52 protein-coding genes and 2 pseudogenes (2 of these 54 cut by a window edge) are annotated in these 56,927 nt (G+C 60.3%); 37 read left to right on the top strand and 17 right to left on the bottom strand.

Translation table 11 applies throughout. From position 1 onward, the window contains the following. The 3 genes in view from cobN to BN77_RS14850 are tightly spaced (at most 1 nt apart) and all read left to right on the top strand, a layout consistent with a single transcriptional unit that may run on beyond the window. On the top strand, positions 1-3,778 hold the 3' portion of the coding sequence (cobN, locus tag BN77_RS14860; RefSeq protein WP_007533234.1) for a cobaltochelatase subunit CobN. 5 nt of this gene lie to the left of the window's left edge; the window shows 3,778 of its 3,783 coding nt (coding positions 6-3,783); its start codon lies beyond the left edge, outside the window; the stop codon is at positions 3,776-3,778. 1 nt (position 3,779) lies between these two features. Continuing rightward, a complete protein-coding gene (gene cobO, locus BN77_RS14855; protein ID WP_007533232.1) occupies positions 3,780-4,412 on the top strand; it encodes a cob(I)yrinic acid a,c-diamide adenosyltransferase in 633 nt (210 codons plus the stop codon). Beyond that, a complete protein-coding gene (locus BN77_RS14850) occupies positions 4,412-4,837 on the top strand; it encodes an EamA family transporter (protein WP_007533230.1) in 426 nt (141 codons plus the stop codon). Before cobO ends, BN77_RS14850 begins: the two co-directional genes overlap by 1 nt. A gap of 33 nt (positions 4,838-4,870) precedes the next feature. Here the strand turns inward: BN77_RS14850 and BN77_RS14845 are convergent, their stop codons facing one another. Next, positions 4,871-5,656: a TSUP family transporter gene (locus BN77_RS14845; protein WP_007533228.1), complete on the bottom strand. Its 786-nt coding sequence runs from the start codon at positions 5,654-5,656 to the stop codon at positions 4,871-4,873. 59 nt (positions 5,657-5,715) lie between these two features. Here BN77_RS14845 and BN77_RS14840 point away from each other — a divergent pair, with 59 nt between their 5' ends. The 13 genes from BN77_RS14840 (at position 5,716) to BN77_RS14780 (ending at position 17,934) form a co-directional block, all read left to right on the top strand. Continuing rightward, complete coding sequence (locus tag BN77_RS14840; protein WP_051177148.1) at positions 5,716-6,174, top strand: cobalamin biosynthesis protein; 459 nt, start codon at positions 5,716-5,718, stop codon at positions 6,172-6,174. Positions 6,175-6,247: 73 nt separating this feature from the next. Then, complete coding sequence (locus BN77_RS14835; protein ID WP_007533224.1) at positions 6,248-7,198, top strand: nucleoside hydrolase; 951 nt, start codon at positions 6,248-6,250, stop codon at positions 7,196-7,198. 149 nt (positions 7,199-7,347) lie between these two features. After that, the gene (gene cobA / locus BN77_RS14830; protein WP_208856437.1) at positions 7,348-8,190 is read left to right on the top strand and encodes a uroporphyrinogen-III C-methyltransferase; all 843 of its coding nucleotides are present in this window, start codon (positions 7,348-7,350) and stop codon (positions 8,188-8,190) included. Further along, complete coding sequence (locus BN77_RS14825; RefSeq protein ID WP_007533220.1) at positions 8,187-9,494, top strand: cobyrinic acid a,c-diamide synthase CobB; 1,308 nt, start codon at positions 8,187-8,189, stop codon at positions 9,492-9,494. Before cobA ends, BN77_RS14825 begins: the two co-directional genes overlap by 4 nt. Continuing rightward, positions 9,491-10,492 carry a threonine-phosphate decarboxylase CobD gene (cobD, locus tag BN77_RS14820; protein ID WP_007533219.1) on the top strand — a complete coding sequence of 334 codons (1,002 nt, stop codon included), beginning with the start codon at positions 9,491-9,493 and terminating at the stop codon, positions 10,490-10,492. The genes BN77_RS14825 and cobD overlap by 4 nt, the downstream gene beginning before the upstream one ends. Next, on the top strand, positions 10,489-11,469 hold the full coding sequence (gene cbiB, locus BN77_RS14815) for an adenosylcobinamide-phosphate synthase CbiB (protein WP_007533217.1): 981 nt from the start codon (positions 10,489-10,491) through the stop codon (positions 11,467-11,469). Before cobD ends, cbiB begins: the two co-directional genes overlap by 4 nt. Positions 11,470-11,639: 170 nt before the next feature. Beyond that, entirely contained in the window at positions 11,640-11,918 is a 279-nt protein-coding gene (locus tag BN77_RS14810; RefSeq protein ID WP_007533215.1) for an acyl carrier protein, read from the top strand. A gap of 115 nt (positions 11,919-12,033) precedes the next feature. After that, positions 12,034-12,516, top strand: coding sequence for a 3-hydroxyacyl-ACP dehydratase FabZ family protein (locus BN77_RS14805; RefSeq protein WP_007533213.1), 483 nt, complete (start codon positions 12,034-12,036; stop codon positions 12,514-12,516). Further along, positions 12,513-13,709 (top strand): beta-ketoacyl-ACP synthase, encoded by a 1,197-nt coding sequence (locus BN77_RS14800; protein ID WP_007533211.1) that lies wholly within the window; start codon positions 12,513-12,515, stop codon positions 13,707-13,709. The genes BN77_RS14805 and BN77_RS14800 overlap by 4 nt, the downstream gene beginning before the upstream one ends. Before the next feature lie 11 nt (positions 13,710-13,720). After that, positions 13,721-15,007: a beta-ketoacyl-ACP synthase gene (locus BN77_RS14795; RefSeq protein WP_007533208.1), complete on the top strand. Its 1,287-nt coding sequence runs from the start codon at positions 13,721-13,723 to the stop codon at positions 15,005-15,007. Positions 15,008-15,061: 54 nt separating this feature from the next. Next, complete coding sequence (locus BN77_RS14790; RefSeq protein WP_007533207.1) at positions 15,062-16,090, top strand: zinc-binding dehydrogenase; 1,029 nt, start codon at positions 15,062-15,064, stop codon at positions 16,088-16,090. Between the two features lie 4 nt (positions 16,091-16,094). Beyond that, on the top strand, positions 16,095-17,030 hold the full coding sequence (locus tag BN77_RS14785; RefSeq protein ID WP_007533205.1) for a lipid A biosynthesis lauroyl acyltransferase: 936 nt from the start codon (positions 16,095-16,097) through the stop codon (positions 17,028-17,030). A 184-nt stretch (positions 17,031-17,214) separates the two neighbouring features. Then, complete coding sequence (locus BN77_RS14780) at positions 17,215-17,934, top strand: PAS domain-containing protein (protein WP_007533203.1); 720 nt, start codon at positions 17,215-17,217, stop codon at positions 17,932-17,934. On the opposite strand, the gene BN77_RS14775 is transcribed toward BN77_RS14780, so the two are convergent. From BN77_RS14775 to BN77_RS14765, 3 genes are all read right to left on the bottom strand, one after another. Then, the gene (locus BN77_RS14775; RefSeq protein WP_007533201.1) at positions 17,935-18,288 is read right to left on the bottom strand and encodes a VOC family protein; all 354 of its coding nucleotides are present in this window, start codon (positions 18,286-18,288) and stop codon (positions 17,935-17,937) included. 12 nt (positions 18,289-18,300) lie between these two features. Next, a complete protein-coding gene (locus BN77_RS14770) occupies positions 18,301-18,699 on the bottom strand; it encodes a hypothetical protein (protein ID WP_007533199.1) in 399 nt (132 codons plus the stop codon). Positions 18,700-18,770: 71 nt separating this feature from the next. Further along, entirely contained in the window at positions 18,771-19,559 is a 789-nt protein-coding gene (locus BN77_RS14765) for a helix-turn-helix domain-containing protein (protein ID WP_007533197.1), read from the bottom strand. Between the two features lie 125 nt (positions 19,560-19,684). On the opposite strand from BN77_RS14765, the gene gndA reads away from it, so the two are divergent. Beyond that, the gene (gene gndA / locus BN77_RS14760) at positions 19,685-21,136 is read left to right on the top strand and encodes an NADP-dependent phosphogluconate dehydrogenase (protein WP_208856436.1); all 1,452 of its coding nucleotides are present in this window, start codon (positions 19,685-19,687) and stop codon (positions 21,134-21,136) included. 74 nt (positions 21,137-21,210) lie between these two features. On the opposite strand, the gene BN77_RS14755 is transcribed toward gndA, so the two are convergent. Then, complete coding sequence (locus tag BN77_RS14755; RefSeq protein ID WP_007533193.1) at positions 21,211-21,768, bottom strand: cysteine hydrolase family protein; 558 nt, start codon at positions 21,766-21,768, stop codon at positions 21,211-21,213. 69 nt (positions 21,769-21,837) lie between these two features. Then, complete coding sequence (locus BN77_RS14750; protein WP_007533191.1) at positions 21,838-22,872, bottom strand: LacI family transcriptional regulator; 1,035 nt, start codon at positions 22,870-22,872, stop codon at positions 21,838-21,840. A 453-nt stretch (positions 22,873-23,325) separates the two neighbouring features. On the opposite strand from BN77_RS14750, the gene BN77_RS14745 reads away from it, so the two are divergent. The 9 genes from BN77_RS14745 (at position 23,326) to BN77_RS14705 (ending at position 35,024) form a co-directional block, all read left to right on the top strand. After that, a complete protein-coding gene (locus BN77_RS14745; RefSeq protein WP_007533187.1) occupies positions 23,326-24,561 on the top strand; it encodes an ABC transporter substrate-binding protein in 1,236 nt (411 codons plus the stop codon). A 199-nt stretch (positions 24,562-24,760) separates the two neighbouring features. Further along, positions 24,761-25,663 carry a carbohydrate ABC transporter permease gene (locus BN77_RS14740; protein ID WP_007533185.1) on the top strand — a complete coding sequence of 301 codons (903 nt, stop codon included), beginning with the start codon at positions 24,761-24,763 and terminating at the stop codon, positions 25,661-25,663. Beyond that, positions 25,656-26,591: a carbohydrate ABC transporter permease gene (locus BN77_RS14735; protein ID WP_040677223.1), complete on the top strand. Its 936-nt coding sequence runs from the start codon at positions 25,656-25,658 to the stop codon at positions 26,589-26,591. The genes BN77_RS14740 and BN77_RS14735 overlap by 8 nt, the downstream gene beginning before the upstream one ends. Before the next feature lie 3 nt (positions 26,592-26,594). Next, complete coding sequence (locus BN77_RS14730) at positions 26,595-27,680, top strand: ABC transporter ATP-binding protein (RefSeq protein WP_007533180.1); 1,086 nt, start codon at positions 26,595-26,597, stop codon at positions 27,678-27,680. A 122-nt stretch (positions 27,681-27,802) separates the two neighbouring features. Continuing rightward, the gene (locus BN77_RS14725) at positions 27,803-30,268 is read left to right on the top strand and encodes a beta-mannosidase (RefSeq protein ID WP_007533178.1); all 2,466 of its coding nucleotides are present in this window, start codon (positions 27,803-27,805) and stop codon (positions 30,266-30,268) included. Positions 30,269-30,310: 42 nt separating this feature from the next. Then, on the top strand, positions 30,311-31,072 hold the full coding sequence (locus tag BN77_RS14720) for a sugar phosphate isomerase/epimerase family protein (RefSeq protein ID WP_007533176.1): 762 nt from the start codon (positions 30,311-30,313) through the stop codon (positions 31,070-31,072). Positions 31,073-31,080: 8 nt separating this feature from the next. Further along, complete coding sequence (locus BN77_RS14715) at positions 31,081-32,214, top strand: Gfo/Idh/MocA family protein (protein ID WP_007533175.1); 1,134 nt, start codon at positions 31,081-31,083, stop codon at positions 32,212-32,214. A 67-nt stretch (positions 32,215-32,281) separates the two neighbouring features. Further along, entirely contained in the window at positions 32,282-33,313 is a 1,032-nt protein-coding gene (mgrA, locus tag BN77_RS14710; protein ID WP_007533173.1) for an L-glyceraldehyde 3-phosphate reductase, read from the top strand. Between the two features lie 97 nt (positions 33,314-33,410). Then, positions 33,411-35,024: a glycoside hydrolase family 43 protein gene (locus BN77_RS14705; RefSeq protein WP_007533171.1), complete on the top strand. Its 1,614-nt coding sequence runs from the start codon at positions 33,411-33,413 to the stop codon at positions 35,022-35,024. Between the two features lie 155 nt (positions 35,025-35,179). Here the strand turns inward: BN77_RS14705 and znuA are convergent, their stop codons facing one another. Next, positions 35,180-36,166, bottom strand: coding sequence for a zinc ABC transporter substrate-binding protein ZnuA (gene znuA, locus BN77_RS14700; RefSeq protein ID WP_007533169.1), 987 nt, complete (start codon positions 36,164-36,166; stop codon positions 35,180-35,182). A 101-nt stretch (positions 36,167-36,267) separates the two neighbouring features. On the opposite strand from znuA, the gene BN77_RS14695 reads away from it, so the two are divergent. The 3 genes from BN77_RS14695 to BN77_RS14685 are packed head-to-tail and all read left to right on the top strand — an operon-like array spanning position 36,268 to position 38,415. Continuing rightward, positions 36,268-37,212, top strand: coding sequence for a metal ABC transporter ATP-binding protein (locus BN77_RS14695; protein WP_007533167.1), 945 nt, complete (start codon positions 36,268-36,270; stop codon positions 37,210-37,212). Then, positions 37,205-38,020 (top strand): zinc ABC transporter permease subunit ZnuB, encoded by an 816-nt coding sequence (znuB, locus tag BN77_RS14690; protein WP_007533165.1) that lies wholly within the window; start codon positions 37,205-37,207, stop codon positions 38,018-38,020. Before BN77_RS14695 ends, znuB begins: the two co-directional genes overlap by 8 nt. Next, positions 38,017-38,415, top strand: coding sequence for a Fur family transcriptional regulator (locus BN77_RS14685; RefSeq protein WP_007533163.1), 399 nt, complete (start codon positions 38,017-38,019; stop codon positions 38,413-38,415). The genes znuB and BN77_RS14685 overlap by 4 nt, the downstream gene beginning before the upstream one ends. A gap of 24 nt (positions 38,416-38,439) precedes the next feature. On the opposite strand, the gene BN77_RS14680 is transcribed toward BN77_RS14685, so the two are convergent. After that, positions 38,440-38,967, bottom strand: coding sequence for a gamma carbonic anhydrase family protein (locus BN77_RS14680; protein ID WP_007533161.1), 528 nt, complete (start codon positions 38,965-38,967; stop codon positions 38,440-38,442). A gap of 12 nt (positions 38,968-38,979) precedes the next feature. Continuing rightward, a complete protein-coding gene (locus BN77_RS14675; protein ID WP_007533160.1) occupies positions 38,980-39,675 on the bottom strand; it encodes a fumarylacetoacetate hydrolase family protein in 696 nt (231 codons plus the stop codon). 232 nt (positions 39,676-39,907) lie between these two features. On the opposite strand from BN77_RS14675, the gene BN77_RS14670 reads away from it, so the two are divergent. Further along, the gene (locus tag BN77_RS14670; RefSeq protein ID WP_007533158.1) at positions 39,908-41,881 is read left to right on the top strand and encodes an adenylate/guanylate cyclase domain-containing protein; all 1,974 of its coding nucleotides are present in this window, start codon (positions 39,908-39,910) and stop codon (positions 41,879-41,881) included. A gap of 485 nt (positions 41,882-42,366) precedes the next feature. After that, positions 42,367-43,413 (top strand): tRNA dihydrouridine(20/20a) synthase DusA, encoded by a 1,047-nt coding sequence (dusA, locus tag BN77_RS14665; protein WP_040677221.1) that lies wholly within the window; start codon positions 42,367-42,369, stop codon positions 43,411-43,413. 333 nt (positions 43,414-43,746) lie between these two features. Here dusA and BN77_RS14660 read toward each other — a convergent pair whose 3' ends face one another. The 3 genes from BN77_RS14660 to uvrB all read right to left on the bottom strand — a co-directional run bounded on the left by BN77_RS14660 (position 43,747) and on the right by uvrB (position 47,793). Then, positions 43,747-43,959: a cold-shock protein gene (locus BN77_RS14660; RefSeq protein WP_007533154.1), complete on the bottom strand. Its 213-nt coding sequence runs from the start codon at positions 43,957-43,959 to the stop codon at positions 43,747-43,749. Between the two features lie 433 nt (positions 43,960-44,392). Next, positions 44,393-44,596: a hypothetical protein gene (locus tag BN77_RS14655; protein ID WP_007533150.1), complete on the bottom strand. Its 204-nt coding sequence runs from the start codon at positions 44,594-44,596 to the stop codon at positions 44,393-44,395. Positions 44,597-44,787: 191 nt separating this feature from the next. Continuing rightward, the gene (gene uvrB / locus BN77_RS14650; RefSeq protein ID WP_007533149.1) at positions 44,788-47,793 is read right to left on the bottom strand and encodes an excinuclease ABC subunit UvrB; all 3,006 of its coding nucleotides are present in this window, start codon (positions 47,791-47,793) and stop codon (positions 44,788-44,790) included. Positions 47,794-47,968: 175 nt separating this feature from the next. Between uvrB and BN77_RS35835 the strand changes: the two are divergent. After that, positions 47,969-48,224: pseudogene (locus BN77_RS35835) on the top strand (dihydrofolate reductase family protein); the annotation flags it as partial. A gap of 57 nt (positions 48,225-48,281) precedes the next feature. On the opposite strand, the gene BN77_RS14640 reads toward BN77_RS35835, so the two are convergent. Next, positions 48,282-48,665, bottom strand: a complete 384-nt coding sequence (locus tag BN77_RS14640; protein ID WP_040677798.1) for a VOC family protein — start codon at positions 48,663-48,665, stop codon at positions 48,282-48,284. 386 nt (positions 48,666-49,051) lie between these two features. Here BN77_RS14640 and BN77_RS14635 point away from each other — a divergent pair, with 386 nt between their 5' ends. Continuing rightward, positions 49,052-49,372 carry a DMT family protein gene (locus tag BN77_RS14635; RefSeq protein ID WP_007533145.1) on the top strand — a complete coding sequence of 107 codons (321 nt, stop codon included), beginning with the start codon at positions 49,052-49,054 and terminating at the stop codon, positions 49,370-49,372. On the opposite strand, the gene BN77_RS14630 is transcribed toward BN77_RS14635, so the two are convergent. The 4 genes and pseudogenes from BN77_RS14630 to BN77_RS14615 form a co-directional block, all read right to left on the bottom strand. Further along, on the bottom strand, positions 49,369-49,701 hold the full coding sequence (locus tag BN77_RS14630) for an ArsR/SmtB family transcription factor (RefSeq protein WP_051177146.1): 333 nt from the start codon (positions 49,699-49,701) through the stop codon (positions 49,369-49,371). The genes BN77_RS14635 and BN77_RS14630 overlap by 4 nt on opposite strands. Beyond that, the gene (locus BN77_RS14625) at positions 49,694-50,140 is read right to left on the bottom strand and encodes an SRPBCC family protein (protein WP_007533141.1); all 447 of its coding nucleotides are present in this window, start codon (positions 50,138-50,140) and stop codon (positions 49,694-49,696) included. Before BN77_RS14625 ends, BN77_RS14630 begins: the two co-directional genes overlap by 8 nt. Positions 50,141-50,227: 87 nt before the next feature. Next, positions 50,228-50,523, bottom strand: a pseudogene (locus tag BN77_RS31415) (hypothetical protein); the annotation flags it as partial. Between the two features lie 51 nt (positions 50,524-50,574). Beyond that, complete coding sequence (locus BN77_RS14615; RefSeq protein WP_028744706.1) at positions 50,575-50,961, bottom strand: acyl-CoA thioesterase; 387 nt, start codon at positions 50,959-50,961, stop codon at positions 50,575-50,577. Between the two features lie 308 nt (positions 50,962-51,269). On the opposite strand from BN77_RS14615, the gene BN77_RS14610 reads away from it, so the two are divergent. The 4 genes from BN77_RS14610 to BN77_RS14590 all read left to right on the top strand — a co-directional run. Further along, positions 51,270-53,087, top strand: a complete 1,818-nt coding sequence (locus tag BN77_RS14610; RefSeq protein WP_007533135.1) for a methyl-accepting chemotaxis protein — start codon at positions 51,270-51,272, stop codon at positions 53,085-53,087. Positions 53,088-53,296: 209 nt separating this feature from the next. Beyond that, positions 53,297-54,958 (top strand): alpha/beta hydrolase, encoded by a 1,662-nt coding sequence (locus BN77_RS14605; RefSeq protein WP_007533133.1) that lies wholly within the window; start codon positions 53,297-53,299, stop codon positions 54,956-54,958. A 715-nt stretch (positions 54,959-55,673) separates the two neighbouring features. Further along, positions 55,674-55,919, top strand: coding sequence for a hypothetical protein (locus BN77_RS14595; protein WP_007533129.1), 246 nt, complete (start codon positions 55,674-55,676; stop codon positions 55,917-55,919). A gap of 129 nt (positions 55,920-56,048) precedes the next feature. Further along, positions 56,049-56,927, top strand: partial view of a pyridoxal phosphate-dependent decarboxylase family protein gene (locus BN77_RS14590; RefSeq protein ID WP_007533127.1) — the 5' portion only. 540 nt of this gene lie beyond the right edge of the window; the window shows 879 of its 1,419 coding nt (coding positions 1-879); its start codon is at positions 56,049-56,051; the stop codon falls past the right edge of the window.

Here is a 56,927-nt window from a genome sequence, read left to right as displayed (position 1 = left end):
TCTGCTTCTGGCACAGCAGGGAACGATCAGCGACGGCGAGGAGGCGATCGATCTCGGTCAGTCTCCCGGCGATGTCCTGTTCCTGTCGGCTGCCGATACCGAGCTTGCAGCGATAGCCGCCGCCTACGAGGAAGCGGCGAGCGGCTTCTCGTTGCGGCTGGCAAGCCTGATGAGCCTGAAGCACCCGATGTCAGTCGATGCCTACGTCGAACGGACTGCCCGGCATGCCAAGCTGATCATTGTCCGGGCGCTCGGTGGCGCCAGCTACTTCCACTATGCGCTCGAGGCCCTTCATGCGGCGGCGGCGCGATGCGGGGTGCTGATCGCCGTACTGCCTGGAGATTCAAGGCCGGACGCGGGGTTGACGCCGTTTTCGAATGTTCTGCTTGAAGACCTGAACGCGCTGTGGACGTACCTCATCGAAGGCGGCGACGGCAATTCGCGGGCGTTTCTGGCCTATGTCGGCGCGATGCTGTCGGGCGCGGAGAAACCGGAAGCGGCATCTCCACTGATGAAGGCGGGCATATGGTGGCCGGGCAAGGGCGTTCTTGGCGTCGACGCGTGGCAGGCAGCCTGCGACGAAAGGCTTCGCGCTCCTCGGGAAAACGCGCGTCTCCCGACGGTCGCTATCAGCTTCTATCGCGCGCTCGTGCAGAGCGGCGAGACAAGGCCGGTGGAAGCCCTTGTCGACACGCTGCTGTCGGAAGGCATCAGGCCGCTGCCGGTATTCGCCTACAGTCTCAAGGATCCGGTGTCGAAGGGCATTTTGGAAAGCGTGTTTGATGTCATCAAGCCCGAAGTGGTGATCAACACGACAGGTTTTGCCGTGTCTGCGCCTGGCGCGGATCGGGAACCGACCGTGCTTGAGGCCAATGATGCTGTCGTACTTCAGGCAATCTTTTCGGCCTCGTCCCGTCAGGCCTGGGCCGCGTCCTCCCAGGGGCTATCGGCCCGTGATCTTGGCATGAATGTCGCTCTGCCCGAGGTGGACGGGCGGGTGCTCTCGCGTGCGGTCTCCTTCAAATCGGCTGCCCGCTACGACGCGCGGGTAGAGGCCAACATTGTCGGGAGCGAACCGGACATCGAACGGATGCGCTATGGCGCCAAGCTTGCGTCCAATTGGGCAAAGCTGCGCACCACAGTCGCAAGCGACAGGCGGGTCGCGATTGTCATTGCGAACTATCCGAACCGCGACGGCAGGCTCGGCAACGGTGTTGGGCTGGATACGCCGGCGAGCACTGTCGAGGCGCTGAAAGCCATGAGGAACGCAGGCTATGCGGTTTCGGGCGTGCCTGACGATGGCGATCAGCTGATCCGGCGTCTGATGGAAGGGCCGACAAATTCCGCCGCCGGCGGCAGGCTCGTGCGCGAAACACTTTCCTTGAGTCGTTACAAAGCCTTCTTCAGAGATCTTCCCAAAAAGATTCAGGATGAGATCGGCGCACGCTGGGGTGCGCCTGAGGCCGATCCTTATGTCGTGGACGGCGCCTTTGCGCTGCCATTCATGCGGCTCGGCGCGGTGCTGGTCGGCATCCAGCCGGCGCGCGGCTACAATATCGATCCAAAGGAAAGCTACCATTCCCCGGATCTGGTGCCGCCGCATGGCTATCTCGCCTTCTATGCTTTTCTTCGCCATGAATTCGGCGCTCACGCCGTTGTTCACATGGGCAAGCATGGCAATCTGGAATGGCTGCCCGGCAAGGCGCTGGCGCTGTCCGAGGAATGCTACCCGGAAGCCATCCTCGGCCCCATGCCTCATCTTTACCCCTTCATCGTCAACGATCCCGGCGAGGGGACGCAGGCCAAGCGCCGCGCCGGCGCCGTGATCATCGATCATCTGACGCCACCGCTGACACGTGCCGAGAGCTACGGGCCGCTGAAAGACCTGGAAGCGCTGGTCGACGAATACTACGAGGCCTCCGGCGGCGATCCGCGCCGCATCCGGCTCCTCAGCAAGCAGATCCTCGATCTCGTCGCAGACATGGGCCTCGATCGCGATGCCGGCATCGACAAGGCCGAGAGCGAGACCGAGGCGTTGAAGAAGCTCGACGCTTATCTCTGCGATCTCAAGGAAATGCAGATCCGCAATGGCCTGCATGTCTTCGGCGTCTCGCCGCAGGGGCGGCTGCTGACGGATCTGACGGTCGCGCTGGCCCGGGTTCCGCGCGGGCTCGGACAGGCAGGCGACCGCAGCCTTCAGCGCGCGATTGCCGCGGATCTCGGCTTGGAGTTCGACCCGCTCGACTGCGACATGGCCGGAGCTTGGACCGGACCGTTTGCCGATATTCTTTTAGCCGTCACTGACGCCAGCTGGAGAACCAACGGCGATGCCGTCGAGCGGATCGAACTCTTAGCGTCACGGCTGGTGGCCGGCGAATTTGCCTGTCCGGAGGATTGGCAGGCCACCCGCGCTGTTCTTGCGGAGATCGAAACGCGGCTCAAACCTGCCATTCTCGCCTGCGGGAGCGCGGAAATCGAAGGCCTGCTTCGAGGGCTCGACGGTCGTTTCGTGGCGCCGGGACCATCGGGTGCCCCGACGCGCGGTCGACCGGACGTACTGCCGACCGGACGGAATTTCTACTCCGTCGACAGCCGGGCCGTGCCGACGCCGGCGGCCTATGAACTTGGCAAGAGGTCCGCGGAACTGTTGGTCCGCCGTTATGTGCAGGATCACGGCGAATGGCCGGTATCCTTTGGCCTGACTGCCTGGGGCACCTCAAACATGCGCACCGGTGGCGACGATATTGCCCAGGCGCTTGCCCTGATCGGCGTGAAGCCGGTATGGGATATGACCTCGCGCCGCGTCACCGGCTATGAAATCATTCCCCCTGCGCTGCTCGGCCGGCCGCGAGTCGATGTGACACTGCGTATCTCCGGGTTCTTCCGGGATGCCTTTCCGGAACAGATCGCGCTGTTCGACAAGGCAATCCGCGCTGTCGGGGCACTCGAGGAGGACGTTGCGGACAACCCGATTGCGCAGCGCATGCGCGGTGAGGCTGCCCGTCTTGAAGAGGCGGGGCTGGATGCAGCCCAGGCCGGCCGTCGCGCCGGTTATCGCATCTTTGGCTCGAAGCCTGGGTCTTATGGTGCCGGTTTGCAGGCGCTGATCGATCAGAAGGGGTGGGAATGTCGCGCGGATATGGCAGAAGCCTATCTTGTCTGGGGAAGCTACGCTTATGGCGCCGGCGAGGAAGGTCGAGCAGAGCGTGGCGTCTTTGAAGAGCGGCTGCGCTCGATCCAGGCGGTCGTGCAGAACCAGGACAATCGCGAGCACGACCTTCTCGACAGTGACGACTATTACCAGTTCGAGGGTGGGATGGCAGTCGCAGCCGAGATGCTGGCCGGCGATCGGCCATCGATCTATCACAACGATCACTCAAGGCCGGAGAAGCCGGTGATCCGGTCGCTGGAAGAAGAGATCGGGCGCGTCGTGCGTGGCCGGGTCGTCAATCCGAAGTGGATCGATGGCGTCATGCGCCATGGTTACAAGGGCGCTGTCGAGATCGCTGCGACCGTCGATTACCTCTTCGCCTTCGCCGCGACGACCGGTGCGGTCGGCAACCATCACTTCGAAGCCGTCTACCAGGCTTTCTTGGCCGATGCGAAGGTCCGCGATTTCATGGCCGAGAAGAATCCGGCCGCCTTCGCCGACATGAAGGAGCGGCTGCTCGAAGCGATCGATCGCCGCCTCTGGACGCCACGCAGCAATTCGGCGCGGTTCGACCTTTCAGACACATTCAGCTTGCACCAGGGCAAGCTTGCATCCGGGGAACATTGATATGACCGACGAAACCGCTGAACCTGCCGGCCACGACGACGCACGCCACGCCGAGAAGATGGCGAAGAAGAAGGCCGCGCGCGACAAGATCATGGCGACGAAGACGGACGAAAAGGGCCTCATAATCGTCCATACCGGCAAGGGGAAGGGCAAGTCGTCGTCGGCTTTCGGAATGATCTTCCGGCACATCGCGCATGGTAAGCCGTCGGCGGTCGTGCAGTTCATCAAGGGCGCGATGTGGACCGGGGAGCGAGACCTGATCGAAAAGCACTTCTCCGACATCTGTCAGTTCCACACCATGGGGGAGGGCTTCACCTGGGAGACGCAGGATCGCGCTCGCGATATGGCGGCCGCAGGCGCTGCCTGGGAGAAGGCGAAGGAGCTGATCCGCGACGAGCGGAATTCGATGGTGCTACTCGACGAGATCAACATCGCGCTTCGATATGATTACCTCGATATCAACGAGGTCGTGGCGTTTCTGAAGAACGAGAAGCCGTATATGACCCATGTCGTTCTTACCGGTCGCAACGCCAAGGACGAACTGATCGAGATTGCCGATCTGGTGACCGAGATGGAGCTGATCAAGCATCCGTTCCGCTCGGGCATCAAGGGGCAGCCGGGAGTGGAGTTCTGATGACGCAGAGCTGGATTTTCTGGGCGGTGCTTTCGGCGGCTTTCGCCGCGTTGACGGCGATCTTTGCGAAAATCGGCGTTGCTGGCGTCAATTCCGATCTTGCCACCCTGATCCGCACCGTCGTTATCGTCTTCATCATCAGCGCCATTGTTGCGGCGACCGGGCAATGGCAGCCGTTCTCCAGCATTACAGGCAAGACGTGGCTGTTCCTCTGCCTTTCCGGGGCGGCGACCGGCGCCTCCTGGCTTGCCTACTTCCGCGCACTGAAGATCGGCGATGCCGCACGCGTCGCCCCGATCGACAAGCTTTCGATCGTTCTCGTCGCGGTTTTCGGAGTATTCTTTCTCGGTGAGAAGCTCAATCTCATGAATTGGCTCGGCGTGAGCCTGATCGCTGGTGGGGCGCTCCTGCTCGCATTGTTCTAGGTGTTTCCAGCCCGCGCGGGCAGACCGCCAATATCAGATCTCGAGCCAGACGCGGATAGGATTGGCCGGATCGGCGAGGAGCTTGATCGTGAAGGCGATGCAGACGATGACGAGCAGCGGCTTGATTAGGCGCGCGCCCGTACGCATCGCAAGGCGCGAGCCTAGCTGCGCGCCCAGGAACTGGCAGACGCCCATCATCAGCCCGATCTTCCAAATGATCGCGCCGAAGGAAACAAAGACGATCAGAGCGCCGACATTGGAGCCGAAATTCAACAGTTTGGTATGCGCCGTTGCCTTCAGCATGCCGAAACCGGCAAGAGACACGAAGGACAACATGAAGAACGATCCCGTGCCGGGACCAAAGACACCGTCGTAGAATCCGATGGCCGGTACCAGGGTCAGGCCGAAAACGAAGGGGGTAATGCGGCGATGCTTGTCGACATCGCCGAGGTTTGGCTTCAGCGCAAAATAGAGTGCGATTGCCACCAGAAGGACCGGCATGATCGCGCGTAACACGTCTCCTGGCACGATCGTTGCCAAGGCAGCGCCAAGGGAGCCGCCGAAGATTGCCATCAGTGCCATCGGCAGCTGGGTGCGCAGGTGAACATGTCCCTTTCGGGCATAGGCAATCGTCGCGGAGGCTGCCCCGAACACGGACTGTACCTTGTTGGTGCCGAGTGTTTGCAGCGGTGGAATACCTGCGATCAGCATCGCCGGAACGGTAATCAAGCCCCCGCCGCCGGCAATGGAGTCGACAAAGCCGGCAAAAAAGCCGGCCGCGGCCAGCATGACGATGAGATGGGGGGCAAGATCGGACAAGAAGGGAAACTCTGGAACGTGGTACGCAGCGCATGTTGCATTTCCGGCCCTGTGCTGCAATGGCTTGGTTAACACAGGGGCAGGTTTCATTGTCGCACGGGACTGGATTTGAATTCGATGGGACGCACCGGTATGTGCTCGGCATCGGCTGCGAGCGTGGAACGCCGCAAGACGAGGTGAACGAGCTTGCCAGTGCGGCGCTGGCGGCAGCGGGCATCGGCCCGGGTGAGCTTTCGGGCGTTGCATCCATCGACACTCGCGGCAACGAGCCCGCGATCCTTGGGGTGGCGCGTGACCTTGGGGTGCCGCTCCTGCTCTTCAGCGCGATGCGGCTCGAAGCGGAAACGCCGAGGCTGAAGAATCCTTCACCGATCGTCTTCGCCCGGGTGGGGTGTCATGGGGTCGCGGAATCCGCAGCGCTTGCAGCGATTGGACCGCATGCCGCGCTGGTTGTTCCGAAGATCAAGTCGCAGCGCGCGACGGCGTCCATAGCGCGTGCCCTGTTGCAGAATGATTAGCGGGCGCTATGGTGGCGCCGACTTTTCGGCGCCGTCCGGCTGCCCTGCGACAATAACGAAAAGAGGCACACTCATGCACAAGGTCATTTATGACACGGATCCGGGCGTCGATGATGCAATGGCTTTGCTCTTCCTGCACCGCCATCCCGAAATCGATCTGGTCGGTATCACGACCGTCTTCGGCAACGCGTCGGTGGAGACGACGACACGCAATGCGCTGTTCCTGAAGCGCGAATGGAACATTCCTGCGCCGGTCGCCAAGGGCGCCAGCGTAACCATCGATCCAACCCGACAGGAAAGGGCATGGCCTACCTTCGTGCATGGGGAGAACGGCCTCGGCAATATCGAGGTGCCCGAAACTATCGACCTGCCGATCGATCCGCGTCCTGCCCATCGCTTCATCATCGATACGGTCCGTGCCAATCCGGGCGAGGTCAGGTTGGTTGCGGTCGGTCGCATGACCAATCTGGCGATGGCGCTCAAGGAGGACCCGGAGATCGCCGGGCTTGTGAAGGACGTCGTCATTATGGGCGGCAACTTCTATGTTCCAGGCAACGTGTCGCCGGTGGCCGAAGCCAACATCCACGGTGATCCCGAGGCCGCAGACATCGTTCTCACTGCGGCCTGGAAGGTCGCCGTCATCGGCCTCGACGTGACGGCGATAACGACGATGAGCCGCAGCTATCTTGCAGACATTGCCGCCAAGGGCGACAGCGCAGTCAAGCTGCTGAACGATCTCTCGCAGGACTACATCGACTTCTACAAACACGCCGTCGAAGACGGCATGATGGTTCACGACAGCTGCGCTTGCGTCTACGTCGTAGTGCCCGAGCTGTTTTCGACCATCAGCGGCCCGGTGCGAGTCGTTTGCAAGGGGATTGCGGATGGTCAGACGATCGTGAAACCGGACGGTCGCCGTTTCCCGCCGGGCGATTGGGATGGGATGCCAAGCCAGGTCGTCTGCACCGGTATCCAATCGGAGAAAGTCATCGATCTCATACGTGATACACTTCTGCGGACGTGAGGATTGGGTGTCATTACACTGGCTACGGAGCGCGATCGGCAAGGAACGATCACGCGCGATAGAACGGTTGGAGCAGGTGTGTCTTCACATCTCGTTCCTGCCCGACCAGCGGCGTTGACCTTGCCAGCGACGGGGCATAGATGATGCCAATGATCGAAGCTGCGTTTTCACATCTGCCGGCTCTTGAACCGGGCAGCGTCTGGCTTGTCGGCGCGGGTCCCGGAGAGCCCGGACTGTTGACGCTTCTTGCCGTCAAGGGCCTTGCGGAGGCGGACGTGGTCGTTCATGACGCGCTGGTGAATTCCGACTGCCTGACACTCGCACGCTCCGACGCTCTGCTTGAATATGCGGGAAAGCGTGGTGGCAAGCCGTCCGCCAAGCAGCGCGACATTTCGCTGCGGCTTGTCGAACTTGCGCGTGCCGGAAAGCGAGTCTTGCGTCTGAAGGGAGGCGATCCCTTCGTCTTCGGGCGGGGCGGCGAGGAGGCGTTGACGCTGGTCGAGCACAATGTGCCGTTCCGCATCGTGCCCGGAATCACCGCAGGTATTGGCGGGCTGGCCTATGCCGGTATTCCGGTCACACACAGGGATGTCAACCATGCAGTGACATTCCTGACGGGGCACGATTCTTCAGGCATCGTGCCAGATGCCATTAACTGGGAAGCCATCGGCAAGGGCTCCCCTGTGATCGTCATGTATATGGCGATGAAGCATATCGCCCAGATCAGCAGGAACCTCATTGCCGCAGGGCGGTCCCCGGTGGAACCTGTCGCCTTCGTCTGCAACGCATCGACCGGCGACCAACAGGTCCTCGAAACGACGCTTTACGAAGCGCCTTCCGCTGTCGCGGTCTCCGGTCTCGAGCCGCCGGCGATCGTGGTGGTCGGGGAGGTCGTGCGGCTGCGTCAGTCGCTTGATTGGCTAGGCGCACTCGCAGGACGCAGGTTGCGCCCGGATCCGTTCCAAGGTTCGAGCAGTAGGGAGACGGCATGAGCGGTTTGTTGATTGCAGCCCCTTCTTCCGGATCGGGCAAGACGACGGTAACGCTGGGACTGCTGCGCGCGCTTCGCAGGCGCGGTGTTGCGATTGCGCCAGGGAAGGCGGGCCCAGATTATATCGACCCGGCATTTCATGCGGCTGCGAGCGGCGTTGCCTGTCTCAACTTCGACCCCTGGGCGATGCGCCCTGACTTGATTGCTGCCAACGCGGCCCTGCATCGCTCCGGCGACCGCATTCTCATCATCGAGGCGATGATGGGTCTCTTCGATGGTGCGACCGACGGGAACGGGACTGCGGCCGATCTCGCCGCGATGCTTGGGCTTTCCGTGGTGCTCGTCGTCGATGCTTCGCATATGTCGCAATCGGTGGCGGCGCTGGTGACAGGGTTTGCGGGCTTCCGTGCCGATGTCCGCATCGCCGGCGTGATCCTCAACAAGGTCGGCGGCGAACGCCATGAGATGATGCTTCGCAATGCGCTCGAAGCAATCCGCATGCCGATCGTTGCCGTCGTGCGCCGCGACAATGACATCGCCCTTCCGGAAAGGCATCTCGGCCTTGTTCAGGCGGGAGAGCATCAGACGCTCGAGAGCTTCATAGAGCATGCGGCGGATGCAGTATCGGAAGAATGCAATTTTGAGTTCCTGCTACGCATTGCGCGCCAGGGGCTCAATCGCCCGTCCACCGCTAACATTGCCCGCCTGCCGCCACTTGGCAGCAGGATCGCTGTGGCCCGCGACATCGCCTTTGCCTTTTCCTACGAGCATATGTTGCTTGGCTGGCGTCGGCGCGGCGCGGAAATTACCTTCTTTTCCCCGCTTGCCGATGAGGCGCCCGATCCGACGGCAGACGCGATCTATCTACCAGGCGGCTATCCCGAGCTTCATCCCGGGCGGATTGCTTCAGCCTGTAATTTCAGGGCAAAGCTGATCGATGCCGCCGAAAAGGGCGTGCGGATCTACGGAGAGTGCGGCGGCTACATGGTTCTCGGCGAAGCTCTTATAGACGGGACCGGCGAACGTCATGAGATGCTCGGTCTCTTGCCTGTCGTCACAAGTTACGAGGATCGGAAACGGCACCTCGGCTATCGGCGCGTGAAGCCGCTGAACGCGTCTTACTTCGACGAGCCCATGACGGCGCACGAGTTTCACTATTCGGCCGTGGTTTCCGAGGGGGAGGCTGATCGTCTTTTCCAGGTGAAGGACGCCCTGGGCAACGATCTCGGGCAAGCGGGCCTCCAGCGCGGCCGGATTGCGGGATCCTACATGCACCTGATCGACCTTGCCGAGGAGACAAGATGAACGCTCCGATCGTTCATGGGGGCGGCATCACGGCTGCGGCCGCGATCTATGGCGGCGAGTTGGAGCATTGGCTCGATCTTTCGACCGGGATCAACCCGTGCCCGGTGCAGCTGCCCGAGATCCCAGCTTTCGCCTGGCACCGCCTGCCCGACAGGCATCTGATCGATCGAACGCGTGCGGCGGCGCAGAGCCATTATCGCAGTGGCGACATTCTCCCCCTGCCTGTTCCGGGCACGCAATCCGTTATCCAGCTTTTGCCGCGGCTCTTCAAGGCTGCCGGCCGGGTCGCGGTTCTGGGGCCGACTTACGGCGAATATGAACACGCATTCAGGATGGCGGGCCGCTCGGTTGATCTGGTCGCCAACCTCGATGCCGTCAAAGCCGATCACGCAGTGGTCGTCATCGTCAATCCAAACAACCCGGACGGTCGTGCCTATGCTCCAGCACGGCTTTTTGCCTTCAGCGAAAAGATGAAGGCCAGAGGAGGGGTGGTCATCGTGGACGAAGCCTTCGGGGATCTATACCCTGAGCTGAGCCTGGTGCCCGTTGCCTCACAGCTGCCGAACGTCCTGATTACACGTTCCTTTGGCAAGTTCTTTGGTCTGGCGGGATTGCGACTAGGATTTGTGGTGGCCGCCCAGACGGTCATGACGCGCGTCGAACAGCTGCTTGGGCCATGGGCAGTTTCGGGTCCGGCACTTTCGATCGCAACAGACCTCTTCGCATCGGATCCTGGCCCGATAAAACGTCGACTCTCCGAAAGGGCAGGCGCGCTACGCACAGTGCTCGAGCAGGGCGGTCTGCGCATCATCGGCGGGACTGATCTGTTCGCACTCGTCGACCATGAGCAGGCCGCAAAATTGCACCGGCATCTTTGCCATCATCACATTCTGGTCCGTAAATTCGACTACGAGCCCGGTTGGTTGCGCTTCGGCCTCGCCACCGATGCGGCCGGCGACCACCGGCTTTCCAATGCGCTGCAGAGTTATATATCATGATGCTCGACCATAACCTTCTCGTGCTGGTGCTCGCCCTCTTGCTGGACCGAATCATCGGTGATCCGGATGCGCTCTGGATGCGGTTTCAGCATCCAGTCGTGCTGTTTGGAAACGCGATCTCGCGTGTCGACCGGATGTTCAATCGTGATGACCTCCACAAGCGCGAGCGCCGGCGCAACGGCGTCTGGTCGATCACGGTTCTCTTGCTCGTCAGTGCCCTTGCCGGTCTTGTGTTGCATGGTTTTTTTTCGCTTTTCGGCGTGGCTGGAATCCTCCTGGAGGTCATTTGCGTTGCCGTCTTCATGGCGCAGAAAAGCCTGGCCGATCACGTGGAGGCCGTTGCCGCCGGGCTGAAAACCGGAGGCGTCAGCGGTGGCCGCCTGGCTGTTTCTCGAATCGTCGGGCGTGATCCGGAAACACTCGATGAGCCGGCCGTCTGCCGGGCGGCGATCGAGAGCCTGGCCGAGAATTTCTCCGATGGCGTGGTCGCTCCAGCTTTGTGGTACGCTGTTTTCGGCTTGCCCGGCCTCTTCGCCTACAAGATGCTGAACACGGCGGATTCGATGATCGGCCACAAGTCCGACAAGTATGCCGACTTCGGCTGGGCGGCTGCACGCCTGGATGACGTCGCGAACTGGCCGGCAGCACGGCTTTCGATTCTTTTGATCGCTGCCGGAGCCTGGCTGCGTCGAGGGCGCGCTGCTTTTAAGGAGGCGTTGCGCGTTGCCGCCCGCGACGGCGGGTTGCATCGCTCGCCGAATTCCGGGCGGCCAGAGGCAGCGATGGCTGGGGCGTTGAATGTGCAGCTTGCTGGGCCGCGCGTTTATTCCGGGATCGTCGTCATGGAGCCGATGATCAACGGCGGCGGGCGCGAGACGGCGACTGTGGTTGATATCGAAGACGGGGTCTCGGTCTTTTATGCCAGCTGCTCGATCCTTGCGGTGACCGCGCTGGTTCTTTTCCTGGTCCTGCTCTAGGTTCCAACAGACCGCTTTTGCGAGGACGCGTTTGCAAAAGGCTCGTTCTGCTTTGCTGTTTGAGCAACACTCGTCCTGCAAATTGCGTGCCGAGAGGGAGGAAAGCATTGGCTTTTTGAAATGGTTTTGCCTATGAGGAGGGTTAACTCGTCATTTCAAGAGGTAAGGGCGTGACCGCTACATTCGATAAAGTTGCCGACATCATTGCAGAAACCAGCGAGATCGATCGCGATACGATCAAGCCGGAGAGCCATACGATCGACGACCTCGGTATCGACAGCCTCGACTTCCTCGATATCGTTTTTGCGATCGACAAGGAATTCGGCATCAAGATCCCGCTCGAGAAGTGGACGCAGGAAGTCAACGAAGGCAAGGTTTCCACGGAAGAGTATTTCGTGCTGAAGAACCTCTGTGCCAAGATCGACGAACTGCGCGCCGCCAAGGCCTGATCGGCACCGTCATCTTTTTCTCCCGCCCTGCCGCCGTTAACCATGGCGGCCGGGCGGTTTTGTTCCTAAGTAGGCCTAGCCGCAGGGCAAGGTGTCCTTGTGGCCGGAGGATTCGATGCTACTGGAATACTTCCAGATGATTGACCGCATCGAGGCGGTCGACCTTCAGAAGGGAACGCTCAAGGCACGCTCTGTCGTGCCAGCGAAGAGCCCGGTATTCGAAGGTCATTTTCCCGGCATGCCCCTGGTTCCGGGCGTACTGCTGATCGAAACGATGGCGCAGGCATCTGGTATGCTTGTGCTGGCGGCCACCGATTTTGCTGCAATGCCTTTCCTGATGTCCGTCGACGGCGCCAAGATGCGCACCTTCGTCGAACCGGAGGCGGTGCTGGATATTGAGGCGTTCCTCGAGCACGACGGCTCGGGATTTGCTGTAACCAAGGCGAAAATCACAAGCGGCGGCAAGAAGGTTTGCGATGCGCAGCTGAAGCTGCGGACCATGCCCTTCAACGAGGTTCCGCTCGGAGATATCGTCAAGAAGCGAGCCGGTGAGGTTGGCCTGATGAATGCGATCGCTGCGCAGGGAGTGAATGGATGAGCAAGGCTCAGAATGATGTGGTGATCACGGGCGTCGGTATTGTGACCTGCCAGGGCGTTGGCAAAGAGCCGCACATCGCGCTGCTCAACGCCGAGGCCGCCCCGCCGACGATTGTCGAGCTTGAAAAATTCAAGCCTTATCCCGTCCACCCGCTTCCGGAGATCGACTGGTCACAGCAGATCACCAAGCGCGGTGACCAGCGGCAGATGGAGAACTGGCAGCGCATCGGTGTTTTCGCAGCTGGCCTCGCGCTCGACGATGCCGGCTTCAAGGACGATGCCGAAGCCTGCGGTACGATGGACATGATCGTCGCGGCCGGTGGCGGCGAGCGTGACATCAATGTCGATACGCTGATTGTCGACGAAGGCCTGAAACGCAATGACCGTGAAGTTCTCCTGAACGAGAAACTGACGACGGAGCTGCGACCGACGCTCTTCTTGGCGCAGCTGTCCAATCTGCTTGCCGGCAACATTTCCATCGTTCACAAAGTCACCGGCTCATCACGAACCTTCATGGGCGAGGAATCGGCCGGCATTTCCTCTGTCGAGACGGCTTTCCATCGCATCAAGTCGGGCGAATCGACGCATGCCTTGGTGGGCGGAGCCTATTCAGCCGAGCGCCTGGACATGGTTCTCTTGTTCGAAGCCATCAACGTTTACAGCCGCGAGGAATGGCAGCCCCTATGGTCGCGCGACAACGGCGGCGTCATCTCCGGCTCGCTCGGCGCGTTTCTTGTTCTTGAATCGCGCGCGCATGCGCAAGCACGCGGCGCGCATATTTATGCGTCGATAACCTCTATTGAAGGCGATCGCGGCAGTCGCGACCCCGGCAAGCTCGAGAAGCGTCTGGAGCGATTGCTGGAAACTGCGTCCGACCTTCCGTCGGAAAGTACTGCGATTTTCTCCGGCTCGACGGGTATTCCTGATCTCGCCGGGCGAGAGAAGGCAGTTCTAGAAAATCACCTGCCGGGTGCAGCTATCCGCGGTTTCGGTGGTGTCACTGGCCACGGCCTTGAGGCGCATTTCACGCTCGGCCTGGCGCTTGCGGCATTGTCCGTCGACAGCCAGGCGAAGGTTCCGGTTTTTGATCCGGCAAACGAGAAGCCGATGGCTGCTGCGACCAAGGCAGCTATCGTTACAACAGTCGGTCATCAGCGCGGCGAAGGCGTCGCGGTTCTTTCCGCGGAAGCGTGAGGGGTGTGCAAATGAAAGATTCGGCTTACAAGGATCATCTCGGCCGTCCGATCGTCGCAGTGACAGGTGTGGGTATCATCACGTCACTGGGGCAGGGCCTTAAGGACAACTGGTCGGCACTTACCGCCGGAACCTCTGGCATTCATGCGATCGAACGGTTTCCGACGGAAGGCCTTTCGACGCGTATTGCCGGTACAGTTGACTTCATCGATATTCCGGTCGCCAACGCCGTCGAGCGCTCCTATGCGTTCGCGCGGGAGACGACAATTGAAGCGCTTGCCGATGCTGGTATCAGTGGCGATTTCGACGGTCCGCTGTTCCTGGCTGCGCCACCGATCGAGCCGGAATGGAGTGCGCGCTTCGATCTGGCCGATCGTTCGCCGCCGGCCGACCACGCTGGAGATGCCTACGACCGGTTCCTGGCTGCCATGCGCCAGCGTCCCGACGCTGCATTCCATGAAGCATCGCTGTTCGGTGCGATTTCCGAGCGCCTTGCCGATCGCTTCGGCACGCGTGGCCTGCCGGTGACGCTATCGACGGCCTGCGCGTCCGGCGCAACTGCGATACAGCTCGGCATCGAAGCAATTCGGCAGGGCCGCACATCGCGGGCGCTGGCTGTTGCGACTGACGGTTCGGTAAGTGCAGAGGCACTGATCCGCTTCTCGCTGCTTTCGGCCCTTTCCACTCAGAACGATCCGCCGACCAAGGCCTCGAAGCCGTTCAGCAAGGATCGCGATGGGTTCGTCATCGCCGAAGGTGCCGCGACCCTGGTGTTGGAATCGCTCGAGGCGGCTGTCGCGCGTGGCGCGAAGGTTCTCGGCATCATGAAGGGCGCTGGTGAAAAGGCCGACTCCTTCCATCGTACCCGCTCCTCTCCTGATGGCGGACCGGCGATCGCCACGATCCGCGCGGCACTTGCCGATGCCGGCATGGGCGAGGGCGATATCGGCTATATCAACGCCCACGGCACCTCCACGCCTGAGAACGACAAGATGGAATATGCGTCGATGCTGGCTGTCTTCGGCGAGCGGATGGCATCCATTCCGTTGTCGTCGAACAAGTCCATGATCGGCCACACGCTGACGGCGGCAGGGGCAGTGGAAGCGGTATTTTCGCTGCAGACCATGCTCACAGGCACGCTGCCGCCGACGATCAACTACACCAATCCCGATCCATCGATCGTTATCGACGTGGTGCCGAACAAGAAGCGCGAGAGCCAGGTCAGCGCCGTGCTTTCCAACTCCTTCGGCTTCGGCGGGCAGAATGCCAGCCTTGTCATGGCGCTCGAACCGGCTTAATCGGTTCCCGACAAAACATCGAGATAGAACGCCTTCGAGGCGAAGGACTTTGCCATGCGTGCTTTGCAACTGATTGACGATCGCAAGCTTGAGATCACCGACCTTCCGGAACCGGACGCTCCCGGCCCGGGTGAGGTTACACTGCGCGTAAAGGCAGTCGCTCTCAACCACATCGACGTCTGGGGCTGGCGGGGCATGGCGTTTGCGAAGCGCAAGATGCCGCTGGTTATCGGTGCAGAAGCCGCCGGCGTTGTCGAAACGATCGGGCCGGGCGTTGCCAATGTCCTGCCTGGCCAGCTGGTGTCGATCTACGGCGCACGCACTTGCGGCCTCTGCCGCCCTTGCCGCGAAGGACGTGACAATCTCTGTGAGCATGTTTCGGGCGTTCACGGCTTCCACCTTGACGGTTTCGCTCAGGAGAAGGTGAACCTGCCGGCGCGTCTGCTGGTTTCCGCTCCTCCGGGCGTAGATGCCGTTGGCGCCGCGCTCGCTCCGGTAACCTTCGGGACCGTCGAGCATATGCTGTTCGACAACGCCAAGCTGGAGCCGGGGGAAACGATCCTCGTGCACGCAGGCGGCTCCGGCATCGGTACGGCGGCGATCCAGCTTGCCAAGAAGATTGGCTGCACCGTCATCACCACTGTTGGCTCTGATGACAAGATCGAGAAGGCCAGGGCGCTCGGTGCAGATCACGTCATCAATTACCGCACCGACCGATTCGAGGGTGTTGTCCGCAAGCTCACCAGGAAAAAGGGCGTCGACGTTGTCTTCGAGCACGTCGGAAAGGATACATGGGCAGGCTCCATGCTGTCGATGAAGCGTGGCGGTCGTCTCGTCACCTGTGGGTCGACGTCCGGCGTCTCCACCGACATGAACCTTATGATGCTCTTCCAGCAACAGCTGAAGCTGCTCGGCTCGTTCGGCTGTCGCATGGAGAACATGGCAAACGCCATGCAGAAGATGGGGCGCGGACTGGTCCATCCCGTCATCGACACTGAAGTTGGCTTCGATGATATCGACCGCGCATTGGAGCGGATGGAATCGCGGCAGATCTTCGGCAAGATCATCCTCAAGATGGATTGAGCCCTTGAAGCTCTTCATCACTAAAATCGTGCTGGCCCTCATCCACTTTCGCCAGTGGTTGATCGCCCAGGCGATGTTCGGTTTCCTGAACTTCCTGAAGCTGTTTCCGGCCGACGGTGCGATCAATTTTGCGGATCGGCTGACGCGCAAGCTCGGCCCGCGCACGAAGCGACATCGTTTGATGCGAACCAATCTGCGCAATGCCTTTCCCGAAAAGAGCGAGGCGGAGATTGAGGAGATTGCCCTCGCAAGCTGGGGCAATATGGGTCGGCTTGCTGCTGAGTATGTGTTCCTCGATCGACTGTTCGATTTCGATTATTATCGTAAGGAACCGGGCCGCGTTGAAGTCTCCGGGATACCGATCTTCATCGATCTGCTCGAGAATCCGCGTCCGTTTATTGTTTTCACCGGGCATACGGGTAACTTTGAACTGTTGCCGGTGGCTGGCGCAGCTTTCGGCCTACATGTCTCCGTCCTCTTCCGCCCGCCGAACAACCCCTATGTTGCGCAGAAAGTCTTCGATTTTCGCAGCGCCCGAATGGGCAAGCTGGTGCCGTCTCACGCCGGGTCGTCTTTTGCGTTGGCGCGGCAGTTGGAGGCCAGGCAGGGCGTTGGCGTGCTGGTCGACCAGAAGTTCGGCAGGGGACTAAACACCAAGTTCTTCGGGCTTGACGTCAAGACCAATCCGCTGCTTGGCAAGCTCGTCCGCCAATTCAACTGTGACGTCTATCCGGCGCGCTGCATCCGGCTGCCTGGAAATCGCTATCGGCTGGAAATCGAGCCGAAGCTTGAAATGCCTCGGGATGCCAAGGGCAATCTCGACATGGTCGCAACGGCGCAGCTCCTCAACGACAAGGTGGAAAGCTGGGTGCGGGAATATCCGGAGCAATGGCTCTGGTATCACGACCGCTGGACGATAAAGCACAACGTGCTGAAGTAAACACCGCCGTAATCCCTACATCTTGTCATTGAAAAACACAGGCATCTGTTCATTGAATGTGAACGTGCATCATGTTACTTGTTACCATCAAGGCGAGTAGTCGGGCGCTGATGGTTTCAACTTCCAAAAGGCAACGCTCGGCCGATCTCAGTCTCATTCGTAACGGAATGCATTTGGAGGTGTCTTGCTGGGGCTTTTTCGGGCGTTTTCGTTGTGCTGTTCGCAGATCGACGCTGCAATCGCTGCGGGCGACGACGAGCGCGTAAGTACACTCGATTGCTCGATCGAGCCGCTTGTCGACGCAATCCTTGCGCATCCTGCGACGAGCATTCTCGAGGTCCATCTGCAGCTCGAATTCGTCAGCTGCCTTATCGACCAGTATGCCGAGGACAGCGAGTCCGTGCGCAGGTATGTCGCGCTGCTTTCGGAACTCTTGCAAAAATACTTCGGCGGGGCCACGCCCCGCTGGAGGATGCTGCCGATCGAGCGGCGGCCTGTTGCTGATCCAATTTCGTTCATGCCGAACGTCGATAACGGCAACTTCCTGAACGCTGCAATCCTGGACGCTATGCCGGACCGTGTTGCGGTGCTGACGAGGGACTATCGCTATCTCTATTCCAATACGCTCAACTCGACCTATCTCGGCCGGAAGCCGATCGACATGATCGGTCGTCACCTGATCGAGTTTATTGGCGAAAAGCGCTTTCATGAGCGCGTGAAGGCAAGGCTCGACGCTTGTTTTGCCGGGCGCGGGAGCGACTACGCTTACGAGCGCAGCGACGGCGACACCATTGAGACGGTTCGCTGCCGCATGTCGCCGTTGCGCGATTCCTCAGGAAGTGTGATCGGGGCGCTGATCATCTTGCCGTGCACGGGAGCGAAAGCGTCGACCGTCGCCGCATGATCAATTCTTCGTCCAGACGGCGAGCTCATACCCGTCCGGATCTGTGAAGTGAAACCGGCGTCCGCCGGGGAACCCGGTGATGGGTTTCACTATTGTTCCGCCGGCACGTTCCACGCTTGACAGAGCGGTTTCAAGATCGTCCGCATAGAGGATGACGAGGGGGCCGCCCGGACGCGGAGTGCCCAATGTCGTAAAGCCGCCCTTGAGCCGCCCGTCATCGAATTCGCAGTATTGGGGGCCGTAGTCGGTAAAGGACCAGCCAAAGGCCTTACGGTAGAATGCCTTGGAGGCTTCTATATTGCCAACGTTGAATTCGACGTAGTCGATGCGTCGGTCGTTCGTTGCTGCAGCCATGATTGCCTCCTCCTACGCTTCCATCAATGCTTTCAATGCCGCCAGATCTTTTGCGATGTGGGCGGCATCGGCCTCGAATTGCTCATCCGTCATGCCGGGGATGCGCAATAGCGTGAACATGATCTCGCAGCCATCGCTGTTCGGCACGATGCGGAGCGCGTTGTAGACCCGCAGTCCGCTTTCAATCGTTACCGTATGATCGATGACGCCGAATTCGTTATGGGGGACGAAACTGACCTTCACCGTGCCAAGCGGGCCGGTGGCAATCCAGTCATCGCCACTCCGTTCCAGCCCCGAGGCGAGTCCGGATGCCCAGAGCGGCATGTTTTCTGGCGCGGCGGCAAAAGCATAGACGTCGCGCCAATTGCGGTCGATGGAGCGGTGGATGATCCTGGCGGGCATCGTAGACATGGCGATTTCCTGTGTTGCTCGGAAAGAGGAAATAGCAGAACAGTGGGCGTCGTATTGAAAAAAACGGACGTTCAGCCGGCTATCTGTTGCTGAAGCTGCACGGGCGTTAATGTGGAAATTTCGCGCGCATCGCGGGTCATGTGCGCCTGATCGCAGTAGCCGGCCGCCACTGCCAGCTCTGCGAGTGGGAGGAGCTTCCTGCTGCGGCAAAGGCCGAGCATGCGCTGAAATCGACGAATTCGGGCGAGCGTCTTCGGCCCGTAACCGAAGTGGGTGTGGCAACGGCGGCGTAGCTGGCGCGCGCCGATGGAGAGGTCGTCGAGCATCAAATCGGCGGCGTTCCCCGACGACGAAATGTCGCTTGCCCGTGAAAATACCGAAGCCATGTCCCTTGCCGGTGCTGCGCGTTTGGCGGCCTCCTTCTCAAGTGCGGTTGTTAACAGCGACAGCCGTTCGTCCGAATTGGCGCAGCCGCCGAGCAGTTCATTCAATTGAAGCGCCGACCCTCCCCAGAAATCGTCCAGAGGAATTGATTGGCCGACGATGTCACGCAGCTGCACTCTGAGCCACTCGGCCGCAGCACCCGGGGCGAAGCGCGCGCCCACTATCTTCTCGCCGCCGGAAAGGGATGGAAACGCGCTGCTGCGGTCTGGCCCGGCGACCAGAAGCCTGCCACCCACCCAGACGATGTCGCAATAGCCGTCGGGTACAATCGCGATCCTGTGATTGGCTCCGTCGTGGATATCATGTGACCACAAGCAGCAAAAATGTGCCTCAAGTACAGGCGAAGGCGCGTGCTCCCTGTAAAGGCCCGCACGTGCGGCCAGAAATGCCTCCTGCTGTCGTGCTGCGCGGCCCATCAATCCTCTTCTCCAATGCCTATGAGAGAATATGGCTTCGTTTATAACGCCGGCAATACGAGGCCGATTCGAAGCCGAATCGAACTTGCCGTTTGAGCCAGAGAGTGCCACAACACCGGTCCAAAATGACTCATCGGAGGTGTATCGTGGAAAAGGCAGAAATCGGGCTGATTGGCCTTGCCGTCATGGGTTCCAATCTGGCGCTCAACATTGCGGAAAAAGGCAACAAGATTGCCGTCTTCAACCGGACGCCTGAGAAAACGGATGAATTCTACGAAAGCGCGGGCGATCTCAAGAAACAGATCATCCCTTGCAGGACGATCGAGGAATTCGTCGACGCCATCCGCCCGCCGCGTCCGATCATCATCATGATCAAAGCCGGCGAGGCCGTCGATCAGCAGATGGAAGCGCTGCGGCCCTACCTCTCCAAGGGCGACATCATGATCGATGCCGGTAATGCCAACTTCCGCGATACGATTGCTCGTTTCGACCGCCTGAAGAACACCGACCTGACCTTCATCGGTATGGGCGTCTCGGGTGGCGAGGAAGGGGCACGCCATGGGCCTTCGATCATGGTCGGCGGCACCGAGGACTCCTGGAAGCGCGTCGAGAAGGTGCTGACGTCGATCGCCGCCAAGTACAAGGGCGATCCTTGCGTTGCCTGGCTCGGCAATGACGGTGCCGGTCACTTCGTCAAGACGATCCACAACGGCATCGAATATGCCGACATGCAGATGATCGCCGAGATCTACGGCATCCTGCGCGACGGCCTTGGCAAGAGCGCCAAGGACATCAGCGGCATCTTCGGCGAATGGAACAAGGGCCGCCTGAATTCCTATTTGATCGAAATCTCCGAAAAGGTGCTGGCCGCGACCGATCCGGTCGCCGGCGGCTCGATGGTCGACATGATCCTCGACAAAGCCGGCCAGAAGGGCACTGGCAAGTGGTCGGCGATCGAAGCTCAAAACATGGGCATTCCGGCAACCGCGATCGAAGCTGCCGTTGCCGCCCGCAGCCTGTCCTCGATGAAGACCGAACGCGAAGCCGCCGAAAAGATCTTCGGCAAGCCGGAATACAAGTTCCCGATGGCCTACGGCCCGGAACTCAACAAGGATCTGGAACTGGCACTGTTTGCGGCCAAGATCGGCGCCTATGCGCAGGGCTTCGCGGTGATGGCAGAAGCATCGCGTGAGTTCAACTGGTCGCTGCCGATGCCAACGATCGCCAAGATCTGGCGTGCCGGCTGCATCATCCGTTCGCAGTTCCTCGACGAGATCACTTCGGCCTTCACCAAGGCCCCGGATGCGGCCAATCTGATTGTGACGCCTGCCTTCTCCGAGATGGTCAAGGAATCGATCCCGTCACTTCGCCGCGTCGTTGCCGCCGCGCTGCAGGCCGGTCTGCCGGTTCCGGCGCTCACCTCGGCGCTGACCTATTTCGATGCCTATCGCCAGGGCCGCGGCACCGCCAACCTCATCCAGGCGCAGCGCGACTTCTTCGGCGCGCACGGCTTCGATCGCCTCGACGGCAAGGACTTCCACCACGGCCCGTGGGGCAGTGGTGCTGCAACGTTTTAAAGTTGCGCAAGGAAGCCAGCCGAGGCAGCCCGGCTGGCAACGCTTCTTACAATATATAAAGCGGAATAGCCCGTTCAGAAGCGAATGTCCTCAAGCGGGCGAACCAAGATGCGGGCGCTTCCAGCATCGAAATCATCGAGCGTTTCGTTGTGGTGAGCGACGATGTCCGCGAAGTTCAGCGTTCGCGAATCGGCTGTCGTGTGGCCATCTGCAACCAGCGTCACATCATAGCCGAGCGATACCGCGCGTCTGACTGTGGTGTCGACGCAAAACTGGGTCATGCAGCCGCCGACGATCAGATGCGTGACGTTTCGCTCGGCCAGCCTATCGGCAAGGTCTGTCTCAAAAAACGAGTCCGAGCTCTTCTTGTGAACGACGGTGTCGCCTTCGGCCGGCGACAATTCCGAGCGAATTACCCAGCCATCGGTGCCGACTGCTAGCCGATGGCCGGGATATCCGTCGTGCTGGACGAGGATCACGGGCGCGCCGGCGCGACGGGCCTCGACACGAAGAACTTGCAGTCTCGAAACGGTTTCATTCAGTGCGGCATCGATGATGGGTTGGCGCTCAGGCGTGCCTTTGCCCGCAAGAATGGCATTTTGAACGTCGATGATCAGCAGTGCGGTCGTCATATCCAGTGCGTCTCCGCCATGATTTCCGTCCCTCGTCCGCCATCAGACAAGAGTTAACTTGGCTCTGGTCTATTTGGTCTTCCAAACAGGTTGGCTGATGCTTTGCAACAGTTCCGGTTCGATGCCGTCGATGCGAGCGATGACGGCCTTCGCCATTTCCCGCCCGGCATGGCGGACATCTTCGTAGGCAGTGATGATCTCGGGGCGGATCCAATTGAGGATCGGCGCCGACTCCTTGGAGACCATGTCGACATCTTGGCCAAGCCGCTTGCCGGCGGCCTCTATACCAGCGTTGACGGCGATGGCGGCGCTTCCGGCCGAGCAAACGATTCCGTCAGGCGCGTTCGACGCGCGCATCAGCACTTCAACGGCGTTGCGGATTTCCTCAAGCGGATTGTCGATCGTGACGCGCAGTGGCACCTCCTCGGCTCCGTAGTCATGCAGTCCCGTCTGAAAGCCGATGCGCGTGTGCGTGTAGTAGGTCAACTTGCTTGGAGGCTGAAGCAAGGCAATGCGCTTGCGGCCCCTGGCGACCAGCTTCTCGACGGCCTGATGGGCGAAAGCCTCATTATCAAAGTCGTGAAACGGATGCGTGAGACCGGCGTCGGTGCGCCCGTGCGTGGCAAAGGGCATGTTGTGCTCTGTGAGCAGGCGAACACGTGGGTCGTCAGGCTCGATGCGCGAGATGATGACGCCGTCGGCCGATCCGGTCTCGAGAATGTAACGCACCGGCAGCATCGGATCCTTGCTGTGGGAATGCGGTGTGACGACGATGTGATAGGGCGTGCCCGTCAAGACTTCCGAGATTCCGAACACCAGCTGGCTGCTGAAGCCCATGATCTCTTCATCAATGCTGAGGACCAACGCAATGACATTCGTCTTGCCGGTTCGCAGGCGCACACCGGCCCGGTTCGGCTGGTAGCCAAGCTGACGGGCGACCATTCGAACCCGTTCCTTGGTTTCTGCGCCAATGTCAGGGGCATCCTTGAGGGCGCGCGACACTGTCGTCACTCCGAGCCCGGTCATGAAGGCAATCGTTTTCAGTGTTGGCCGCTCGCGCGTTGTCTCGGCGGCGGCTCCTGCAAAATTCGCTTTGTTTTCCATCCCTCTAGGCCGTCCTGCGCGATTTGGTCTCGCTTATAGTGTCTTTTCAAAGCGCTGTAAGCATCAAGAACGCTAGCTTCTCCTCCTCGGAAGACGCAAAATCTGTAACGATACAGTAGAAATGTCGAGCCCTTTTTATCGTAGTCTTACGCCACGTGCTCTCATCGGTTGAATATGGGTATTTTTCTCGGAATTTTTGCGATTGCGAACGGAAATCTTGGCTGCGTAAGCCGCACGCACGCGTAAAATGTTGAAATTATAAGAGGATAATAGGAGTTCGCAGATGCTCAATCCGTGAACATGAATGGTACCGCAATGTTGAAAATGCAAGCGTAAACACAGTCATTGGTAGCAAATCATCTCCGAAAATAAATTTTTGGAGGCGGGCTGTTGCGCCGAAATATCGATTGAACTAAGTTTTTCCGGTAACGTTTCAGTGAGGGAGGAGAACTCATGAATTTTCGTTTGATCGCGGCTGCACTTGCCGCTTCCGTCGTGTTGCCGTTCGGTGCGGCAAACGCGACCGATCTTGAAGTCACCCATTGGTGGACATCCGGCGGCGAAGCTGCTGCCGTAGCGGAACTCGCAAAGGCGTTTAATGCGACCGGCAACAAATGGGTTGACGGTGCAATTGCCGGCTCCGGTGGTACCGCGCGTCCGATCATGATTAGCCGCATCACCGGCGGCGATCCGATGGGTGCGACGCAGTTCAACCATGGCCGTCAGGCCGAGGAACTCGTACAGGCCGGGCTGATGCGCGATCTGACCGACGTTGCCACCGCCGAGCACTGGAAGGACATCGTCCGTCCGTCGAGCTTGCTTGATTCCTGCACGATCAACGGCAAGATCTATTGTGCTCCAGTCAATATCCATTCGTGGCAATGGCTGTGGCTCTCGAATGCCGCTTTCAAAAAGGCCGGCGTGAACGTGCCGAAGAACTGGGACGAATTCGTCGCTGCTGCCCCGGCGCTTGAAAAGGCCGGTATCGTCCCGCTCGCCGTTGGTGGTCAGCCCTGGCAGGCTGCAGGCGCATTCGACGTTCTGATGGTCGCGATCGCTGGCAAGGATACGTTCTACAAGGTGTTCAAGGACAAGGATGCCAAAGCTGCTGCCGGTCCTGAAATTGCGAAGGTCTTCAAGGCAGCCGACGACGCTCGCAAGATGTCAAAGGGCAGCAACGTTCAGGACTGGAACCAGGCAACCAACCTCGTCATTACAGGGAAGGCCGGCGGCCAGATCATGGGTGACTGGGCGCAGGGCGAGTTCCAGCTGGCTGGTCAGAAGGCCGGCACCGACTACACCTGCCTTCCGGGCCTCGGGGTGAACGAGATCATCTCCACCGGCGGTGACGCGTTCTACTTCCCGCTGCTCAAGGATGAAGCCAAGTCGAAGGCGCAGGATGTTCTCGCCAAGACGCTGCTCGATCCCAAGACGCAGGTCGCCTTCAACCTGAAGAAGGGTTCGCTGCCGGTTCGTGGCGACGTAGACCTCGGAGCCGCCAACGACTGCATGAAGAAGGGTCTCGATATCCTAGCCAAGGGCAATGTGATCGAAGGCACGGACCAGCTTCTGTCGGCGGATAGCCAGAAGCAGAAGGAAGACCTCTTCTCCGAGTTCTTCGCAAATCCATCGATGACGCCGGAAGCCGCTCAGAAGCGCTTCGCTGAAATCATCGCTTCTGCCGACTGATACGTCGCATTCCGATTGCTGTTGCGATCCGGCTCCGTTCGTTTGGCGGAGCCGGATTTGCCCGGAACTCCGGGTAGCGGCAGCGCTCGAGACTGACGCTGATGCTCATTCGCTGGTCTCGATAAGGGAGTGAGGTGGCGACCGGGACACGGTTCGCCGCTCTGGATCACGCAGGACTTGCGATTCAGGAGGAATTACAATGACAGGTCAAGCGAAAGCAGGCCGGCCAAATCAGTTACTGCGCAATCTGAATTCGAAGATTGCATCCATTCCCATGATCCTTACCGCCCTTGTTATCTTTCTCGGCGGCACGGTGTGGACGGTCGTCTACTCATTCACCAATTCCAAGCTCCTTCCACGGTTGAGCTTTGTCGGTATCGATCAGTACAGGCGGCTTTGGGCTGCGCCACGCTGGATCATCTCGATCGAGAACCTTGCCGTCTATGGCGTTCTCTCGCTTATCTTCAGCCTTGTGATCGGCTTTGTGCTCGCGGCGCTGATGGACCAGAAGATCCGCTTCGAAAACACGTTCCGCACGATCTTCCTTTACCCGTTCGCTTTATCGTTTATCGTGACGGGCCTGGTCTGGCAGTGGATACTCAACCCCGAGTTCGGCGTGCAATCCGTTATTCGTTCGCTCGGCTGGACAACCTTCACCTTCGACCCGCTCTATACGCCGGAAATCGTCATCTACGGCATTCTGATTGCAGCGCTTTGGCAGGGTACCGGCCTTGTCATGTGCCTGATGCTCGCCGGCCTGCGCGGTATCGATGAAGACATCTGGAAGGCCTCGCGTGTCGATGGCATCCCGATGTGGAAGACCTATCTCTTCATCGTCATTCCGATGATGCGGCCTGTGTTCATCACGACGCTTGTGATCATCGCCAGTGGCATCGTCAAGGTCTACGACCTTGTCGTCGCGCAGACAAGCGGCGGTCCGGGAATCGCGTCGGAAGTGCCCGCGAAGTACGTGTACGATTACATGTTCCAGGCTCAGAATCTGGGGCAGGGCTTTGCTGCCTCGACCATGATGCTGATTACCGTCGCGATCATCATTATCCCATGGGCTTATCTGGAATTCGGAGGGCCTAAACGTGCCTGATGCTATTGCTCTCAAGACCGCCGATGACAGCTTGCGCGATAAATCCCTCTCTGGCCCAAGCGGCCCGAAGCCCAAACGGGTGATTTCTCCGCGCAACATCATGCTCTATGGCACGCTTTTCGTTGCCGCTGCATACTACTTGCTTCCGCTCTATGTGATGATCGTCACGTCGCTGAAGGGCATGCCGGAAATCCGACTGGGCAACATTTTCTCGCCGCCGCTTGAAATCACATTCGAACCCTGGGTGAAGGCCTGGGCGACAGCTTGCACCGGTCTTAACTGCGACGGTCTCTCGCGGGGTTTTTGGAATTCGGTGCGCATCACCGTTCCCTCGGTAGTCCTTTCGATCGCCATTGCCTCGGTGAACGGCTATGCGCTCGCCAACTGGCGCTTCAAGGGATCCGAGATGTTCTTTGCGATCCTCGTCGTCGGCGCCTTCATTCCCTACCAGGTGATGATCTACCCGATCGTCATCGTGCTGCGTGAAATCGGTATCTACGGCACACTGACCGGTCTGATCATCGTGCACAGCATCTTCGGCATGCCGATTCTGACACTTCTGTTTCGCAACTACTTTGCATCGCTGCCGCAAGAACTTTTCAAGGCAGCGCGTATCGACGGCGCGGGCTTCTGGCAGATTTTCCTGAAGATCATGGTGCCGATGTCGCTGCCGATCTTCGTTGTTGCCATGATCCTGCAGGTTACCGGCATCTGGAACGACTTCCTGTTCGGCGTCGTCTTCACCAGACCCGACACCTATCCGATGACCGTGCAGCTCAACAATATCGTCAATTCTGTCCAGGGCGTGAAGGAATACAACGTCAATATGGCCGCAACGATCCTGACGGGTCTCGTGCCGCTCGTTGTCTACTTCGTATCGGGACGACTTTTCGTCCGTGGCATCGCCGCCGGCGCAGTGAAAGGCTGATCCATGAATTCAAGTGTTTCCATCCGCGATCTGACTTTGAATTTCGGCGCGGTCAGCGTTCTCAAGGACCTCAATCTCGAAATCAACGACGGGGAATTCCTCGTTCTCCTCGGCTCGTCCGGCTGCGGCAAGTCCACGCTATTGAACTGCATCGCGGGCTTGCTCGACGCCTCCGAGGGCCAGATTTTCATCAAGGGCAAAAACGTTACCTGGGAAGAGCCCAAGGATCGTGGCATCGGCATGGTGTTCCAGTCCTATGCGCTTTATCCGCAGATGAGCGTCGAGAAAAACCTCTCCTTCGGCCTTCAGGTCGCCAAGGTGCCGCAACAGGAGATCGACAAGCGCGTCGCGCGCGCCGCCGAAATACTGCAGATCCAGCCGCTCTTGAAGCGCAAGCCAGCCGAACTTTCGGGCGGTCAGCGCCAGCGCGTTGCGATCGGTCGCGCCCTGGTGCGCGATGTGGATGTGTTCCTGTTCGACGAGCCGCTGTCGAACCTCGACGCCAAGCTGCGCTCGGAGCTGCGCGTCGAAATCAAGCGCCTGCACCAGTCGCTGAACAACACGATGATCTACGTCACACATGACCAGATCGAGGCGCTTACCTTGGCTGATCGTATCGCGATCATGAAGAGTGGCATCATCCAGCAGCTTGCCGATCCGACCACGATTTACAACAAGCCCCGCAATCTCTTCGTTGCCGGCTTTATCGGCTCGCCGTCGATGAATTTCCTACGCGGTGAGATCGCCAAGCAGGGGGATCAGACGTTCTTTACGGCGAACGGCGTGAATTTCTCACTGGCGCACTACGATACACCGGAAGTACTGCAGGCCGGCCGCAAGGTCGTCCTCGGTGTTCGTCCAGAACATGTGAAGGTAAACGAGAACCTCGGCGCTGAAGTCCACGATGCGACGGTCGATATCGAAGAGCCGATGGGCGCCGACAACCTGCTGTGGTTGAAGCATGCCGGCCACACAATGTCCGTGCGCATCAATGGCGCCCGCCGCTTCAGCCCCGGAACAGCCCTGAAGCTCGGATTCGACATGTCGCTGGCGTCGATCTTCGATGCCGAAACCGAGCTTCGTCTTTAGAAATCGCAATGCGGGCGGAGCTATCGTTCCGCCCCTTCTTCTAATCGGCCATCTGGCCACCAAGTTCGGCTGCGGCCCGCGGGTGCGGGCATTCCCAAGCGTAGCCCGATCGGGATAATATTATGACATCCTTGCCGAAAAACGGGTTCAACCTCGACCTCTCCGGATCGTGGACGCTTAGCTCCGCCGATGGGGACATCACGACGTCGATCAAGCTGCCTGGCGATGTGCATACTGCCTTGCATGCCGCCGAGCTCATTCCCGATCCCTATTTCGGCCGGAACGAGGAAGTTGTTCAGTGGGTGGCGCATCGCGACTGGGTGCTCGAGCGCAGCTTCACGCTTTCGGAACCGGACGGCGATTGGTATCTCGATATCGACTATCTCGATACCGTGGGTGCGGTCTTCATCAATGGCTCGCCGGTTCTCCTCGCAGACAACAGCTTTCGGCGCTATCGACCTGATGTCGGCGGTCAGCTGAAAGCCGGCGACAATGTTATCCGCATCGTCCTGCATTCGAGCATTGTCGCTGGCGCCGACCGGCAAGCCAGGCAGCCCTTTTACATTCCGTATCATCCCGGCAACTCGCCGATTGCGAATGGCAACATGCTGCGCAAGCCGCAGTGCCATTTTGGCTGGGACTGGAATATCGCGATTGCCCCCCTTGGGCTCTACGGCACGATTGCGTTGCGCAAACTCGAGACGGCTCGCATCGAGCACGTGACGACCCGCCAGGTCCATAATCTGAACGGTTCCGTGGATTTGCAGGTTACCGCGACACTGTTTGCCAAGGACCCCGGCATCGTGCCGATCCATTTCTCGCTTGATGGCGAGCGCGTTCGCCTTGACGTCGGCGTGGGAGCTGGAGAAACGGTCGTCAATCATGTCTTCGAAATCGAGAAGCCGCGGCTCTGGTGGCCTTCTGGCAGCGGCGGGCAGGCGCTCTATGCACTGACGGTCGATCTGCCAGCAGATGCCGTGACCAGGCAGATTGGTCTTCGAACCGTCGAGCTCATCACGACGCCTGACGCTGCCGGTAGCCGTTTCGCGCTGAAGGTCAACGGCCGCGAAATCTTCTGCCGCGGTGCCAACTGGATACCCGCGGACGCGCTGTTCTCGCGATCCAGCCCCGAAAAGACCGAGGATCTGTTGCAGTCGGCCAAGGCTGCAAACATGAACATGATCCGCGTCTGGGGTGGTGGTTTCTACGAGCATGACCACTTCTACGATCTTTGCGACCGGCTCGGCCTGATGATCTGGCAGGACTTCATGTTCGCCTGCAATCTCTATCCCTCGACCGAAGACTTCCTCGACAACGTCACGCTCGAAGTCGACTATCAGGTCCGCCGCCTGTCTTCGCATCCGTCGATCGCGCTCTGGTGTGGCGACAACGAACTGGTCGGGGCACTGACTTGGTTCGACGAGTCGAAGAAAGATCGTGACCGCTACCTCGTCTCATACGACCGTCTGAACCGGACGATCGAGCAGGCGATGAAGAAGGCGGCGCCGGATGCTATCTGGTGGCCGTCGAGTCCGGCGTCCGGCTATCTCGATTTCGGCGATGCATGGCATGCCGACGGCTCCGGCGACATGCATTACTGGTCGGTCTGGCACGAAAATAAGTCGTTTGACAACTATCGTACGGTGCGCCCGCGCTTCTGCTCGGAATTCGGTTTCCAGTCCTATACGTCGCTACCCGTCATCAAGACCTATGCGGAGGCGAAGGACATGAACGTCGCGTCGCCGGTCATGGAACTGCACCAGAAGAATGCCGGCGGCAACGAACGTATCGCCGGGACGATGTTCCGCTACTTTCGCTTTCCGAAGGATTTCCCAAACTTCGTCTATCTCAGCCAGATCCAGCAGGGTCTCGCGATCAAGACGGCCGTGGAATACTGGCGGTCGCTGAAGCCGCATTGCATGGGCACGATCTACTGGCAGCTCAACGATACCTGGCCGGTCGCGTCCTGGTCGAGCCTTGATTACGGCGGTCGTTGGAAGGCGATGCACTACCTCGTCAAGCGCTTCTTCCAGCCAGTCGCAGTCGCGGCGATCCCTGATGACGACGGCAAGCAGATCCGCTTCTCGCTCGTCAACGACACCCTTGCCGAGGTCAGCATCGATCTGTCTCTCTCGTTCCTCGATATGAAGGGCGAGCGCAAGCACTTGAAGGATGTTCAGGCGGTCTGCACGCCAGATGCCGCGGTTACTGCTGCAACAATCGACGTTGAGGACCTTCCAGCCGGCACGCTGCTTGCCTGGCGGTTCACGGCATCGAACGGCATGGGCGGGGAAGGGCACTATGTGCACGGCACCTACAAGGCGCTGGAGCTCGAGCCGGCGGGCCTTATGGTCACGCACGAATATGTCGAGGAGGATGGCTCCGTCTGCCTCAACGTCACTGCCAAGGGACTTGCGCTGTTCGTGATGATCGAGACGGATACCGACGGCAAGTATTCCGACAATGCCTTCGATCTGGCGGCGGGCGAAACGCGCCGGATCACCTTCACCCCGGCCACACCGCTTGATGGCGGCTCACTGCCGGATTTCCGTTTCTACGACCTGCAAGCCTGTCAGTCCGTGGATTGATGTTGACTGAAATGTAATGGGCACGAGGCCCGAGGAGGAATGATGACGAAACTGAGTTTCCAGCTTTATAGCGCCCGTAACTTCCAGCCCTATTCGTTGATCTTCGAAAAGCTCGGCAAGGCCGGCTACCAGGAAGTCGAAGGTTTCGGCGGCATCTACGCCGATCTCGACGACGCCGGCCTGAAGAGCCTGCGCGGGGAACTCGACAAGAACGGGCTTGTCATGGCAAGCGGCCATTTCAGCCCCGATTTCCTCGAGCGCGAAGTGCAGAAGTCGCTGAACATTGCCAAGATCCTCGGCATGGACTCGATCTATGCCCCGCATCTGGCCGCCGATCAGCGCCCGACCGATGGTGCCGGCTGGCTGGGCTTCGGCAAGCGCCTGCAGGAAATGAGCAAGCCTTACAAGGACGCCGGATATGAGTTCGGCTGGCACAACCATGACTTCGAATTCGTGAAGCTCGCCGACGGCTCGCTGCCGATCGAGCGGATTTTCGAAGGCGCGCCTGACATTTCCTGGGAAGCGGATATTGCCTGGGTCGTTCGCGGTGGCGCCGATCCGTTCGCATGGATCGAAAAGCTTGGATCCCGCATTACCTCGGCTCACGTCAAGGACATTGCCCCGGCAGGCGAGAACAAGAACGAGGACGGCTGGGCCGATGTCGGGCAGGGCACGCTGCCCTGGGCAAAGCTCGTCGCCGCCCTCAAGGGTACAAAGACCAAGCACTACGTTGTCGAGCATGACAATCCGGCCGATATCGATCGCCTGATCACCCGCTCGATCGCATCCTTCAAGACCTATTGAGGCAAATCATGACTAAGGAACTTGGCGTCGGCATCATCGGATGCGGCAACATCTCCACCACCTACTTTTCGCTCGCCCCGCTGTTCAAGGGCCTGAAAGTTCTGGCTTGCGCCGATATCAACGTGCAGGCCGCCAAGGCCCGCGCCGAGGAATACGGCGTCAAGGCACAGACGATCGATGAGCTTCTCGCCAATGACGAGATCGACGTCATCGTCAACCTGACCATTCCGGACGCGCATTTCCCGGTTTCAAAGGCGATCCTCGAGGCCGGCAAGCACGTCTATTCGGAAAAACCGCTGGTTCTCACCCTCGAGCAGGGTGAGGAGCTGCGCCGCATCGCCAAGGAGAAGAACCTCTCCGTCGGTTGCGCGCCTGACACCTTCCTCGGCGGCGCGCACCAACTTGCCCGCAAATACATCGACGAGGGAGGCATCGGCCGCATCACATCGGGCGCCTGCTACGTCATGAGCCCGGGCATGGAAATGTGGCATCCGAACCCGGACTTCTTCTTCCTGCCCGGCGGCGGCCCGATCCTGGACCTCGGCCCTTATTACGTCGCCAACCTGATCAACCTGATTGGACCGGTCAAGCGCGTCGGCGCCATGACCTCCATGGCGTCCGATACCCGCACGATCACCAGCCAGCCGCGTTATGGCGAGGTCATCCCGGTCAAGACACCGACGACGATCCAGGCAATGCTCGAGTTCGTCAGCGGCGCGACAATCACGCTGACGGCGAGCTGGGATGTGTGGTCTCATCGCCATGCCAACATGGAGCTCTACGGCACCGACGGTTCGCTTTACGTACCGGATCCGAATTTCTTCGGCGGCGTCGTTGAGGCCAGCGGCCGCGACAAGGACATTAAACCGCTCGACAGTTGGGAACATCCCTTCGGAATATTCAACCAGGAGAGCCCGCATGGGCCGCGCGCCAACTATCGTACCGCCGGTCTGGCCGATATGGCGATGGCGATCATCGAGGGCCGCGATGCGCGTTGCTCGCTCGACCGCACGCTGCACGGCGTCGACGTGATGACCTCGATCCTGAAGTCGGGCGAGGAAGGCCGCTTCATCGAGCTGACGACGACCTGCACGCAGCCGGCCGCGCTCGGCATCGAAGAGGCACAGGCGCTCTTGAAGTAAGCGACCAAAGGACTATGGTCCGGCGCGGGCGAAAAGCCCGCGCCTTTTTGCTTGAAGGATCAGGATGATGAGCTGGCAACCGGCTTCCGACCGCTATTCGAAGATGAAGTATAACCGCACGGGCCGTTCCGGCCTGAAGCTTCCGGCCGTTTCGCTCGGCCTCTGGCACAATTTCGGCGGCGACACGCCACACGACCGCAAGATCGACATGTGCCGCACGGCCTTCGATCTCGGAATTACCCATTTCGACCTCGCCAACAATTATGGCCCGCCTCCCGGCAGCGCCGAGACCGCCTTCGGCGAGATCCTGCGCACCGAGTTTTCCGGCCTGCGCGATGAGCTGATCATCTCGTCTAAGGCCGGCTACGACATGTGGCCGGGTCCTTACGGCGAATGGGGCGGCCGCAAATATCTGATCGCCTCCTGCGACCAGAGCCTGAAGCGCATGGGTCTCGACTATGTCGATATCTTTTATTCGCACCGCTTCGATCCGGATACGCCGCTCGAGGAAACCTGCGGTGCGCTCGATCATATCGTGCGCTCCGGCCGCGCGCTCTATGTCGGCATCTCGTCTTATAATTCGCAGCGTACCCGCGAAGCCGCCGCCATTCTCAAGGATCTCGGCACGCCCTGCCTGATCCACCAGCCGAGCTATTCCATGCTCAACCGCTGGGTCGAGGACGACAAGTTGCTCGATACGTTGGATGATGTCGGCATCGGCTCGATCGTGTTCTCGCCGCTGGCGCAGGGCATGCTGACGACGAAGTACCTCGGCGGCATCCCTCAGGATAGTCGTGCGGCGCAGAACCACTTCCTGAAGAAGGACTTCATTCGTCCTCAGATCATCGACAACATCCGCAAGCTTAACGAGATCGCGGAGAAGCGCGGCCAGACGCTGGCGCAGATGGCGATCGCCTGGGTGCTGCGCGGCGGCCGCGTGACGTCGGCGCTGATCGGGGCCAGCCGCTCGTCGCAGATCGTCGATTGCGTCAAGGCGCTCGACAATCTCGAGTTTACCGCCGAGGAACTCAAGGAGATCGACGTCTACGCTCGCGAGGCGGACATAAATCTGTGGGCCAAGTCCGCGGAACGCGAATAAGCCAACGCGCCCGGAACGACCTTCCGGGCGTTTTTTCTATTGAGTTTTGATGTACGTGCCGCAAGAATTGTGCGTATCCCAGGGAGGAGATTTCACCATGATCCGCAACCCGATCCTACCGGGCTTCAACCCGGATCCGTCCATCTGCCGCGTCGGGGATGATTATTATATCGCCACCTCCACCTTCGAATGGTATCCCGGCGTTCAGATCCATCATTCACGCGATCTCGTGAACTGGACAATGGTGCGGCGTCCGCTCGAGCGCCAGTCGCAGCTCGACATGCGCGGCAATCCTGATAGTTGCGGCGTCTGGGCACCCTGTCTTTCCTATGCCGACGGGCGCTTCTGGCTTGTCTATACCGACGTCAAGCGCTTCGACGGCAACTTCAAGGATGCGCACAACTATATCGTGACTTCGCCAACGATCGAAGGCGAATGGTCGGAGCCGGTGTATGTGAACTCCTCCGGCTTCGACCCGTCGCTGTTCCATGACGATGACGGCCGCAAGTGGTTCCTGAACATGCAGTGGAACCACCGCACCGAGAGCTTCGGCGGCGCGCCGAAATCGCCGGCCTTCGACGGCATTCTCATGCAGGAGTGGGACCCGGCAACGAAGTCGCTGAAGGGGCCGATCAAGAACATCTTCGCCGGCAGTCCGCTTGGCTTGGTCGAGGGACCGCACCTCTTCAAGCGCAACGGCTATTACTATCTCACGACCGCCGAGGGCGGGACTGGCTATGACCATGCAGTGACGATGGCCCGTTCACGGACGATCGACGGTCCCTATGAGATGCACCCGAACAAGCACCTGATCACGTCGAAGGATCACCCGGAGGCCATCCTCCAGCGGGCAGGGCACGGCCAGTACGTCGAAACGCCGGATGGCGAGGCCTATCACACGCATCTTTGCGGTCGACCGATGCCGCCGAAGCGCCGCTGCACGCTCGGCCGTGAAACCAGCCTGCAGAAGTGCGTTTGGAAGGAAGATGGCTGGCTCTACCTCGAAAACGGTACCACCGTTCCCGATGTCACCGTGCCGGGACTGGCTAGTGCCGTCGCCGTCGAGAAGCCGATGCGCAGCGAATACAACTTTGATGGCGGCGTCCTGCCTGCTGACTTCCAGTGGCTTCGCACGCCAAAGCCGGAGCGCATCTTCAGCCTGACAGACCGGCCGGGCCACCTCAGGCTGATCGCGCGCGAGAGCATCGGCTCGTGGTTCGAACAGTCTCTCGTCGCCCGCCGCCAGGAGCACCACAGCTTCCGAGCAGAGACCGTCGTCGAATTCGATCCCGACACCTACCAGCAGGTCGCCGGCCTGACCCACTACTACAACAGGCACAAATTCCATGCGATCGGCGTCACTCTGCACGAAAAGTTGGGGCGCTGCGTCACGATCTTTTCCTGTGATGGCGATTACCCGAACAGCCGCCTCAGCTTCCCGGCAGGCAGCGGTGTGGCTCTTCCGGCTGAGGGGCGCGTGCAGCTTTCCATGGAAGTCAGGGACAACGACCTCCAGTTTTTCTGGCAGACGGAAGGCAAGGGGGCGTGGCAGCCGATCGGTCCGGTCCTCGACGCCGGCGTTGTCTCCGATGAAGGCGGGCGCGGCGAGCACGGCTCGTTTACAGGTGCCTTCACCGGGGTCTTCGCATTCGATACGTCGGGTCGCGCAAGGACGGCAGATTTCGATTGGTTCAACTACGACGAACTTTGATCGAGAGCGCGGCATCGCCGGCAATCCTGGCGATGCCGCATTTTGTATTTTGGAATATGATTTTTCGCTATTCGTTGGGTGCAGATCGATTTCCGGCTCATCCGTTCGGTCAACAGCGCCCTCTTAGTAGAGTCTATGAGGAAAAGTCGCCAATCTCAGCTTTGTCTCGAGAGGCAGTCCTTCATACTGTTGGCAATGCCGCGCATGAGGTTGAAATAGAGATCCGTTCCGGCATCGAGGGTGGCGGCCTCCGGATCGAGAACACCGGCCTTCGCCTTGGTTCCTTCAATCACGACATCGACCAATCGTGGCTGGAACTGCGGCTCGGCGAAGACGCAGGTGGCGCCGAGTTCGCCAACTTTCTTTTTGATCTCCGCGATGCGTTCCGCGCCGGGAACCGTTTCGGGGCTGACGGTGATCGAGCCGGCGACGCGCACATGATAGCGGTTCTCGAAATACTGATAGGCATCGTGGAAGACGATGAATGGCTTGTCCTTGACCGGTGACACGATAGCGGTGATTTCCTTGTCCAGAGCATCAAGCTTGTCATCCAGCAGCTTCGCATTGCCTTGGTAAATGAGGGCATTGGCGGGGTCGGCTGCGACGAGCGTGGTCGTGATCTCCGCGGCCATCGCCTTGGCATTTTGCGGATCAAGCCAGAGATGAGTATCGAAAGCCCCATGATCATGATCATGATCTGCGTCGGCATGCGCATCATCGTGCCCATCGCCGTCATGCTGATCTTCACCCTCGTGGTCGCCGTCATGGTGCGGCTCGAAGGCGCCGCCTTCACGGAACTTGAGCTTCGTCAGGCCCGGCGCGTTGTCGAGTTCGGCAACGACAGCATCAGACCCGATCGCCTGCAGCGGCTTCTCCAGAAACGCTTCGAGACCGGGGCCGACCCAGAACACCACCTTGGCGTTCTGCAGCGCGCGCGCATTTGACGGCTTCATATTGTAGGTGTGGGGCGAGGCGGCGCCATCGACGATTAGTTCCGGCGTGCCGACGCCCTGCATGATCGCAGATACAAGTGAGTGAACCGGCTTGATGGAGGTCACCACGACAGGTGCATCCGCCGTTCTGCCCGCTTCGGCAAAGAAGGCGGCTGGGATTGCGAGGGTAAGGGCCATCGCGAGTTTCATCGGTGTACTCCGCTTGAATTGCAGCTGTAATGTTATTACATCAATTGCGTTATGCTATAACGTGTGCGATAGCAAGTCGCAACACCACATCAGGAAAAATGATGTTCTCTCCCGCAAATTCAGAAGCCAAGCCATTGGTCTCGCTTTCCAATGTCGGCGTGCGAAGAAACGGCCGCTGGCTCGTCCGCGGCGTGGATTTCTCCGTTTCGCGCGGCGAGATCGTCACGCTGATCGGCCCTAACGGCTCAGGCAAGTCGACGACCGTCAAGACAGCGATCGGCGTGCTGAGGCCCGACGAGGGGAGGGTGGAGCGTGCCGCCAAGCTCACGGTAGGCTATGTGCCGCAGAAGCTGGCGATCGATTGGACGCTGCCGCTCACCGTGCGCCGGCTGATGACACTGACCGGACCTCTCTCCGACAACGATATGGCGGCCGCTCTCGACGCCGTCGGGCTGTCGCACATGCTTGGCGCCGAAGTGCAGCATCTGTCGGGGGGGGAGTTTCAGCGGGCGCTGATGGCGCGCGCGATCGCGCGCAAGCCTGACCTCCTCGTGCTCGACGAACCCGTGCAGGGTGTCGATTTCTCCGGCGAGATCGCGATCTACGATCTGATCAAGTCGATCCGCAACACCACGGGCTGCGGTATCCTGCTGATCTCGCACGACCTGCATGTCGTCATGGCGGCGACCGACACTGTCATCTGTCTCAACGGCCACGTTTGCTGCCGTGGTACCCCTCAGGCGGTCAGCCGGAGTGCGGAATATGTCCGACTGTTTGGCAGTCGCGCGGCGCAGGCGCTGGCGGTCTACAGTCACCACCACGATCATACGCATCTGCCGGATGGCCGGGTGCTGCATTCCGACGGCTCCGTTACCGAGCACTGCCACCCCGATGATGGCCACCATCGTAGCCATGACGGGCATGGTCATAGCGACGACCATTCTGAGCATGACCACGCCGGCGTTGGCCATGACCAACGCGGCGATCATCATGCCGAGGATCATGTCCACGATCACAAGCAGCCCGCAGGAGAGCGCCATGTTTGACGATTTCTTCGTGCGCGCCATCCTTGCCGGCGTCGGGCTGGCGCTGACGACAGGCCCACTCGGCTGCTTCATCATCTGGCGGCGCATGGCCTATTTCGGCGACACCATCGCCCATTCAGCACTGCTCGGCGTCGCGCTGTCGCTGCTGCTCCAGTTCAACCTAACGCTTGCTGTGTTCCTCGTTGCTGCGACGGTGTCGATCCTCCTGCTGTTATTGCAGAAACGCCAAGCCCTGTCCGCGGATGCGCTGCTCGGTATCCTCTCGCATGCGACATTGGCGATTGGCCTCGTCATGGTCGCCTTCATGAGCTGGGTGCGCATCGACCTCATCGCTTTTTTGTTCGGCGACATCCTCGCGGTCTCGAAGATTGATATCGTCATGATCTGGGGCGGCGGCATTCTTGTGCTGGCCGCAATCGTTTGGCTCTGGCGGCCGCTTCTCGCCTCCACCGTCAACCCCGAGCTTGCAGAGGCCGAGGGGCTGCAGCCGGAGCGGGCGCGACTCTTCTTCATGCTGCTGATGGCGGTCGTCATCGCAATTGCCATGAAGATCGTCGGTATCATGCTGATCACATCGCTGCTGATCATACCAGCGGCGGCCGCACGCCGCTTCGCTTCGACGCCCGAAGTGATGGCCATCTTCGCCTCGCTGATCGGTGCGGTCGCCGTGGTCGGCGGGCTGTTCGGCTCGCTGACCTACGACACGCCCTCCGGCCCGTCGATCGTCGTGGCAGCCCTGATCCTATTTGTTCTCAGCCTGCTACCAAAGCGCTGGCGGGGGCAGGCCCTGGAAGGACATCGTTCATGAATGCACCTGCTTTGACCAAGAACCAGGCTCTCGTCTTTGAGGTGCTCGAAAGGGCTGATGGACCGCTGAGCGCCTACACGATTCTCGACAAGCTGCGTGATCACGGCTTTCGCGCGCCGCTGCAGGTCTACCGGGCGCTGGAGAAGCTGCTCGAATACGGTGTTGTGCACCGGCTCGAAAGCATCAACGCGTTCGTCGCCTGCGCGCATCCGGAGCAAAACTGCCACAGCCACGGCATTGTTGCGTTTGCGATCTGCGAGAGCTGCGGACATGTCTTGGAGTTTCACGACCACGAGGTCGATCACCGCCTCATGAATTGGACGCGCGGCAAGAAGTTCAAGGCAGAGAAGACCACGATCGAAATCCGCGGCCTGTGTGAGGCGTGCGCCGCTTAGAGCCTCGGTCTGCTATTCGGATGATCAGAAGGGACGCAGGTCCCGCGCGTAGCGTTTCCAATTGCCAACATACTTCTCGGCGGAGCGGCGCAGCCCGGTGATCGCCGCCGCGTCCAGTGTGCGGATAACCCGCGCGGGCGAGCCGACGATTAGGGAGTTATCGGGAAACTCCTTGCCCTCGGTGATTAAGGCATTGGCGCCGACTAGGCAGTTGCGGCCGATCCTGGCGCCGTTCAGTACCGTTGCGCCCATGCCGATCAGGGAATTGTCTCCGATCGTGCAGCCATGCACGATGGCATGATGGCCGATGGTGCAGCCTTCACCGATCGTCACGGGAAACCCCGGATCGGTGTGCAGCATTGCGCCTTCCTGGATATTCGTTGCGGCACCAACCGTGATCGGTTCATTGTCGCCGCGCAGAACCGAGCCGAACCAGATGCCGACGTCGACGCCAAGTGAAACCTGACCAATGACGTGGGCGTCAGGTGCGATCCAATATGTGCCCGACGGCGGCAGGTCCGGGGTCAATTCGCCAAGCGCATAGAGAGGCATGACGTCTCCTCCTCAGGCCACGTTGATCGACAGGGTGGCGATACCATCGATGCCGCAATCGACGTGGTCGCCTTTCTTCACGGCACCGACGCCGGCCGGTGTGCCGGTCATGATGACGTCGCCCGGCGCCAAGACGAAGAGTTTAGACAGTTCGGCAATGATCTCCGGCACTTTCCATATCATCTGGTTGAGGTCGCCGTCCTGGACGCGCTTGCCGTTCAGCTCCAGCCAGATCCTGCCTGACGACGGGTGACCGATCTTGGCTGCCGGAACGATCCGTGACACCGGTGCCGAATGTTCGAAAGCCTTGGCGACTTCCCAGGGGCGGCCGAGCTTTTTAGCGTCCGCCTGCAGATCGCGGCGTGTGAAGTCGATGCCGACCGCGTAGCCGTAGACGCAGTCGAGCGCCTTGTCGGCGGCGATATCCTGGCCGCCGGCCTTCAGCGCCAGCACGCACTCGACCTCGAAATGCACATCGCGTGATAGCGTCGGGTAGGGGAAATCCTGGCCTTCAGGCATCAGGTTATCGGCGTTCTTCTGGAAAAAGAAGGGCGGCTCGCGGCTTGGATCATGTCCCATCTCGATCGCGTGGTCGGCATAGTTTCGCCCGACGCAGTAGACGCGGCGCACGGGGAATACCTCCCCGGTGCCCTCGACGGGAAGCAGGACGGGTTGTGGAAGCGGGATGACAGTCGCGGGAAAGGACATTGCAGGCTCTTGCTGTTCGTGGTCCTGACATCTTAAACGGAAAGCAAGGGCCGGGGAAAGCGTCGTTCAGCAGAGCGATCGTCATCGTTGCCTTGCATCCAAACATTTCCGGCCCGGACCATCCTGAGCTTGGGACACGTGGCTGACGGAGCAATTGTTCCCACCGCCAACGACGGAAGAAACCACTTCGACAAGTTCAGTGCGCCCGTGGTTCGAAAACGGACCTTCCTTCGTGACGCCGTCCTTCGATTGGACCGCGACAGACCACTACAGTGACCGCTTCGCGCATCCTGTTGCTGTTGAGGGCGGCACTCTGGTGAAACGTCGCCACGTGACCGTCTCGGTGCTATCATCAACCGGCACGGTCGCGGTCTCGGGCAGCCGGATGGTGCATGTCGCGTCAATCGCCTGGGCTTCATCCGGCGGATCTCCCGAGGGAGAGATAGCCATGGCAACTGCAAGAGCGGAGCGGCGGCTGGCCGCGATCCTGGCCGCTGACGTAGTCGGCTATTCCCACCTCGTCGAGCATGACGAGGCTGGGACACTGTCGGCCTTGAAGGTTCTGCGCCGGGAGGTGATCGACCCGCTGCTGGCCGAGCATCAGGGCCGTATTGTCAAGCTGATGGGCGACGGTGCGCTCGTGGAGTTCGGCTCGGTCGTCGATGCCGTAGCGTGCGCCGTCGTCATCCAGAAGGGCGTTGCCGAGAATCAGGCAGATATTCCAACGGAGCGACGCATCATCTTCCGGATCGGCGTCAATCTCGGTGATGTGATCCACGAAGCTGACGGGGATCTCTACGGCGATGGCGTCAACATCGCGGCCCGTCTCCAGACCCTGGCAGATCCAGGCGGCATTTGCATTTCCGGCACCGCGTACGATCATCTTCAGGGCAAGCTTGACTGCGACTACGAGTATCTCGGCGAACGCGCGCTCAAGAACATGGAGCGGCCGGTGCGTCTCTACCGACCTCTCCTGGAAGGGACGACCGCACACACGTCATCGCCCAGGCCCACACTTCCAGACCGACCATCCATCGCCGTCCTGCCGTTCAACGCCATGAGCGCCGACCCGGAGCAGGACTTCTTCAGCGATGGGCTCACCGAGGACATCACCACCGCGCTATCCAAGCTCAAGGGCTTCTTCGTGATCGCCCGCAACACAATGTTCACCTACAAGGCAAAGCCCATGGATGTGCGCGCGATCGGGCGCGAACTCGGGATCCGCTATGTCCTCGAGGGGAGTGTCCGCAAGTCCGGCAGCCGCGTGAGGGTGACCGCGCAGCTTATCGATGCGGCCTCCGAAGCTCATCTCTGGGCCGAGAGGTACGACGGCGACATTGGCGACATCTTCGTCATTCAGGACGAAATCACCGCAAGCGTCGTCGGCCGCATCGGGCCGGAACTGCTGGCGGCAGAGCATGCCCGCGAAAGCCCCAAGCCGAATCATGGCCTTGATGCCTGGGAATGTGTCGTGCGGGCGGTGTTCCTCTGTTCGCAGTTGTCTGAGGACAGCAGCCGAAAAATGCTCCCCCTGCTCGAGCGGGCAATCGGACTGGCTCCTGATTATGCCCAGGCGCTCGCCATGAAAGGTTGGATTACGATGTGGCGCGCGTTCCAGGGGTGGGAGGACATGGGATATGCTCTGGCCCTAGCCAGGGATGTCGTTCAACAGGCTATCGCCGCGGATGATAAGGAACCATGGGTTTACCTTGCGCAGGCGATGATAGCCTTTGCGACGCGTGATAATGTCCTAGCGATGGCAGCGGTCAGCCAGGCCGTTGCGATCAACCCTAACTCCGCTTTTGCACATGGTCAGTTGGGCCTTGCGCATGCCAATGGGGGCCGCGGGACGGAGGCCATTCCTTGCATCGACCACGCTCTCAGACTGAGCCCGCGCGAAGCTTTTCTCGGCGACTTTCAGTTCTACTACGCCATGGCTTATTTCCAGGGCGCGAATTACGAGCTTGGATTGAGTTATGCACGGGAGGCGCATCGCTTGCGGTCCGGCCACGCGGTACCGCTGATCATCGGCGCGGCCTGTGCCGGCCTTCTGGACAACAAGGAGGCTGCCACGGACTTGCTCGGGCGGCTCAAGTCGCTAGTCCCTGACATCTCGCGAGACGCGGTCGGCGCGACATCGTCTTTCGTGCTTGCCGAGGATCGAGCGCGTCTGATCGAGGGACTTGGCCGTGCCGGCCTGAATTGACGAGCTGGATTGGCCTTGAGAAACCGATGGCTTACCGGTGGAGGAGCGTTCCTGGTATGATGTCGCGGCGACTTTCGGAAGGGTGCTGCGGGAAAGCCCATCTCGCGGCCGCGAAACGCTCCCCTTGATTGGCTCATCGCGAGTAAGGAAGGAGGCCGGACGCTGGAAAGAGTGGCTTAGGTCTGGTGGCGTTTTGCCAACGCAGAGGACTTTGTGAAAGCACGCTCGATAGCGCCGGCCTGGTCAAGCTCAGATTGACGATACCTGATCCAAACCTTCGCGTTTCCGTGTCGAATGTCTTCGCCTTACGCCAAATTTTCGCTCCGGCTTTCTTTCTAATGATTTGAGCGGTATATCCGCTGCTTCCGTCCTGCCGCCTGCGCGCGCTGATGGTACCCAGGGTACAACATTATCCCCTGTTGGTACGACAATGTCGCACCCAAAGGTGAAAACGGTGCAACGGGCTGAAAAAAGTCCGACAAAGCATGACAAAGATCGCCGAGGCTAAGCAATTGAATTTCTATGATAAAGCCCGCTCTTCTGGGTCTCCGGTCTTGGCCGTTGCGCCAATGATCGATTGGACCGATCGGCATTGCCGCTATTTCCACCGGCAGATCAGCCGCAATGCACTGCTCTACACGGAAATGGTCGTGGCCGATGCGATCATCCATGGGCCGCGCGAGCGGTTGCTGTCCTTCGATGCGACGGAGCATCCGGTGGCGCTGCAGCTTGGCGGATCGGATCCGGCGAAGCTTGCCGAGGCGGTCAGGATCGCCGCACCCTACGGCTATGACGAGATCAACCTCAATGTTGGCTGCCCCTCCGACCGGGTGCAATCGGGCACGTTTGGGGCCTGCCTGATGCTGACGCCCGACATCGTGGCGGCCTGCGTGGCGGCGATGAAGGCGGTGGCGGACGTGCCCGTGACGGTGAAGTGCCGGATCGGTGTCGACGAGCAGGATCCGGAGGCGGCACTGCCAGCCCTTCTGGACAGGGTGCTCGATGCCGGCGCCGATGCCATCTGGATCCATGCGCGCAAGGCCTGGCTGAAGGGCCTGTCGCCAAAGGAGAACCGCGAGATCCCGCCGCTGGATTACGAGATCGTCTACCGCACGAAGCAAGCGCGGCCCGACGTCTTTGTCGGTATCAACGGCGGCATCCAGACGCTCGCCGAGGCGGCTGATCATCTGGACCACGTCGACGGCATCATGCTCGGGCGCGCGGCTTACCAGAACGCAGCCGTTCTCGCCGATGTCGATCATCGCTTCTACGGCGCGGCGGCGGAAATGACCGACTGGGGCACGATCCGCGACCGGATGATGGCCTACGCCGAGCGCCATATCGCCAACGGCGGGCGGCTGCAGCAGGTGGCTCGGCATATGGTCGGACTGTTTACCGGGCTGCCCGGCGCTCGGCGCTACCGCCAGATCCTGTCGACCGATGCGGTCAAGGCAGGGGCGGGGCCTGAGGTGATCGCAGCAGCCTTTGCGTCGGTGGATTTCGAAGGCGCACGAGACGCGGTCGGCGCATAGCTTTGTGCCGCACGATGCGACGGTGACCGGCAGTAGCTGGCGGCAAGCCTTGTTCTGACTGCCGGACGGTCCTCCCTCGAATATCGAGAGGCCCGGATCGTCGGGAGCAGTGGTGCACGGTTGCCGGGAGCAGGGATGTTTGCGTCTACGGCGCCATGTCCCGGGAACTAGAACGGGCCGGAATAGGCGCTAAACCCGGCCATGGCATCCCCAAGCGTCGTGGCCCGGCAGTTTGAGCACGTCGGTTGTCGGTCGATCCAGCAACCATGCCCGCAAACAAAAGCGGCGCCCCTTGCGGAGCGCCGGTCCATTCCCGCCGAGGCGGAAATTGAATTAGTTGGCCGAGATGTTGACGGCCTTCGGGCCCTTGCCCATGCGATCCGGCTCGGTGTCGAAGGTGACCTGCTGGCCTTCACGCAGCGACTGGATGCCCGAAGCCTGCAGCGCGGAGATGTGGACGAAAACGTCCTTCGCGCCGCCTTCCGGTGTGATGAAACCAAAACCCTTGTCCTGGTTGAAGAATTTTACGGTGCCCTTGGTGGCCATTGGGATAGTCCTTTTCCCTTAGTCTGTCTGGTATCCATCCCCCCGAGAGGAAATGAACGGCTTTAGCTTTCGCGCGTTCCAATTGAAAAATCGACGCGCGAAGGGTCAGTCGAGTAGTTCACGAACGGGGAAAGAACGTCTACGCACGCGGGTACCCCCCACGCCGCCTTCCGGCAGGAAGGCTTTACCACATCAGTCCAGTCACCGGCATGCAAATGCCCGAGAGCTGCATTTGGTGACAGCATTCGAAGCAAAAGGCAAGCGGCAATATTGTGGCACGCGATTCTGGGCAGCGGGAATCGCCAAAGATTCAGTTACTTGACGATTGGTAACCACGCACAGCAGTTGCTGTCCCGTTTCCGGAAACTGTGCCGGAACGGCACTACCGCGCCGCCATCGTTTTCTCGGGCATATCTGCAAGGTGTGTGTAGTCCTAGCGAGCCGCTGCGCCGCCGAGCTTGTGCTGGACGAAATCGGCGCTGCCGCGGACGTGGGAGACCACGGGCTTACCGCCGGCATCGGCGACGGCATAGGCGATGATGGTGACATCTTCCTCGAAGGCCGAGACGTAAAGAACCTGCGCCGGATTGACATAGATCGCGTTGTTGTGGGTGTTCTTGAAGGCTACGAATGCCATGCATGTCTCCTTTCGCATTGCCGGGGCAGATATGCCATGCAGGGATTGATGCAAGTTTAACGAGCCCAGGCTCATCATGTGCGTGCCGGCCGATGGGGACGGCGAAAGGAGGCGCGTCACCACGCGTCAAGCCTAAAAATGCCCATTCCTCCAAAAAGAAGTCCATCTGAAATTGCATACTGTACATGCATTTACCGCCCCGGCCGCCCGGTCTTGCCCTTCGTCCGTCCCTTGCGTTTCTGCTCGGCTGGATCCTCGTAGCTTCCGACGCCAGTCCTGCCGCGCACCAGCGGGCGAGGCCCGTCGCGGTCTGGTTGGCCTTCCAGGAGTGGTGAGAAGCGCTTCGTGGCCTTGGCGGCATCCGGCTTGTCAGGCAGGCGACCGGTGACCGGTTTTTCGGTGCGGCCGACGGTCATTTCATCAAGCGTGTTGCGGCGGAACAGGCTCTTGCCGGCGGGATCGGCGATGTCGCGGCCCATCTCGTCAAGGCCGGGTTTGCGGAAGAGCGGCGTTGCGGTGTCGGTGCCCGGGCCCATCTCGTCGAGGCCGGGCTTGGCGAAGAGGGATCCCGCCCCTGCGGCTGGCTTGCCGCCCCTGCGGCCGCTGCCTTCCTGCGAACGCGCTTCCTCGCGTGCCATCGGGTCGTCCATGACGGCGAGTTCGGCAGCCTTGAGGCGCTTGATCTCGTCGCGCAGGCGGGCAGCCTTCTCGAAATCGAGGTCGGCGGCGGCGTCGCGCATCTGTTTTTCCAGAGCGTTGAGATGCGCCTGCAGATTGCCGCCGACGAGGTTGCCGCCGTCGGCGAAGCCTTTGCCCGAGGCGCCTGATATGTCGGCGCGGACGTGGTCGCGCTCGTAGACGGAGTCGAGGATGTCGGAGATCTTCGCTTTGACGCTTTCCGGGGTGATGCCGTGTTCCTGGTTATAGGCCATCTGCTTTTCGCGGCGGCGGGCTGTCTCGTCCATGGCGCGCTGCATCGAGCCGGTGATGTTATCGGCATAGAGGATGACCTTGCCGTCGACGTTACGCGCGGCGCGGCCGATCGTCTGGATCAGCGACGTCTCGGAGCGCAGGAAGCCTTCCTTGTCGGCGTCAAGGATGGCGACGAAGCCGCATTCGGGAATGTCGAGGCCTTCGCGCAAAAGGTTGATGCCGACAAGCACGTCGAAGGCGCCAAGCCGGAGATCGCGGATGATCTCGATGCGCTCGAGCGTGTCGATGTCGGAGTGCATGTAACGGACGCGCACGCCTTGTTCGTGCAGGTATTCGGTGAGGTCCTCGGCCATGCGCTTGGTGAGCACGGTGCAAAGGGTGCGGTAGCCTTTGGCCGCCGTCTCGCGGATCTCCCCCAGCACGTCGTCGACCTGGCTGCGGGCGGAGCGGACTTCGACGGGCGGGTCGATCAGGCCGGTCGGGCGGATGACCTGTTCGGCGAACACGCCGCCCGATTGTTCCATCTCCCAGCTGCCGGGCGTCGCCGAGACGGCGATCGTGTCGGGGCGCATGGCGTCCCACTCCTCGAAGCGCAGCGGCCGGTTGTCCATGCAGGAGGGCAGGCGGAAGCCGTATTCGGCAAGCGTCGCCTTGCGGCGGAAGTCGCCCCGGTACATGCCGCCGATCTGAGGGATGGTGACGTGGCTTTCGTCGATGAAGACGATGGCGTTGTCGGGGACGTATTCGAAGAGCGTCGGCGGCGGATCGCCGGGGTCACGGCCGGTCAGATAGCGCGAATAGTTCTCGATGCCCTGGCAGGAGCCGGTCGCTTCAAGCATTTCGAGATCGTAGCGCGTGCGCTGCTCCAGGCGTTGGGCTTCCAGCAGGCGGCCGGCCTGTTCCAGTTCGACGAGGCGGTGCTTCAGCTCCTCCTTAATCGACTTGATGGCGGCATTCAGCGTCGGGCGCGGGGTGACGTAGTGCGAGCTGGCGTAGATCTTCACCGATTTCAGGTCGCCGGTCTTCTGGCCGGTAAGCGGGTCGAATTCGGTGATTGCGTCGATCTCGTCGCCGAACATGCTGATGCGCCAGGCCGCATCTTCCAGGTGGGCCGGGAAGATTTCGATGGTGTCGCCGCGAACGCGGAACGAGCCGCGCTGGAAATCCATGTCTCGGCGCTTGTATTGCTGGGCGACGAGGTCGGCAAGCAGCTGGCGCTGGTCGAGGCGGTCACCGACATTCATCTGGAAGGTCATGGCGGTGTAGGTTTCGACCGAGCCGATACCGTAGATGCAAGAGACCGAGGCGACGATAATGCAGTCGTCGCGCTCGAGCAGCGAGCGAGTCGCCGAGTGGCGCATGCGGTCGATCTGCTCGTTGATCGAGGATTCCTTTTCGATATAGGTGTCGGAGCGCGGGACGTAGGCTTCCGGCTGATAGTAGTCGTAATAGGAGACGAAGTACTCCACCGCATTGTCGGGGAAGAAGTTCTTGAACTCCGAGTATAGCTGGGCGGCGAGCGTCTTGTTCGGCGCCAGGATCAGAGCCGGGCGCTGGGTTTCCTCGATCACCTTGGCCATGGTGAAGGTCTTGCCGGAGCCGGTGACGCCGAGCAGGACTTGCGAGCGGTCGCCATTATCAAGGCCCTCGACCAGGTCCTTGATGGCAGTCGGCTGATCGCCGGCGGGCTGGTATTCCGAGGCCATGCGGATCTCGATGCCGCCTTCGGACTTGTCTGGCCGGGCAGGGCGGTGCGGCGTCCAGATCTTGCCGTTCTTGTGCAGCGGGTTGCCACTCTCGATCAGCTTGGCGAGCGCGTCGACGGTGGCGGTGACGGCTGTGCCGGCCTGCAGCGACGCGGCCTCCTCCAGCGTCGTGTCCATGCCGGCAACGGGATTGAGGCCGGCGGCGGCGCGGGTCTTCGGATCGGTCGAGCCCCCCATGGAGGTACCGCGCGCACTTTTCGAAGCGCTCACGCTGCCAGCGCCTTGCGCCTTCGCTCCCCGAGCGCCTCGCAACGGCGCGGACGCCCCATCTTGCTTACGGTTTTCGGCCGATTTGGCGGCGATCTCCACCTTCTTGCGGTGCTTTCCGGCGTTCGAGGCGATCTGGCGCTGCGTCTCGACACTTGATGCCTCGGCATCGGCCTCGAGCTGCTTCACCCAATCGGCCACGGAGCCGGACAGGGGAGCGCCTTCAAAGGACGACTGCGGAGCTTCCTCGAAGCTATTCGGGGCGGTGGATTTCTTCGGAGTTTTGGCCATGGGCGGAATATGGCGAGACTCACTGCGAAAGTGAAGAGGCAAAGAGTACAAAAGGGAAACAAAAGAATCGTTCGGATTTGGCAAACAGCGGTTGTTGATATTTGTCTCAGCCTGTCGTCGGCTCAGCCCGTGGTCGCCGGTCCGCGCGCGGAAAAAAGATTTCGCCAAGGTGGAGATGCGCAAGATCGTTCAGGTGCCCTCGTCAGTCTCGATGGCATCATGCAGGCGCCGGGCGGTCGTAATGAGGATCCGATCGGCAGCTTCAGATAGGGCGGCAGGGCCGCGCCCTGTTCAACGAGGCGATGGAAGAGGCAGTGGGCGAGTTGTTCGCCAAGGTTCTATTTGCTGCTCGGCGCGCAAGAGCTGCGACATCTTCGCCGCGCATGGCCTATGTGGCTGCTGGCGACTCGATCGGCCCGCTGTTCGACCAGAGCAAGACGACAACCGATGTTCGCAAAGCGGTAAATCTCACCAATATAAGATCGGGCTCATCCGCGTGCCGGCTGAAAGAGTTCAACGAAATTGCCGGACGGGTCTATCAACAGGATCTGCGAACCGCCTGGTCCCGTGACGATCTCATTTCGGAATTGAACGCCGGCGGCCCGCAGGCGCGCCACTTCGGCAGGCAGGTCGTCGACGATGAGATGTATCCGGTTCCAGCCGCCCGATCGGGGCCGTTCGCCATCCGGCATCGCTCGTCCCGCCGAACTCGTCGGCCCGCTGAGCAGCAGCCGTAACGCTCCGCGCCGTACATCCGCGAAAGCGGGGGCATGGTTCGACAGAACCGAAAAGCCCAGATGGCTCGTGTACCATGTGATGGCTGCGTCGACGTCATCGACCATATAACGGACATTGACGGTCGTTTCCGACATTTCCTCCTCCATCGCTCGGCCGGCGCGCCCTGGATGCGTCGCCGTGGGCGTGATCGGCAATTCCATCATCCGAAACGTATCGGAGAATGGAAAAAATGGAAATCCTTCAACATCCGCCACGCCAAGGGAAACGCCCATCATCTCGCGGGCGGCGCGCTTGGCCGGACCGTGGCGGGTTTCCATCCCTCGACGAACCGCTTGAAGGACTGTAGTCAGTCCGATGCCTCTCGCCGTGGACGAACGGAGCGTATGCTTCGGGATCCTTGAATGGAACCTTTAGAGGTCGTGCTTCGGCTGACGGACGAGCGCGAGGCGGCGCGCGGCCTCTTGCAGCGGAGAGCTTTGGCGATACATGCTGGCGCCAGTTTTAAGGTCGGGAATCACCCATGCCTTTTGCCTTCCCGGCCGCTGTCTGGCCGATCGTCATGCTTTTTGCGTCGAATATTTTCATGACCTTCGCCTGGTATGGGCATCTCAAGCACAGGGGCGCCGCACTGTTCATCGCTATTGTCGTCAGTTGGGCGATCGCCTTTTTCGAATACTGCCTTGCCGTGCCGGCCAACCGCATCGGCTCGTCAGTCTATACGACGGCACAGCTGAAAACGATGCAGGAAGTGATCACGCTGCTCGTTTTCTCCGGTTTTGCTGTGTTCTGGCTCGGCGAGAGGCTAGGGGCTGCCAGGTTGGCTGGCGCGCCGGAAGCCTAGCGTTCCACGAAGGCGCGCAGGCGTTCGAGCGCGTCATCCCATTGCCGCGAGACGCTGTCGAGATAGGCGCGCATCTCACCGATCCGATTGGGTTGAAAAGAGTAATGGCTTTCCCGGCCGACTTTCGTGGAGCGGACGAGGCCGGCCTGTTCCAGTACATGCAGATGTTTCGTAACCGCCTGCCGGGTAAGCACAGTGCCGACCGACAGGCTCGCAATCGAGCGTTCCCGCCCGTCGCTGAGGGCTGTCAGTAGGGACAGGCGCGTCGGGTCTCCTAAGGCGGCAAACAGGATCGCCGCTTTCTCGGGGTGGAGTTCGACGTTAGCGATCGACGTATTCCTTGATGTTTTTGATCTGTTCGGCCCAGCCGCCGTCGTTCATGCGGAAGGCTTCCTCGCGGCGATGCGCCGGGACCTTATCGAAACCCGATTCTGTCACCGTCAGGCGTGAACCCGATGGCGTCGGTTCCAGGCGGAACTCGACAAGGGTCGGCGCTTCCCCGGAATAGTCGACCTTGGGGTCAATGGCGTAGGGATGCCAGGTGAAGGAAAAGAGCTCAGGCTCCTCCATCCGCTTGACCGTCGCCTGCCAGCGAATGTGCTCGTAGCCGGGATAGGTGATGTGGCCTGTCGAATTTTCGCCCGGCACGAAGGGGCCGTCCAGTTGTACGCGAAACCATTCGCCGAACTCGCGGTGATCGGTGATGGCTTTCCAGACACGCTCGACCGGAGCATTCAGTTCGATGACCTTCTCGATGCGATCAGACATATCAGCAGCCTCCTGGTTGCCTTTTTAATCTCACATCTGCCCTCGATTGGCAACCAAAAAGTTGCTTATCGCCTGTCCGAGGACGTGCAGCGTGCCGAAGAACCAGCGCCGGCTTGAGTAGGAATAATCCTCATAGCCGCATGCCGTCGAGCGAAGCGCGCAAAGCATCACGAACAGGCAGAAGGAGACCAGAAACAGGTAGATGCCGATATGCAGCACCGGAATGGCCTGCAGCCGATACTCCCACCACCAGATGTGGATGATGAAGAGAAACATGGAGCCGGCCAAGCCGAGATGGGCGGCATAAGGCCTTAACCGGAGGCTGGATAACGTCGGCTATACCCGTCAGCCGCCGCGGCAGCAAAGCGAGATCACATCCCCATCAGCACCTTGATGTGGACAAGGACCTCGTGGGAAGCAACCGTATCGGTTGCCTACTCCGCGGGAACCGGCTTCGGCTTTCCGCTCTCGTCAAGCGCGACCATGATAAAGGTCGCCGCAGTCACCTGTTCCATGTTGTTGTAGCGGGCGCGCGTTGCCCATGCCTCGACCGAGAGCGTGATCGAGGTGCGACCGACAGCCACAATCGTTGTGTAGACCGAGAGCGTATCGCCGATCTTAACGGGGAGGGCGAAGGCCATCTCCTTGACGGCAGCGGTGACAACGCGGCCCTTGGCGCGCTCGGAAGCCATGATGCCCGAGGCAAGGTCCATCTGCGCCATAACCCAGCCACCAAATATGTCGCCCGCCGGATTGGCGTCGGCGGGCATCGCCACGGTGCGAAGAGTAAGCGCGCCGTTCGGCTTGGCGTTGTCGGTCATTGAGGGCTCCTGTTTCGGGAAGAGGATAACGATTCCGGAAGGACCGTAGCGCAGATGGCTCGGAAGCGAAACGCGGCGCGTCGGAGACGTCATCGGATCTGCTACTATGGTTCTACGAGAAGTTACCTAGCGCAGTTTGTATCGATCTTCTTTTCTCTAGACAAATCAGCGCCTTGCCCAGAAAGCTGCTTCAATGGCTGGAATGCTTACCCTACTGAACATAAGCGACATCTAATTTAAGTTCACGATACGGTAAGGCCCACATAGCAGTATTTCATTGTGATCAAATTCTGAACTGCCGGGGCCCAATGCGTAACGTGAAGATTTCCACTCGCCTCTATTCACTCGTGGGGCTGGCGCTGACCATTCTGGTGCTCGCCATCACATTCTTCCTCAACTATTCACACTCCAAGCTGGAGAGCGAGCGCAAGCAGGGTCTTGCACAAATGGATGCGACCGCGATCGCCATCTTCCAGAAATACTACAAGCTGGAACAGTCCGGCGCCATGACGCGGGAGCAGGCGCAGACGGCGGCGAAGGACGTGATCTCGGCCATGCGCTACGGCGGCAGCGGCTACTTCTGGATCAACGACATGCATCCGACAATGATCATGCATCCGATCAAACCGGAGCTGAACGGAACGGATCTGTCCCAGAACAAGGATCCGACCGGAAAGCTCATCTTCGTCGAGTTCGCCAAGACCGTGAAGAAGAGCGGCGAAGGCTTCGTCGATTATTACTGGCCCAAGCCGGGTGCGGCCGATCCGGTGCTCAAATATTCTCACGTGGTCGGCTTCGAACCCTGGGGCTGGGTGGTCGGCACCGGCGTTTATGCCGACGATCTTGCCGCGCTCTACCGCCAGAACGCGATCTGGGCTGCCGGTGCGTGCGTCGTCGGTGCGATCATCATCATCGGCGTTGCCTTTGGTATCGTTCGTAGCGTGACATCGCCGGTTGCCCGGCTGAAGGGCGCGATGAACGCGATTGCCGAAGAACGCGACGCGGTCGACATTGTCGATCATGACCGGCGCGACGAGATTGGGGCAATGGCGAAATCTCTCCTTGTATTGCGGGATTCGGTCCGCGAGCGGGCGCTGATGCGGGACCGCGAGAACCAGCACCAGCTTGAGATCGAGGAGGAGCGTCGCGGCAACGAGGCAAACTGGCGTTCGGCAGCCGATCGCCAGACCTTTGCCATCCAGTCGCTCGGTGCCGGGCTCGAGAAACTGGCTGCCGGCGACCTGACCGTGTCCATCGGAGACCTTGGCGAGGACTACGCCAAGCTGCGTTCTGACTTCAACTCGGCCGTCGACGCGCTGAACAGCGTCATCCAGGCGATCGCGGAATCGACCCGCGTCGTCAATAACAGCGCCGCCGATATAAGCGAGGCGACGAACAATCTGTCGAAGCGCACCGAGCAGCAAGCGGCTGCGCTCGAAGAGACGGCGGCGGCGCTCGATGAAATCACCGCGACCGTGCGGACTGCTTCCGAACGTGCGGCGGAAGCCCGCGAGATGGTGGCGGAAACCAAGACCAGCGCCGGCAAATCGGGCGATATCGTCCGCAATGCCGTCACGGCAATGAACCGGATTGAGGATTCGTCGAACCGTATCAGCCAGATCATCGGTGTTATCGATGAGATTGCCTTCCAGACGAACTTGCTCGCGCTCAATGCCGGCGTCGAAGCTGCGCGTGCGGGCGAGGCGGGACGCGGTTTTGCCGTCGTCGCACAGGAAGTGCGTGAGCTTGCGCAGCGCTCCGCCAATGCCGCGAAGGAGATCAAGGTGTTGATCAGCACCTCGGCAAGCGAAGTCGGCAACGGCGTGATGCTGGTGCGCTCTACCGGTGATGCGCTGCTCGAAATCGAGGAGCTGGTCAATCGCGTCAACAGCCACGTCACCTCGATCGCCACCGCGGCGCGCGAGCAGGCGACGGGCCTCAACGAGATCAACACGTCGGTCAACCAGATGGACCAGATGACCCAGCAGAATGCCGCGATGGTCGAGGAGACGACGGCTGCTAGCCAGACACTGGCCGAGGAAAGCCGACAGTTGAACACCTTGCTTGCCAGTTTCAGACTGCGCGCGACTGGTAGCAGCACAAGGCCGATGTCCCGCGCCGCTTGAACGACGGATCGGCATCGAAGCGGAGGCTCCCGGTGGTGTTCGGGAGCCTTTTTTGCATGGAGCCTACCTCAGCGTGCGTCCCTTGAGTTTGTGCTTTCAGATAGTAAGGTGCATGGCGTCTCGTAACCGATCGCCGGCCGGCTTTGATGGTTGCGTGGGCGAGCACAGCGCAGCGCACAATATCGGTGTTAAAAGTGTGAGAGGAAAGCATGAAGCGCTTGCTGCTGCACCTATTCGTGTCGCTTTCGACGTCGGGGTTGGCGCTTGGCTTCATCTTCTTTGCCGCGTCGCTGACGCCGAGCCTGATGCCACGATCGTTCTTCGTTCAAGGTGCACTGTCCGGCATCGCTGCCGCCGCCGGGTATCTGTTCGGAGTAACCTTTACCTGCCTTTGGAAATACCTGGAACTGCCGATGCCGGTCGGGCGAAGACTGGCCGGCAACATAGTCGTTTGCGGGCTTGGTGCAATATTGTCTGTGCTCGTCCTTTGGCGGACTGCCGACTGGCAAAATTCGATCCGCGACTTGTGGCACATGGAACGCGTCGATACGGCTGAGCCCTTCAGCGTTGCCTTCGTCGCAATCGTCGCTTTCTTCATTGCGGTTCTGATCGGCAGGCTGTTCCGGCTGACGTGTCTGTTCTTGTCTGAATGGCTATCGCGCTTTGTGCCGCGCCGCGTCTCTCAGGTGATCGGTGGTATTCTTGCGATCGCGCTTTTCTGGTCTGTGGTGAATGGCATCCTGCTGCGCGCGGCTTTGCATCTGGCCGATCGTTCGTTCCAGAGGGTCGATGCGCTTTTGGAAGATGGCGTGCCTATGCCCAGTGATCCGGCAAAGACTGGAAGCGCTGCCTCGCTTGTCACCTGGAAGGGACTTGGGAGGCAGGGTCGCAGTTTTATCGCATCAGGGCCGACAGCCGCGGAGATCAGCGATTTCTGGAAGACGCCGGCGCGCGAGCCGCTACGAACCTACGTCGGCCTCAATAACGCGGAAACAATCGAAGAGCGCGCAAAGCTCGCACTTGAAGAGATGAAGCGGCAAGGCGCATTTGAACGCTCGCTTCTCGTCATCATCGCTCCTACGGGAACCGGATGGATCGATCCAGCGGCAATGGACACACTCGAATATCTGCACCACGGGGATGTGGCCAGTGTCGGCCTTCAGTATTCGTATCTTGCAAGTTGGCTATCACTGCTCGTCGAGCCGGAATATGGCTCGGCCTCTGCCAGAGCATTGTTCCGGGACGTTTATGGCTACTGGACGACGTTGCCGCGGCAAAAAAGACCGAAGCTTTACCTCCACGGACTGAGCCTTGGAGCACTCAATTCTCAGGTCTCTGCCGATATCTTCGACATCGTGGCGGATCCTTTCCAGGGGGCGCTGTGGAGCGGTCCGCCCTTTGCAAGCAGGATGTGGCGAGAGGTGACGGCGGCGCGCGAGCCTCAATCGCCGGCGTGGCTGCCACGGTTCCGCGACGGATCCCTTATCCGGTTCACCAGCCAGACGAACCAGTTGTCTATTCCCGGTGCAAGCTGGGGACCTATTCGCATCGTCTATCTCCAATATGCCAGCGATGCCGTGACATTCTTCGATCCCAATTCCTTTTATCGGGAGCCGGCCTGGATGAGGCATCCGCGTGGGCCCGATGTCTCACCAAGCTTGCGTTGGTTTCCGGCGCTGACGATGCTGCAATTGCTGGTCGATGTGGCGATCGCAACGAGCGCTCCCATGGGGTTCGGCCACGTCTATGCGCCTGCGCACTATATCGATGGCTGGATCGCCGTGACGGACGCGAACATCGATGCAGAGAGGGTGGAGGCCTTGAAGCGGCTCTTTGCGCAGCGGTCTGCGCCAAGCGGGGGGAACGACTAGTTATCCACAGCTCACGTCCCAAACATGGAAACGGTGCGCATTAACCATATTCGTTAGGCTTTCATTTAGCGTCTCGTATCAGTTTGCGCCGCAGTGGCTGGGAAACCACAGGATCGAGGCTAGAAACAATGACCTACAGTGGATTGCTCCTTACTGCCGTCGTGGCTGGTTTGATCACAATTCTGGCAGTCGGTAGTCGTCCGGCGACCGAGGCTGCGTCCAATTGGCCGCAGATAGACGTGATGAAGACTGATCGCATCGTGACGGGCAGTGTTCCTGCACGATGATGAGGATGTGTTGAATTTATACCGCGCCAGCGGCGGCAGGCGTTTCAAATCGGCACTTCTGATGCCTCCCATGGATGCATCGCGAGTGATCTTCAGACTTTGTTAGGCGTTAGCGGCGCGAGGCCTTTTGCAACCTCGGCGGATGGCCTAAGCCGATATCATGGGAGAGAAATCATCACCTGAGTCACGGCCGTGCCTGATCGATCTGGTGATCGTCGGCGTGGTCGCGGGACTTCTGGCTTGCGTTTTGCGCGGCGGCAACATCGGGGTAATCGCGCCGGTGGGTTTGGGTACTGCCTTGTCCTGGCACTTTCTGGGATTCCCGATCATCAGGACAAGAAATCGTTCGCGCTAAATTGGAAGTCGGAAGCAAGAGCGCATTAACAGTCAGGGGCTTAAGCGGGTAGGGTTCTTAAGGCAATTTACCCATGTATAGTTCCGATCAACTACGCTACGACGTCATTTGCGACCCGCTCGATCAATGGATGGTGTGGGACAACCAGACTGAAGAGCCTGCATTCTTCGGCGGGCAGATATTGTATGGCTTAACGGAAAGCCATGCCGTCGAACTCGCCAAGATCATGAATGAGCTGTATGGCAACGAGAAGCGCGATACGGCCCGATCATCCAGCGGCGACTTGGGCCCGACCGCGTGTCGCAGCGCGGGGGGCTGATGGTCTCGGGCGTCGTCGTTGCGCGTTTAGCGCTCGACTGGCACGAGCATAGGGTTCAGGCTATTCTTCGCACGGCAGAGTTGGCAGCCATGTTGCGTGTGTATGCGCGCGTCATAAGGGAGGCGGGCCGTGAGCACCAAGGAATTGTTTTCGATCGCGGCTGCCCATGCAGCGCGTTTTCGCGACGCGATCGACAGCCGCCCCCATTATCCTTTGTTGGATTACGCCGCCGCCGTGGAGGCTTTTTGCGCCCCGCTGCCTGAACTGTCATCGCCGATGATCGACGTACTCGAAGAGCTAGTGGCGAGGGCGGAGCCTGGATTGCATTTGATGACGGGTGCGCGCTTCTTCGGCTGGGTGATCGGGGGCTCTCACCCCATGGGGGTTGCCGCTGATGTCCTGACGAGCGCGTGGGGGCAGAACGCCGGCAACCACACGGCGTCGCCTTCGGCGGCGGCCGTCGAAGCCGTAGGGGCGCGCTGGCTACTTCAGCTGCTCGACCTTCCCGCCGGCTCCTCAGTCGGGTTTGTCACCGGGGCAACTGTGGCGAACTTCACCTGTCTGGCAGCTGCCCGTGGTGAGGTGCTGCTGCGCGCGGGCTGGGACGCCGATGCCAAAGGGCTGTTCGCAGCGCCCCCGATTAGTGTGCTCATTGGTGATGACGCGCATACAACTGTGTTCTCCGCCTTGCAGTTTCTTGGTCTCGGCCACGACCGCGTGTTGCGAATTGCGACGGACGATCAGGGGCGCATCCTGCCGATGGCGTTCGAGCAGGCCGCAGCCAAGGTGACCGGACCGTGTATCGCCATCCTCCAGGCAGGACAGATCAATACAGGTGCCTGCGACGATTTCGGTCGCTTGATCCCGATCGCCAAATCAAAGGGCGCATGGGTCCATGTCGATGGAGCGTTCGGCCTCTGGGCGCAGGCGTCGGCACTGCGACGCCATCTGACCGCTGGTGTCGAAGAGGCTGACAGCTGGGCGACCGACGGGCACAAATGGCTGCAG

Source organism: Rhizobium mesoamericanum STM3625 (assembly GCF_000312665.1).
Classification (GTDB): domain Bacteria; phylum Pseudomonadota; class Alphaproteobacteria; order Rhizobiales; family Rhizobiaceae; genus Rhizobium; species Rhizobium mesoamericanum.
The sequence above is the reverse complement of the archived record's forward strand: the minus strand, read 5'-3'. Positions and strand labels throughout refer to the sequence as shown.

What these genes read in the sequence shown, in the direction of transcription:
- cobO (WP_007533232.1), top strand. Translation starts at nt 3,780, where the DNA reads ATGACCGACGAAACCGCTGAACCTGCCGGCCACGACGACGCACGCCAC.
- BN77_RS14850 (WP_007533230.1), top strand. Translation starts at nt 4,412, where the DNA reads ATGACGCAGAGCTGGATTTTCTGGGCGGTGCTTTCGGCGGCTTTCGCC.
- BN77_RS14840 (WP_051177148.1), top strand. Translation starts at nt 5,716, where the DNA reads ATGGCTTGGTTAACACAGGGGCAGGTTTCATTGTCGCACGGGACTGGA.
- BN77_RS14835 (WP_007533224.1), top strand. Translation starts at nt 6,248, where the DNA reads ATGCACAAGGTCATTTATGACACGGATCCGGGCGTCGATGATGCAATG.
- cobA (WP_208856437.1), top strand. Translation starts at nt 7,348, where the DNA reads ATGATCGAAGCTGCGTTTTCACATCTGCCGGCTCTTGAACCGGGCAGC.
- BN77_RS14825 (WP_007533220.1), top strand. Translation starts at nt 8,187, where the DNA reads ATGAGCGGTTTGTTGATTGCAGCCCCTTCTTCCGGATCGGGCAAGACG.
- cobD (WP_007533219.1), top strand. Translation starts at nt 9,491, where the DNA reads ATGAACGCTCCGATCGTTCATGGGGGCGGCATCACGGCTGCGGCCGCG.
- cbiB (WP_007533217.1), top strand. Translation starts at nt 10,489, where the DNA reads ATGATGCTCGACCATAACCTTCTCGTGCTGGTGCTCGCCCTCTTGCTG.
- BN77_RS14805 (WP_007533213.1), top strand. Translation starts at nt 12,034, where the DNA reads ATGCTACTGGAATACTTCCAGATGATTGACCGCATCGAGGCGGTCGAC.
- BN77_RS14800 (WP_007533211.1), top strand. Translation starts at nt 12,513, where the DNA reads ATGAGCAAGGCTCAGAATGATGTGGTGATCACGGGCGTCGGTATTGTG.
- BN77_RS14795 (WP_007533208.1), top strand. Translation starts at nt 13,721, where the DNA reads ATGAAAGATTCGGCTTACAAGGATCATCTCGGCCGTCCGATCGTCGCA.
- BN77_RS14790 (WP_007533207.1), top strand. Translation starts at nt 15,062, where the DNA reads ATGCGTGCTTTGCAACTGATTGACGATCGCAAGCTTGAGATCACCGAC.
- BN77_RS14775 (WP_007533201.1), bottom strand. Translation starts at nt 18,288, where the DNA reads ATGGCTGCAGCAACGAACGACCGACGCATCGACTACGTCGAATTCAAC.
- BN77_RS14770 (WP_007533199.1), bottom strand. Translation starts at nt 18,699, where the DNA reads ATGTCTACGATGCCCGCCAGGATCATCCACCGCTCCATCGACCGCAAT.
- BN77_RS14765 (WP_007533197.1), bottom strand. Translation starts at nt 19,559, where the DNA reads ATGGGCCGCGCAGCACGACAGCAGGAGGCATTTCTGGCCGCACGTGCG.
- gndA (WP_208856436.1), top strand. Translation starts at nt 19,685, where the DNA reads ATGACTCATCGGAGGTGTATCGTGGAAAAGGCAGAAATCGGGCTGATT.
- BN77_RS14755 (WP_007533193.1), bottom strand. Translation starts at nt 21,768, where the DNA reads ATGACGACCGCACTGCTGATCATCGACGTTCAAAATGCCATTCTTGCG.
- BN77_RS14750 (WP_007533191.1), bottom strand. Translation starts at nt 22,872, where the DNA reads ATGGAAAACAAAGCGAATTTTGCAGGAGCCGCCGCCGAGACAACGCGC.
- BN77_RS14745 (WP_007533187.1), top strand. Translation starts at nt 23,326, where the DNA reads ATGAATTTTCGTTTGATCGCGGCTGCACTTGCCGCTTCCGTCGTGTTG.
- BN77_RS14740 (WP_007533185.1), top strand. Translation starts at nt 24,761, where the DNA reads ATGACAGGTCAAGCGAAAGCAGGCCGGCCAAATCAGTTACTGCGCAAT.
- BN77_RS14730 (WP_007533180.1), top strand. Translation starts at nt 26,595, where the DNA reads ATGAATTCAAGTGTTTCCATCCGCGATCTGACTTTGAATTTCGGCGCG.
- BN77_RS14725 (WP_007533178.1), top strand. Translation starts at nt 27,803, where the DNA reads ATGACATCCTTGCCGAAAAACGGGTTCAACCTCGACCTCTCCGGATCG.
- BN77_RS14720 (WP_007533176.1), top strand. Translation starts at nt 30,311, where the DNA reads ATGACGAAACTGAGTTTCCAGCTTTATAGCGCCCGTAACTTCCAGCCC.
- BN77_RS14715 (WP_007533175.1), top strand. Translation starts at nt 31,081, where the DNA reads ATGACTAAGGAACTTGGCGTCGGCATCATCGGATGCGGCAACATCTCC.
- mgrA (WP_007533173.1), top strand. Translation starts at nt 32,282, where the DNA reads ATGAGCTGGCAACCGGCTTCCGACCGCTATTCGAAGATGAAGTATAAC.
- BN77_RS14705 (WP_007533171.1), top strand. Translation starts at nt 33,411, where the DNA reads ATGATCCGCAACCCGATCCTACCGGGCTTCAACCCGGATCCGTCCATC.
- znuA (WP_007533169.1), bottom strand. Translation starts at nt 36,166, where the DNA reads ATGAAACTCGCGATGGCCCTTACCCTCGCAATCCCAGCCGCCTTCTTT.
- BN77_RS14695 (WP_007533167.1), top strand. Translation starts at nt 36,268, where the DNA reads ATGTTCTCTCCCGCAAATTCAGAAGCCAAGCCATTGGTCTCGCTTTCC.
- znuB (WP_007533165.1), top strand. Translation starts at nt 37,205, where the DNA reads ATGTTTGACGATTTCTTCGTGCGCGCCATCCTTGCCGGCGTCGGGCTG.
- BN77_RS14685 (WP_007533163.1), top strand. Translation starts at nt 38,017, where the DNA reads ATGAATGCACCTGCTTTGACCAAGAACCAGGCTCTCGTCTTTGAGGTG.
- BN77_RS14680 (WP_007533161.1), bottom strand. Translation starts at nt 38,967, where the DNA reads ATGCCTCTCTATGCGCTTGGCGAATTGACCCCGGACCTGCCGCCGTCG.
- BN77_RS14675 (WP_007533160.1), bottom strand. Translation starts at nt 39,675, where the DNA reads ATGTCCTTTCCCGCGACTGTCATCCCGCTTCCACAACCCGTCCTGCTT.
- dusA (WP_040677221.1), top strand. Translation starts at nt 42,367, where the DNA reads ATGACAAAGATCGCCGAGGCTAAGCAATTGAATTTCTATGATAAAGCC.
- BN77_RS14660 (WP_007533154.1), bottom strand. Translation starts at nt 43,959, where the DNA reads ATGGCCACCAAGGGCACCGTAAAATTCTTCAACCAGGACAAGGGTTTT.
- BN77_RS14655 (WP_007533150.1), bottom strand. Translation starts at nt 44,596, where the DNA reads ATGGCATTCGTAGCCTTCAAGAACACCCACAACAACGCGATCTATGTC.
- uvrB (WP_007533149.1), bottom strand. Translation starts at nt 47,793, where the DNA reads ATGGCCAAAACTCCGAAGAAATCCACCGCCCCGAATAGCTTCGAGGAA.
- BN77_RS14640 (WP_040677798.1), bottom strand. Translation starts at nt 48,665, where the DNA reads ATGTCGGAAACGACCGTCAATGTCCGTTATATGGTCGATGACGTCGAC.
- BN77_RS14635 (WP_007533145.1), top strand. Translation starts at nt 49,052, where the DNA reads ATGCCTTTTGCCTTCCCGGCCGCTGTCTGGCCGATCGTCATGCTTTTT.
- BN77_RS14625 (WP_007533141.1), bottom strand. Translation starts at nt 50,140, where the DNA reads ATGTCTGATCGCATCGAGAAGGTCATCGAACTGAATGCTCCGGTCGAG.
- BN77_RS14615 (WP_028744706.1), bottom strand. Translation starts at nt 50,961, where the DNA reads ATGACCGACAACGCCAAGCCGAACGGCGCGCTTACTCTTCGCACCGTG.
- BN77_RS14610 (WP_007533135.1), top strand. Translation starts at nt 51,270, where the DNA reads ATGCGTAACGTGAAGATTTCCACTCGCCTCTATTCACTCGTGGGGCTG.
- BN77_RS14605 (WP_007533133.1), top strand. Translation starts at nt 53,297, where the DNA reads ATGAAGCGCTTGCTGCTGCACCTATTCGTGTCGCTTTCGACGTCGGGG.
- BN77_RS14595 (WP_007533129.1), top strand. Translation starts at nt 55,674, where the DNA reads ATGTATAGTTCCGATCAACTACGCTACGACGTCATTTGCGACCCGCTC.